Below are 41,512 nucleotides of genomic sequence, written 5' to 3'. Positions count from 1 at the left end.
TCTTGCACCGGCTTGGCAGTTTGCACAACCGCCGGTTTAACCGGAGTCGTGCCCTCCTTGACCGGCCGGGGTGCTTTGGCATCAGAATCGGCCACAGCCAAAACAAAGAATAGGACTGCGAGTACTAATATATACAGCGTTTTTTGTTTCATATCATTCCCTCAAGAAAAGTAACGTCTATGTCAATATCATGCATTAAATATTTCAATTCCCAATGATCAGCCATTTAATACCATTGGAAACAATGGTTACCCACATCATTGAAGCGACCGGATATGTGAGAGCTCCATCAATTAACTCCACTCCGTTGGCATCGACTGTCACAATTATCCCCACGCCTCCAGTATTCTTTATGGTATAAATCCTGCCGGTGATTCCTACGGCTGTCGGTAGGGTAATGGTGAGATTCGCTGTGCCTTCGATGATGCAGTTGGAAGATGTCGCCACGATACTTGCGGCGGTCGACTGAAAGCCAACTGCAATCGAACCATTATCATGCAATGTCGAATGCGGGGCGTTGGTCATGATCCCGGTATTGCCGGCGGCATGAATAAGAAATTGGTTTGGGGCCGTTGATGCAAAAATGCCGGCGGCATTATCGTTCCAGACGAATGAACCGTCGTGAAGGGACTGCGCCTGCTGTCCTGCGGCCAGCGAAAAACGTCCATTGGCACGATTATCATTACCGCCCGGGATTACTGAACAATGACCGAGAGTCATATTGTTTTTTCCGCCGCCAATGCCGGCAAAGGATCCAGCAGCTGTGTTATTTTGGCCGCCGAGGATAGCGCCGCCGGAGTCTGTTATCCTATTATCATTACCGCCCGCGACCGTTCCCCAAATGGCGTTGGTATTTATATAGTGTTCATTACCACCCCCAACTGTGCCATATTCGGCCAACACCGTATCAAGCTCGCCGCCGGCAATTGTCCCGGCATAATCGGTCACCCGATTGTAATTGCCACCGCCAATTGTCGCGTACGGGGCAGAAGTTTCTGTGATGTTGTAATATCCACCGCTGATGGTGGCTCCAATATCGTTCGCCGCATTAAAATGACCACCGCTGATTGTCCCGCTCAGAGCGCCTGCGGCCACATAGTTGCTGTCGCCGCCGCCGATGGTTGATTTTATACCCGCGGCCTGATTTTCATATCCTCCGCCAATGGTGGACATATAGCCCTGCGCATAATTCCGCAGGCCGCCGCTTATAGAAGCATATGCTCCTTCGGAAAGAGTACCTCCCGAAACCCCGGCCTCATTGCCCGAGCCGCCCCCAATGGCAGTACCCAAATCATAAGCCTTATTTTTTTCACCGCCCCCAACAAAACCGATGGCGCCGTAGACTTCATTCATGTAACCACCGGCAATTGTGGCAAGGCGCGCTTCGTCCCCAGCGGGAACGTTGCCATTTCCAATAACGTTGGAGTGACCGCCTCCTATCGTTGTGTAATGACCTATGGCTTGGTTACTAACCCCGCCGCCGACAACTGCCGACTGGTAGTTCTGGCCGCTTCTTCCCGTAGTACTGTTAAGTCCAAGATTAACATGAGTATTCCTAGCGGTTCCATACATTCTGCCGGCAGTAAAATTGTCATGTCTGGCAATACCCCAGGCGCCATGGGTTTCCAAAACTTCTGTTGGGCCGGCTGAAGGCTCTTTATCCCAATCGTCATCAGAGGCGACAGCGCCAATATCCTTCCATTCGGCTGTGCCAGTGGCATCGATTGAAGTCAAGACCCGATTGGCCGCGGCACTGCCGCCGCGTATTCTAATCTTATCAACAATATCAAGAGAGACAGAAGGATTATTGACTCCAATTCCCACACCCCCTGTGGCCCGAATAAGAAATTGGTCCGGACCGGTTGATGAAAAATCGGCGTTAGTATGGTCTGCCCATACAAAGGTACCATGATGATTAGTAAGGACTTTCGCTCTAAATCCAGCAGCATAGGAGTAGTTCCCCGCTGCTTTATTAAAAGCTCCGCCGAGTGCAATTGAAAACCATGCTGCCGCTTCATTGTTCGATCCACCGGGTATAGTTGAAGCATACGCTGTTGCACGGTTGTTATATCCACCGCCTATTGCCGAGAAAAGCCCAAGTGCCTGATTTTCTCTTCCGCCACTAATTGTGGAGTATGAGGGCGTACCGCCGGGGGATCCCGCGATATTTCGAACGCCTCCCCCAATAGTCGACCAAGCACCATTTGAAGTATTTTCGAGCCCTCCCGCAATCGTCTGGAATCCGGAATTATTGGGGTTAGCAGCTATATGATTATGATAACCACCGCCGATAAAGGAGTATTGCGCAGCCACAACATTATTGCAGCCGCCTACAATAGCTGCAAAATTGCTTAGTGCCTTGTTGCACGCGCCCCAGCCAACGCCGCTGCCTACGAATGTAGCCGAGTTATTCTTGCCGCCTACCACTATGCCTGTCGGGCTGTCACAATTCGCAGGGGGGTGGAACAGATCCGTAATCGGGAATTCAATAGCCTGCTCGAAACTAGGACTCGGAGGGGGAATGGTAGTATCAACAGTAGTGTCAGGACTAATAGCGGCGCTCACTAAGTTGCCGTATCCCCCGGCAATCGATCCATAGTCACCTAAGACAGTGTTGCTATCGCCGGCAACAAATGTGAATTCTCCCGAATCAACATTCTGGCTCCCCGGATTGAAACCGTCGACACAACTTGCCTGCACCGCAAAGGGTGTCGTGGTAAACATGGATCGCGCGGCCATTTCGGCATTCCCCCCTACTTTGATCCCCAGCCATCTGCCGGGAGGATAACTGTGGAGGAATAGATTTTCATCCCAGTTACCGGGGCTCATTGACCCAAGTTTGACCGTGAACAAGCCGTTGGCCACGTTCACGGCCGGATATGTTTCAGACCAGATTGCCACCCCGCCGACTGAATCCGTGTAGATGGAAAATGTAATTGATACCGTCGTGTCCAGCGGATTGCCCGAGGAATTGGTCAGTCGCCCCTGGTAATTGATTAAGCTTGGTACCCCGGCCGTGACCATCGCCGCCATGACCAGCATCCCAATTGTGAGCAAAACGCTCGTTAACAAGATCCGTTTCATCTTGTCCCTCCTTAGGGTTTGATTTTAGGATATCATAACCCGTGACGCCCCCTGATAGGCCGCGCCCGAAGGCCAACGCTGCATTCTCAAAAGGTCTGTCGCAAGTCGGTTGTTGTCACAGGGAGCGCCCGGTGCTCATCTGTCCTCGGTCCCTTCACGGGCTACTCCCAACCTGGACCTATAGCGGGCCGTATCGGGCCTGCCTTACAAGAAATTTTTGATATACTTTTCTCTCAAAACGAAAAAAATAGCTGCAATGCAATGATGAGATGAATTCTCGTTGATGTCTAACTCTTAGTCTAAAGTAGAATATAGGCCAAGCCCATTGCCCTGTCAAGTCTTTTCTCAAACAATTTTTGCGGGGAAACTCATTGTCAGGTGCGCCCGCCGCGGCCCGTTATTGATCTATAATGACTTATTTTTCTGCACGGTGACAGCCTCGGTGAACCAAAGCAGCTCTTCAATGAAAGATGCTGCCGACTTTTCATATATTGGATCCGCCGGTGTGCCGTCGTCGGCAAAACTCTCCTGCACTTTCAGAATCGGCAGCCCCACCGGAATCGGCCATGCACCCATCTGCAGGAAAACCAACCGCAACTGCGCCAGGCAATTCAGCCCTCCAAACGGCCCGCCGGAAACCGAGACAATTCCTATCGGCTTTCTTTTCCACTCCGACTGAAGATAATCGATACAGTTCTTAAGTACACCCGGATAGCCGCTGTTGTACTCCGGCGAGACAACGACAACGGCATCGGCCCCAATAATCTTGTCGGCGAACTCCTGAAGCCGCGGCGGCGGATCATCACGAAACTTCAAACGCTCTTCCATGATCGGGAGATTGTACTCCAGAAGGTCGAGAATCTCCGTTTCAATCTTGCCGGTCCTTTTCATTCTATCATATATAAACCGTGCCACCTTGGGGCTTTGCCGCCCGCGACGGGTACTTCCCAGTATGATGGGGATTGAAAACATATGAATCTTCTCTCTATTTAATGACTGTTTCGCGGCCGCATTTGCCGCAAGTGACAGAAGTACTCTCCGAAGTCGGTGACACCTGAAGCGTATTCCCGCAGGCGCAGGCAAATGACTCCCATCCTCTTCCCTTGCGCGTGTAATTGGAAAGGGGCTGCGCAGCGCTCTGCGTGACCGTATCCAGAACCGCACCTACCGTGGCGAGTTCGGCGACCGGGACGGAGACGGTACGTCCGCAGCGCGGGCAGGGAAGTGACGCTTTCTTGAAATCGGGCGGCACCTTTATTTTCAGACCACAGAGACAGGTCAGAAAGAGAAAACCGTTGATGGCACGGGTAAGATCGCCCAGGTCGGTCCGTTTCGGTTTCTTCAATGGCTCCGCTCCCGCACCGGAAGCCGGACGTATCGGAATCGGCGTCGTGTCTTTCAAACCCGAGGCCGGTATCACCCGTGCACCTTTTCCCTTGACCGCACCAAAGGCTTCCTGATAGGCAATCAGACTTGCCCCCTGCGAAATGGCCCGCAGGATTCTAATTCGTTCCGAAATAGGCGGGTGAGTGCTGGTCCAGTCAGCCATCTTCATCCCTTTTGCTTTAAGGGGATTGACAATATAGAGCGGTGCCGTCGCTTTGCTCACACGCCGCATATCCTCGGAGCTTGTGGATATTTTTTCCAGGGCCGAAGCGAGCCCCTCCGGATAGCGTGTCAACCTCACCGCCGAGGCATCCGCCAGATACTCCCGCCGACGCGAAATGGCGAAATAGAGAAGCCGGGCCAGGATAGGCGCCAGTATGGCAAAGACGATGGCGACAATCATGATTATCGCCTGCCCCCCGTCCTTGGAATCGCCCGAACGGTACCGTCGCGACGACCCGCCCGAAAACCAGAGCCCGTGCAGGAATACCTCCGATATAAGTACAATCCCCCCCAGCATGACACCGGCGAAAGTCATGAACAGAATATCGCGGTTGAGAATGTGCGAGGTTTCGTGGGCGATCACTCCCTGAAGTTCATCCCGGTTCATGCGCGAGAGAAGTCCGGTCGTGACCGCAATAGCTGCTTTTTCCGGCTTGCGTCCGGTGGCGAAGGCATTGGGCGCCGCCTCATCAATGACATAGATCTTCGGCATCGCCGGAAGACTCCCGGCGATTTTCATCTCCTCGACAATATTAAAAAGCTGTGGATGAATGTCGCGGGTTATCTCCCGCGCGCCGCTGCTGGAGAGCACAATCGAATCCCCGGCAAAAAAACTGATCAGCGACAGCACCAGCCATAGCGCCAGCGCAATGGTGATTCCTGCTGCGCCGCCGTTCTTGGGCATATAGGCGGCGCCAATGAAGTACCCCAGGAGCACCAGGCAGCACCCCATCAGTACAAATAAAACCAGCGATTTGGTCCTATTCTGTTGAATTAATTCCCACATGCCGCTGTCTTCCTCTCAAGCGCCCATTTCATCACTATAAAAAACCTCATTCTATTCAATGGGTTTAGGAAAAACTGACCTTCGGGGCTTCACGCTCCCCTTTGTCCTCCACCTCAAAGAATTCCGACTGCTGGAATCCAAACATCCCGGCAATCACACTGGAGGGAAACATCTGAATCTTGTTGTTATAGTACAGGACTTGATCATTGTATGCCTGCCGCGAAAAAGCAATCTTGTTCTCGGTCGAGGTCAACTCTTCCTGCAGAGCCAGGAAATTCTGGTTGGCCTTCAGGTCGGGATAATTTTCGACGACCAGGAAAAACTTACTCATGGCGCCGCTCAGTTCCCCCTCGGCCTTGGCTTTGTCGCCGACCGTCTCGGCGCTCATCGCCCGGCTGCGGGCCGCCGTGATATTTTCCAGCGTCGTCCGCTCATGCACCATATAACCTTTGACCGTTTCCATCAGATTCGGTATCAAATCGTGTCGCCGTTTTAATTGGACATCAATCTGCGACCAGGCATTCTTCACCTGATTGCGAAGCCGTACCAGCGTGTTGTACATGCCGATCAGAACAAAAACCAGCACGACCAACAGACCCAGAATAATAAGCAATGATGACATCGCTACCTTCCTTTCCACTATTTACTTATTCTTGAACATCTCTCTCAATAAACCGTGCACCTTGCTATGGCGGTCGGTATCGAACAAATGCAGAATCTGCTCCAGCTCTCCTTTATCAAACCATAAACCATGTCCTTGCGGGCATTTATCCAGGCGGACTTCCACCGATTTCCCGACCGTTACATATTCCATCTTTTTCAGGCAAATGGGGCAGTTACGATCGCTCCGTTTATGCGCGGCTCCCTTCGCCATTTCTCCCAGCATCTCCCTGACCTCCCGCGGATTTTCGAGAATCGCCTCCAGTTCACCGGAATCAAGCCAGGTGCCGCCGCAGGCAAGACAATGGTCGATTTCGACTTCATCCAGTTCCAGAACTACCATCGGCTCATTGCAGACTATACAATTCATACCCTTATCCTTCTCAGTTGGCCAAAAGCAACAATATCAAGATGCAACGAATTTGTCAACTGATTCCCGCAGGACAGATAAAATCAACTTTCCTTTCCCTGTCACAATCCGGTTAGGCATTGACTGTTTTACGCTTCGAGCTTATATTTGTTACGATATTGGCCGTGAGATTGATGTATTTTGCCGGCGGATAACAGTCGGAACACCTGAGGAGAGAGTTGGCTATGCCGTCCATGCTGCTTGTTTACCCATCAAGTTATAATTATCCGACCGCCTGGGATAAGGTCAAAATTAAGTCCTCACAACTCCTCCTGGCCTCTTATCTGGCACAGTTTTATCCGGTGGAATATGCGGATTTTGAAATAAGTATCGCCCGCCCTGCCAGCAATGTGCAAACCAAACGGTTCGAGCGGAAGGTAAGGGAATATCTTGCGACTCGCCGTTTCGATATTCTGGCTCTTTCCTGCTGGACCAGCCTGTCATACAAAGCCACGATCGCCGTCGCCCGGATCGCCCGCGAGCTCTATCCCAATTGTCTTATGGTCGTCGGCGGCTATCATCCCTCGGCCCGTCCGGGTGATTTCTTCAGCAAAGACAGGATAATCGATTATGTAATCCGCGGCGAGGGGGAACTGGCCATGCGCGACATTGCCCAATCTCTCTCCACGGCCGGAAGACCCGCAGAAACCAAAATCGTGGACTCCCCAACTCTTTATCCGGAGCAGTTTGTCGATATCAATTGGGAACTCTCCGACCCGATCGTAAAAGATGCCTTTCCCGATGGTGTCGGCGATCTGGCCATCTATCTTTCCCGTGGCTGTCCCTTTTCCTGCAGTTTTTGCATGGAATCGCTCAAGGATCACCATTGGCGGCCTTATTCTCCGGAGGCAGCGATTGAACAGATACAACTCGGCGCGGAGCATAACCGTGCTTATGCCATCGCTATCGGTGACGCCTGTTTCGGAGTCCGCCCTTCTTGGCGTAAAGAATTCTTCCGGAGACTGATCGACCTCAAACCATCTTACTGGATTACGTTCGAAACCCGCCCGGAATACCTTGATGAGGAGGATATCAAGCTTCTATCACAGCTCAAAGTCGCCATCGAAATCGGATTGGAGAGCTGTTCGCCGACCATGCTCCGAATAATGAACAAGACCCGCACCCCCGATAAATTCCTGGCCTCCTTCCGGAAAATGAGCCGGCTTCTCAATAACTATGGCATAATTCATGTGGCCAATCTTATCCTGAATCATCCCGGTGAGACACAGCAGACCCTGGAGGAGAGTTTTGCCTTTGTGGATGAGGAATCAAAGATCAATCAATCCAGTCTTATCTGGGCCTGCCATGATTACATGCATTTCCCCGGAAGCGACATCGACCGGCGGCAGGAATTCTATGAGCAGGAGTACGGTACAGTTTTTCTCCACCCCAACTGGTGGCATGAGGACGAGGATATTCTGGGCACCAGCCGCAATATATATCCTTCACGCGATCTGACCGGCGAGCGGGCCCGCCTCTGGCGGCAAATGTATAACGAGCGCGAGCGGCGTCTCAAGGATTGCCTGACTGATGCGGCGTTCAAATTCGGCGCCGACTCTTTCTTTCCCCGCTGGCGCGACGACCCTCGCTTTGGGACGTTATGAATTTTCCGGAAATATAAATTAATATGGCGCCTACAAAAACCCTGATGCGCCGGATTAAACTGGTCTGTAATATACAGCGGCTGAGTCGCTGAAGGGTGACTTGACCCTCTTTTCATATCGGATAGTCATTCGTTATTATCAATCAGTAAACCTATGTTATGTCGGTATTATATGACTCTAATCTTGTCCAGTTTTCGCCCTCATCCGCAGAAATCGGAAATTTTCCTGCCTGAAATTGCTTGACATCCCTTGTATATCCATTTATATAGGAGTATTATCTGAAACTCAAGAGACAAAGGATTCTGATGAAAACTTCAATGTTAATTACGGGATTCATTTTATTGTTAACCCTTCTGATTGGAATTGGTTGCGGCGATGATGATAAGAAAATCACCAATCCCGAATATACCATTCCCTCAAATCTTGTCGGCACGTGGTGGTATCACTCAGGCACGCAGGACGGGGTTCCGATAGGATCATTTGCCGAGATCAGCATGACCGATACTTCCCAGGCAGGATCTGTTACATTTCACTCCAACGATACATGGAACAGCGCCGAGACCTACAACAGCCAGGTAGTCTTTACCCGGAGCGGGACTTTATGGGTCAAGAGCGATACTCTTAAGATCATAATGAAAATTACCAACGGCATCCCGGAACCGACAATTGATACATCCTCCGGTATTTGGAATATAACAGGCGATACGCTAATCTTGATGAATGTAATCGATCTTGGATCCGATACTTTCACGGTTGTAATAAAGTATCTTCCGGAATAATCCTGAGTGGCAACTCCGGCCTTATTAAGGCTACAATCGAGACTGGAACGGGAGTTATAGAATATGACAGGTCGGAAACCCGGCGTTTTCGATCTCTTTTACATTGCACGATAACATCTCCTCTTTCAGCGATATTGCCGCGAGGGATCTTTTGGCAATTGGCACTCCAGTTTAATGATTTTCCGAAATGAAAGAATTTATGGCAGCACTAGTCGTTTCTCAACGCCTCGACCGGATCGACATGCGCCGCCCGACCGGCCGGGTATGCGCCTGCCAGAAGACTCACCCCGATACCGATCGCCAGTGCGATTAGAATCAACCAGAGCGGGAGAGCAAAGAGTTCCATCGGCGGGATTCCCTCGCGCTGCATTACGATATGCGCCATGCCCGAGGCCACTCTGGTGATAACCCACCCGAAAAATATCCCGGCGGATGCGCCGATGGCGCCGATCACACCCGATTCGACCAGAAAGAGGAAACGAATGTCGCTGTCATCCGCGCCCAACGACTTGAGGACCCCAATCTCACGTTTCCGCTCCAGAATCGACATTACCATGGTATTGATTATTCCCAGCGAGGCGGTAACCAGTGCAATCAATCCGATTACCCCCAGGGCTAGGTCGAAATAGAAAAAGAATTTTTGTATCTCGCTGAACTGTTCGGCAAAACTGAACGCACGGAACCCCATCGCCTCGACCGAATCTTTTACAAGCTTGAACGGCACTCGTGGGTCAAGGTCCAGTGTCACCTGACTGAAACTTCGGGCGTCGGTTTCACCCTCCGCCGGCAAAAGTGTGCCGCTGCTCATGGCGGTAAAAAGCTCGGCCGGATCGCTGCTGAAACCGGAACTGCTGAACTTGAGCGCTGTGGCGGTCGGCACGATTATCGGCTCGATCCGCAATCCCCCCATATGCTCCTGCCCCAGAACGCCGCAGATAGTAAAAGTGTCGCGGATTTCATCGCGGGCATTCAGGAACCCGTTCAGGAATCTTCTGATGGCACCGTTCACTTCCCCCCGAATAGTCCGCTGTCGATACGACTCATAGCGCAACGAGTCAAAAGCTATTTTCTCTAAACGGTCGCGCACTGTCTTCCCCTCATCCGCCAGAATATGGGCCAGGCCACTATCGATACTTGAAACCCGCATGGCGAGCACCAATTTTTTGCCGAGGACGGAATCGGGACTGCCTAACTTCAGAGTGTCCAGCAGCCATTTGGTCACCAGAACCTCGCGGGCGCTGTCATCGGCAAACGGTTCACCGGCCAGAATTCCCGAAAAAAGCTTTGTCCGGAGCGCCTCGGTGCCAAGCGCTTGTGCTTTGCTTGTTATGACCGAATCATCAACCGTCGCCGTAACCGTGAATGCATCATAAGGGTAAGCCAGGTTGACCCCATGCAACTGCGACAACTTCTCCAACGCCGTCTGATCGAGAACAGCCGCCTTGGAGGAATTTTCGTTTTCCGTGTTCTTTTTGGGATAGACCTGCATGGTCGAAAAAAGCCCCAGCTTGTCAAATTGCTCGGTGATATATTTCTGGTTGCCCGCCCCAAACGAAAGCATCGACACAAAAGCGGCAATGGCGATCACCACGCCGGAGGTGGTCAGAAAAGTCCGCAGTTTCATGCGGAGCAGATTTCCGATCGAAACCGCCAGTTTATCGCGGAAAGTCACAGGGCACCGTCCCGTTCGATTGTCTTTGCACCGGCATCAACAAGACGTCCGTAATTCATCCGGAAGGTTGTCCCGGCATATTGCTGCGCCAGTTCAAGGTTATGCGTGACCATTACCACGGTCAGGCCCTTACCGTTCAAACTCTTTATTAATTCTATAATCTGCAGGGCATTATCATGGTCGAGATTCCCGGTCGGTTCGTCGGCAAAGAGGATTTCCGGTTCCTTCACAATCGCCCGCGCCATCGCCACCCGTTGCTGCTCGCCGCCGGAAAGGTCAGCCGGGCGATGTGTCAGCCGGTCGGCCAGACCCAGTTGTTCCAGAATAGCGGTTGCTTTTCGCTTCCTTTCCCGATGCGGCGTATCATTGAAATAGAGCGCTGCTTCCACATTCTGCAATGCAGTATAATGCGATATTAGATTGAACGACTGAAAGACCATCCCCACTTTATGTGCCCGATAGGCTGCCAACTGACCGCGCGATAAGTCGTACAGGGATTCCTCCGCCAGCGTCACTCCGCCCGAGGTTGGTGTATCCAGCCCGGCCAGAAGATTCAGCAGGGTCGATTTCCCCGAGCCGGAGGCGCCGACCACCGCGACAAAATTGCCCCGTTCGATATTGATCGTGACACCATCAAGCGCCTTAACCTCATACCGCCCGCGCCGGTAATACCGGCAGAGGTCTCTGGCCTTTAACCAGGGATTATCAGACATAATTAAAGCGGATATTCAATTCTTATATAATTCATGGGCATAATATATGGATAAATCATTGATAAACAAGGGCACTTGGGGAATCTCCCTGAATTATGGTTGACCTATGAAAGAAATGCTATTCACATTCTATTACGCAGATGCAATTGCAAAATGGTCGTGCAGATTAATAAAATTAACTATTATTCTTATAAGGATATTGTACCGCAGTATGAATTAATTACATTGGGAGGCTGCAATTCCCATTCGTCATTTCTTCGTTCAGGGAATTTACGAAATTTCTGATCACCAAGAAATAATTTGAAACTTTGCCAAATATCTTCGTTTCCCCAATATTCGGAATGTCTAAGCCAGGTGTTTTCACTCTGCCCTTTCCAGACTCCTTGTGGCCCGCCTTCAAGTCCAATTGCAACTGGGAAAAAACCTTCGCGCGCCACTGTCTGACCGGATGGAAAAAACCATCGGAGTGTAGTGTCATTTGTAGAATAGAACACAGCCTGACGCCCTGTATTTACTATCACCGGCATGAAGGGGCTATCTGGCGGAAGGAGCATATAGACTGGCACGGCAGCACCCATAAGACACAGTTTCGCATTAAAGGCAAGTTTAAGATGACCCGCTTTTATGAGCTCACCGACCGTTTCGAAGACAAGGCGGCAACCCAGCGAATGCGCCACAAAAACAATTTCCTGTCCGCCCGCGACATTATTTCTCAGATATTTTGAGAGCAAGGTAGCAGCCTTTTTCGCTTTGTCTATCTGCAAAGGATAACTGAATAATGAAAGGACCCTATTGTTGTGGTTTCCTGGCCAGTGAAATTTCCAGATCGAGTTCAGTAAGTTCGTCGAATTATTGGTTTTCTTCAATTGAGTAACAAATGCAGAATAGGAATCAGTCGCTTTTTTCTGAGATACATTATATCCGTGGATCAGAATAATCATTCTATTCATAATGAACTTCTGATTCCCGAATGGCTGAACACTGTCGGCCAATTCTGAACTATGTTCGTCTTTCCTTACAGATATCTCATTGCAGCGCAACTCCGACTCCGAATCCATCATCTGCGTACCCTTTCCACGGCTGCCACAATATCGCGTGCAATAGAAGCGGCATATCCCGCGAATATCGCCGTCGCAAAATATATAATGTAGAATCCAACATCTTCACTCTTAAATATGGAAAATCTGCTCATCAGCAGAGCACTCAAGACTATGGCCGCCAATTTCAAATAAAATCGCCACCTATATCCAACAGAAACCTGAAGGGAATCAATATTCCTCTGAATAGCATGGCCAACCCTGTTTCGACTTTCAATTAAAGCATCTTGATTCCCCTCTGTAGACAAGGGGCTCTTTTTCAGTTCTATATATTTTTCCACACTTGCCTTGCTCTGTTCATCTGATCCTACAAATGCGAAAAGCAATTCTTCATTTTTATCCGGATAACTGAGCGCCACCTGTGCCGCTGTGGCTATCTGCCCGCATAATTGCTCCAATGGCAACTTAAATAGGGATTTTGCATTTCCCGACGTTGAAAGTGATATCAAGTTATCAAAAATATGGCAATTACGCGGGCCTTCGATATTATTCCTATTGCACAGGCCCCCGCCATGCAACCACTTATGCACCGAAAAACTATGAAATATGCTTCGGACTGACACCTTGAAGAGCTGAATTATTGCCATGACGATCACGCCGATCGCACAAGCATTTATGGCATAAGGCAAAACCAGATTCAGAATCTTAGCATCGTTCATTGCGATAATCTCCTTTTGGTAATAGAAATCCAATGTCAATATATTATAATATATTGCGGCAGTCAATAGACGAGCTAGGAATTCAAGCAATCGTCCTTTTGCAAATTCGGTTCTGATAGGTCAAAAGCCCGCCGCCGATGGACGCTTTCGACATTTTTCGCACTTACCCCGCCCGCCAATCGAGTTTCCTCAGGGCCGCTATGTATTGAACAACGGGTTACCCGCAGAGAATGAATCTCTCCCTATTTTATCTGCCTATACAAGAGACTTACCACCGGATTAACCACCAGCGATGTTATCATGCCGATCGTTCCCGCCTGCGGTGAGGGCATGCCGGTGGCATAAAGCACAATACAGACACCCAGGCCGAGAAATGATGATGCGATCGCGCCCACCTTATTCATACGTTTCGACAGAAGTCCCCAAAAGAAGGGACCAAGGAAGGTCGAGCCGACCGCCCCCCAGGATATCCCCAGTATGGCTACGATGGTTGCCGGCTTATAATAGGCGAATATTACCGAAAGGATTATGAACAGGGAGCTGAAAATCCGCATATACAGGGTCAGCTTCTTATCCGAAACATTTTTGTTTATGAATCCGGCATAGATGTCTTTGGCGATCGATGAACTGGATAACAGAACCAGCGCCGCCAGAGTCGACATCGAGGCCGATAGAATCAGAAGCAGCATCAGGATGGAAAGTGACGGCGGGATTACATTGGTCAGCAACTCCGGCATGAGAGCATCGAAAATCGGTTTGCCGTCTTTGAATGCCGCAGGTGCGTTTTCGGGCGATAACAGGACCCGGCCGGTGGCGCCGGCAAAATAGGCGGCGCTCCCGATGAGAACGGCAAATAAGGTTGATGCCCCCATCCCAATTCGAATCGCTCTGCGGTCTTTGATGGCGTAAAATTTCTGCACCAGTTGCGGCATGGCAAAAGGGGCCACACTGGTCAGAAAGACCAGGGAAAACAACGGCCAGAATCCCGGCGGTCCGACAATTTCGGTCAATTTGGGGTTAATCAAAGTCAGTTTGTCGTTCAGGGCTCCTAGCCCTCCGGCCGCACCGGCCGTGCTGGCCAGAAGAACCGCCGAACCGGCCGCCATAATTATCCCAAAGATAACATCGATCATGGTCATTGATTTATAACCGCCCATGACCATATATAGAGCGGTAAATCCTCCCATAAACAGCAGCGCCCCGGAATATGCGATATCAAAATTGACCTGAAAAAGATAAGCCAGTCCGATAAACACGGCCGCCGAATAAGGAATGAAAAAAACAAAAATCGCTATCGAGCTGAAGAGCTTGAAAAATGGGCTGTCATATCGTTTTTCAAAGTACTCCGGCATGGTCTGAACCTGATAGTCAATCGACATCTGCTTGATCCGATGTCCCATAAGCCACCAGACCCCGAGCACCCCGATGAGGGCATTCCCGACTACTATCCATAGCCCTGAAAGCCCGAAATCCCAACCCACTTTCCCGGCAAAACCGATAAAGAGTACCGCCGAAAAATAGGCTGCGCCGTAAGTGAAAGCGGTCATGAAAGGGCCGATTGTTCCGCCCCCAAGAAAATAATCCGAAAAAGAACGCGTCCGCCGGAATCCGATAATCCCGACAATCACGGTCATTAGTGCAAAAGCAGAGATGACGATTATTCTTGCCAGCATATCAATATCCGATATTAAAAGGTTAGCATTAATTCCATGCGCATCCATCCATAGCTGTCGGCGCCATCAAAATAGTAACTGCCGGGGTCAAAACTTTCCCAGATTACATGGCCGCTCAGATGGGTATTCATTTTATATAATAATCTCCCGATAAAAAGATCCCCGCGGTTTCTTCCTTTGCCGCCGGGAAATTCTGCCTGAGAATCGCCATACTCCGGCGCCATCAGGTGATGATAATCGAACGAAAAAATCAGATCCGGAATAATCTCAACGGAGGTTTTGGCGAAAATAGAGGCGAGATTGCTCCAGTACGCTACGTCCTTTTCGCGGGATGAAGTATATTTTTCGCGGGAGAGAGTGTATATGTATGAATCGCTCCATTTCGGCCATCGCCCAAATATCGGTTCCCAACCTTCATGGTTCTTGGTGGCCAGATCATCGCCGCTCAAGAAAATTCCGCCGATTGTTATCGCTTTCGGAAAAAGCTTCGGCCAGCCGGTCTGATATTCGCTATAAAGATAACCGCCCAGGGCACGGCGAGTATCTCCGCCCCAATTCCCGAACTGTACCGCCGTTTCACCGGTCACGGAAAGACGCCCGACAATCGGGATCTGAAAACGTATTCCCGGGCAATAAATCTGGGACGACTTTGCAATCGCAGTCGTCTTGATATTCTTCCAGATGAAGTATCCGTCGATTTTGGCCTTCTTTATCGAACCGGCATAATAGGCGATCAGAGCTTGCTCGGGCTGATCAACCAATTGCTTATGCTGCTTATTAATTATCGGGAGAATATTATCTTCCTTCGGCTGGTTTGTATATATCAAAGACAGCTTGCTTTTCGAACTGATATTCCAATTGGCCAGGGCGGCGTTGAAATAGATTGAGCGGGAACCATCCAGCGGGCCGCCGTCCATCACCAAAAAACCCTCGCCAAGATTTATATTCTGGCGGCCGATTATCAAATCGATAGGATACCCGCCGGCACTGTCGATTTTCAGATTCAGAAGATCGAAAAATACTTCATCGAAATTGAATTTTTTTGTTTCCGGAACCATATAATAGCGGAATTCATTGGTCAACTTGGCCGTAAGAGCGATATGATTCTTCGGGAAATATTGAATCATGAAACTGGTCCGGTTCCTGAGATAACTTGAACCGGCCGCGGCACTGTTGTCCAGATGAGTGGCATTGTCGGTGGTCTCGATACGAATTCTCTGCGAATAGCCGAATTTAATTTTTTCTGCGCCCTCGGCGATCGCATTTATCGGCAGGCCATAGCACGCCGCCGCTATTAACAGGCGGACGATACCGTTTGAAAGGAGTTTGTACATAAATGTAAGATCCCTGTCTTAATTGCCTGACACACAAAAGGCCATCATAAGCCTCATTTAATTGCCCAAAATATGATAATAAGTTTATAAAATCAATCGTCTAAATTCGGCTCAGGTGGCCCACCCGCTTGCGGTGGGCTTTAATTGCTCTGAGTCGTAGCGAAGTCGGTCAACGACCCCTTAGGGTCTTGACATTGCGCCGCAGGCGCAAATATCTCATTTGCATCGGGTCCTAGTCTGTGGACTGGTGGGCCGCCACTTCATTGTGGGAAAAATGCTCGTTGCGACGAACACTTATGAATTGTAAAGAAAGCAAGCCCATCATGAATGATGGACCACCCGGCCTATAAAACTATAAAGATCAACCAGGAATATAACTTAAGGAGAATAAATCTCGAAAATCAAATGCCAATGAGATAAAGTATGCATCTCTGGAGGGGAAATAGGAGAAATGCATGACCAGCGGTACACGCCCATGCAAAACTGATCCAAATTTAATCCCGATGTCATAACCGTGAGGTCCTGGAAGTGTGTTCAAGAGAATTGCAGCGGAGAACCAATCATAACCTAGCCCAATGAATCCAAATTGCCTATACTGCTCTGTCCAAGACACTTTCGGAGCAGACCAGTTTATTGTATTCACATTTAATCCAATTTCCAGCCTTAGCTTATCTCTAAGTGCATATTCAACGCCCATATAACCACCATAGAACAATGCGCTATTTGATTCATTGTGAGACGGAATGCGAAGGACGCCAATTTGATATCCGAGCATCAGAGGGGAGACTATTTTAATGCGGATACTGAAGAAGCATGTGTCAGTGCTGATACTATCGTTATATGCCAATATCCCAATGTCGTAGTCACCAATAAACGGAATAACTGAAAGGTCAGATGTAACAGCATATTGCCGGATAATAAATTTTCCTTCCGGCGAGGGCCTAAATATCGCTTTAGGTGGTGCAAATGGATTGAACAAACTACCACGGAAACCTACCAATTGGATAGTGTCCGATTGCAGTCGAAGTTGCAAGAATTTAATATGAAAGATAGACTCCCATTGAATAGTGGAGAAAAGCATTTGCTCGACCGGCCCCAAAGGCCTGCCCGGCCGTGCATGGACATCGGCTATTTTCACGGAGACATCACAATCTGGCTTGCTGTATATAGCGAATGGGATTCTTATTTCGGGTTTATTAAATAATAGGCTAGTTCCCTTGACATTCAATACCTTAACTGCAAAAGTAGCGGGGGGCGGTACAACCAGGACATGATATAGTACTTCTTTGCTGCTGGCTATACCATCAGTAATTGTCAATGCAAAACAGTATGCATCCGAATTACGAGGAACGAATTCAATTCTCTTACCTGTTTGTTCAATAGTTACTATCTCCTCGGGGTCTAATGGCAAATTAGTACCTGCTGGGTTTAACTGCCGCCACTTGTAAGATAGCGATGCCCACGGCGTATCATAATCATAGGATTGCGATGCATCTAAGAATACCCTTTGTCCGCGTATTATATAAAACGTATTATTGGAGCGCATTGGATTATTTGATTTAACAATATAGTTTGGAGGATGGTTGCTTATAGGAAATATCCTTTTTAGACTATTTTCCAATTGCGTGGATATTTCACCTCGCGAAATATCCACAATAAAGCCCACATATCTACTTGAGGCATTAATAATGGTGGGGTATTCGTTAAGGCTCTTAGTTGGGGGGAGTGAATCGCTGACAATAAGCTGAAACTCAATTAGTGGTAGCTTGGTAAGTACGTCAATTCTGATGTAACTAGTGCATTGTCTAATTAGTGTAGCAGTTGCACTGTCTTCTTTGACAGACAAGTCGCTTTTTCTTCTGAGCATACCGGGCGACTCATAAAGTCTAATAAGATTTTCTAATTGGTTTACATCATATCTATTAATCGACCATTTGTTGAGATTTACGATTTCTGAAAACAGCCGATTATTGTTGTCGCGGTTACGTAATCTGGAAAGGATATCCTCAATCTGTGGCAAGAAAGTAACATCATTGGCATATAGCAATAATCGCTGATTATCAGCGCGAATATATCCTGTGGATATAATGATAATCGTAAATATTAGAATTATTCGTTTCCCAGTATTATTTGTCATAGCGAGGTACACAGGATTCCATTGCAGCAATAATGGCATCTTGATTGGTTCTAATGAGTTCTTGCATTTGGGCATTAATCCTATTCTCCAATATATTCCTTGGATTTCCTGGATAATCATGCCAAGGCATAAGTTTCAATTGGTCTAAGCACGTACATTCTGAACCATCGATCATGATGGTTATGGAACCGCCGTTATATAGATACATTTGACTATTGTCGGCTGGATATATCTCACCCGTCTGACCAAATGATATATCATATGTAGCATCGGATGAAGGGTCGTATGTAAGACCGCATGTCTCTATGATAGCCTGTCGCAATTCGCTGAAATTGCAGTTGGTAAGGCGAAATGATCGAGACGTTTTTTGATCTGTAATCCATAAAGCACTGTCCATTGGTTTCTTGCTGTCGGCATTTCGGGCCACATTCGAAGATGTTAATATGCTCAGTATACTTGACTTCAAGGAGGCGACCGCCATGATGATTATCCCGCTCACTATTATTATCGCCAGCAACTTATTTTGCCTTATTCTATCAAGTAGATATTTTACCCAATCCCTTTTATTGCTCATATTTGGTTCCGGTGTACCCAAGCGCTTGGCCTTCGACAATCTCTTATGCTCCTCTTGCTTATACTCTTTGCCGGTATCTAATATAGATATCTATTTTGAACTGTCAAGGCGTTAATATTGTGTCACTTTCGACCATTGGCAATCCCTTTCTTGGCCAGGAACCTGGGTAAAGACAAGGCCGAACCCCTCACCTGTCCCGACCACTTGGTCAGGGGCTTCACACTTATAACAATCCATATTCCATCCCCCTATCAAAATCACTACTAAACCGATGGTGATCTACCCCTCGCGCCCCTTATATGAAAGCATGGTGATAAATATGTCTAATAGCATAAAGAAAGACAATATTGGGCCTTTCGTGCCCCCCCCTCAAAATCACCATCGAATCACTACAACGGAAAACAAAAATGAAGAATCGAACTCCCCCCGCATTATCACCCAATTCCCGCGTAATCCGTTGCGGCGCATCCTATAAACTCTTAAACCCCGCCCGGCCCCCCAACCCCCGAATGACAATCTTTAAAAATGCCAAAATTAGGGAACAAACCCATTTTATTCGATCGCTTCACTTCCCTGCAATTCACTGCTATACATACGGTTTCCCCCATTATGGGCACCCCGGAAAACGCCCGGAAATTTTCAAAAACCAAAGCCAAATATCGCCATCCCCTTGGCTTTCATACGATTCGCTCTCTTTTCGGTGGCTTCGCTTTTTCCGCCCGGCACTCAACCAACTGCCATACAACGAATTACCAGAATCACCGACACAGCATATTATAATACTCCTTGCACAGGCCTCAATCTGTTCTATCACATCACATTCCGCAGAAACCGCACCCTATTGCCGCCGATTGCATTATATTACCCCCTGTCGAGCTGGTAACAAGTATGGAACTGTTTGAGAAAGAAAACGAAAATCAGAATGCCGGCGGACAGGCCGACCTGACCACCCCGCTGGCCGACCGAATGCGCCCGCAAACATTCGAGCAGTTTTACGGGCAGGAAAAACTGGTCGGCAAAGATGCCCCGCTGCGCCGCGCTATCGAGCAGGACCGGGTCGGATCGGTGCTGTTCTGGGGGCCGCCCGGTTCCGGCAAGACGACCCTGGCCGAGCTTATCGCCAAAGCGACCAGCGGCCTCTTTATCCCCTTCTCGGCGGTCTCCTCGGGTATCAAAGAAATCAAAGTCGTCATTTCCAAAGCGCGCAACTACCGGAAAATGTCGGGACGCAAGACTTATATTTTCATCGATGAAATCCACCGATTCAACAAAGCCCAGCAGGATGCCTTTCTTCCCTATGTCGAAAAAGGGGATATAGTTTTGATCGGCGCCACCACCGAGAATCCCTCGTTTGAGGTGATCTCGGCACTGCTCTCGCGGGTGAAAGTGTACGTATTGGAAAGGCTTTCGGAGGAGGCGATCAAAAATATTGTCGTTGCGGCCCTGGCTGACACCGAGCGCGGGCTGGGGGGATTGAATCTCACAATCGATGACAAAGCGCTCGAATTCATGGCGGTGGCTGCCGACGGCGATGCCCGCCGGGCGCTGAATCTTCTCGAGGCGATTGTCTCGGATATCGAGCGAGAGGCGAAAATCACGGTTGAGAAGGCGATTGAAATTCACCAGCGGGGAACATTCCTGTATGATAAATCGGGCGAGGAGCATTACAATTTGATATCGGCGCTGCACAAGTCGATTCGCGGCGGCGACCCTGATGCATCATTGTACTGGCTGGCGCGGATGCTTCAATCGGGCGAGGACAGGTTGTATCTGGCGCGGCGTCTTATCCGGATGGCGGTCGAGGATATCGGCCTGGCCGATCCGAATGCATTGACTGTGGCGCTTAATGCACGAGACACTTATCATTTTCTCGGCTCGCCGGAGGGGGAGCAGGCACTGGCGCAGGTCGTGATATATCTGGCCTGTGCGCCCAAATCAAACGCCGCCTATATGGCGTTCGAGAAGGCGATGAGCGATGTATCCGAGAAAGGGTCGCTTCCGGTGCCGCTCTGGATTCGCAACGCCCCAAGCTCGCTGATGAAAGCGCTCGGCTACGGCAAGGGATATAAGTACGCCCACGAGTATGAAGATGCACTCACCGATCAGGAATATTTCCCCGATGAATTGGCCGGAACGGTTTACTACAAGCCGGGGCAGGCGGGAAAAGAGACGAAAATCGCCGAGTATTTGGAGAAATATCGCGCCTATCGCGCCAAAGTTATGAAGAAAGAGTAGGGGTTTGATTTATCAAACCCTTTTGTATGATTTATCAAACCCTTTTATATGATCTACCAAACCCGTTTGACTGATTTATCAAACCGTTTAATTTTTTAATTGGGTATCTCCGTATAATATAAAGACGGACATAGATTGATATGAAAAGAAAAGCTCTTCTGATATTACTCTTATCCCTGCTTATTTTTGAGGGGCTGCAGGCCCAGGTGATCATGATCCCCATGGACGAAACCCAGACAGATCATCTTAAGGCGTACGGTATCGCGTTCAAGGCGCTGCAGATGGGGAAAAAGGTGGAATGGCTTCTCAATTATCGCGGCGGGTCGTTCGTTTATGACGACAATGATGAGCTTGCAAGCCTCTGCCTTCTCCGCGGCGTTGTCACCGAGCAGGTAAGCTCGGCCCAGTTGGCCGATATCTTCCGCACGATCGACGTCGAGAACATGGAAAGGGTTGTTCTGGAAAAACCGCCGGCGATCGCGGTTTATTCGCCCAAAAATGTCGAGCCGTGGGATGATGCAGTCACCCTGGCCTTAAACTACGCCGACATAAAGTATGATGTAATCTGGGATGAGGAGGTTTTGTCCGGCGCTCTGGACGACTACGACTGGATCCACCTTCACCACGAGGATTTTACCGGGCAGTACGGCAAATTCTATGCGGCATTTCGTAATCAGTTATGGTACCGTCAGGAGGTCGAGACCAACGAGGCGCTGGCCAAGAAACTGGGGTACCACAAAGTTTCGGAAATGAAAGGAGCGGTCGCCCGTGCCGTTCTCGACTATGTGCGCCGCGGTGGGTTTCTATTTGCCATGTGCTCGGCGACAGAGACTTTCGATATTGCCCTGGCGGCCGAAAATGATGATATCTGCCCGCGTGAATTTGATGGCGACCCGATTGACCCGAATGCTCAAACCAAACTCGATTATTCCAAGACTCTGGCTTTCGAAAATTTTACCGTATCGCTTGACCCTTATGAGTACCGCCACAGCAATATCGACACCTACCCCGACCGTCTGGTCAAATTTCCGACCGCAGATAATGATTATTTTTATCTTTTTGAGTTTTCCGCCAAGCTCGACCCGGTACCGACCATGCTTGTGCAGGATCATGTCGGAAGAATCAAAGGATTCATGGGGCAGAACACTGCTTTCCGCAAGTCACTCATAAAAAAATATGTGACGGTGCTGGGAGAGGTTGAGGGGTTTGATGAGACGCGGTACATTCACGGCAATTTCGGGCGGGGGACATTTACTTTCCTCTCCGGACATGACCCCGAGGATTACCAGCATATGGTGGAGGACCCGCCGACCGATTTATCACTTCACAAGAATTCCCCCGGCTATCGTTTGATTTTGAATAACGTTCTTTTCCCCGCCGCCAAGAAAAAAGAGCGGAAAACATAAACTTTTATCGATATTTGGATTTATTGGGGCACGGCATCGCCGTGCCCCAATTTATTTGCATGACCGTTGAATGGTCAGACTGCCACGAGGCTTTTCTCGAAAGTCACCGCACCCAAAATCGAATCGACATAGAAATAGTTCTCCGGATGGAACGGAGCATAGAAAAGGCTTATACTCTCCGGCTGGAAAGCGCTGTCCTTCTGGGCATGCTTGTTGTCTCGCCCGATCGATTCGCGGTAAATAATCACCTCGGCCAGTGCGGTCGCCTCACCGGGACCGAGGGCTACCGGGAGGAACCGGGTGTCGAAGTTCTCGACGGCTGAGAACGCGATTTTGGGAAGCGCTGTCGAGATTCTTTTTGTCAGACGGTACATCGCTTCAAAATTGGGCATCCTGAAAGCCGGAATGACCAATTTATCGGACAGATATATCCCGCCGAACATTACTTTCAGCCGCCGCGCCGATTCTGCCGGGAGTCTCAGACTCCAGAACGGGAATAGCCGGTCGGCTCGATTATTACTATTGAATGCCGCCGTGATCGATGGGATAAATCGAGCATTGGGTTCCAGTGTAATCAACCGCTGACAGTTCTGGCAGATATAGATATAAGACTGCTTTGCGGGAAGATCCATGGCGCAGTTGGTGCAACGATGAAACTCCACGCTCAACTTGCCGAACTCCATGCAGGACGACCCGCCCGGGCCGGCCATACTCGGAGCGCTTTCCCCGGCAATATCGGCCGCCACCCGCCCGGTGACCGCATCAATGACAAAACAATGCCTCCTGACATTCAGGGCGGATTCAAGGATATAGTACGGGAAATAGACCACCGCGCCGACCGGATGGAACAGCTCGGTTTTATTCAGGCCGAAATCGGCCTGAATGACATTGCTCAGTCCGACAATATTCTTTTTCAAATTGGTTTGCACTTCGCCCCACGGCCTGGCCACCGGAATACACTCAAATCCCTCTTCAATGTTTTCCTGCGCGAAAGGTATTAGTTTAAGATAATCTGCCCGCAGCCCGATGGAATAGGGAATCTCATTACTGGCCGGTCCGGCGGCAAAAGTGGCCATGAAAGGGACCATGTTGATATCGGTCTTTTTCTGCTGGACGGTAATCTCACGGTCGTACTGTGTCTCATATCCCACCTGTCGCTCTTCGATACGATTGCGGAGTTTCAACACAATAGCATCAATTTTCCAGTAAGGATAGTACACAGCCTTAAACTCGAGGCTGGGGCCGATAAGGGGAAGATGATTCTGTTTGAGATAGTGGTCGAGATGGAACTGCACTTCAGCGCGTGAAATCCTGCTCTGTATCAGATATGCCGGCGGCATCTCGGGCATCACGACTCTAAGGTTGGAGCCGCAGTGCGAGCAGGCGAGAACAAAGAAATCGCATTGGAGTTCCAATGCACCGCCGCATCCGGGACAGGTAACCCCGATAAAAAAGCCGCTCTTAGGTCTGCTGGCTGCCATTTTCTATCGCCTTTCCGCAGGAGCCGCAGAATTTCGAGCCGGGGAATATTTCTGCCGAGCAGTGGGGGCATTTTAATTTGGCATCCAGCTTGAATCCGCAATGGAGACAGAAAACCGCCTCGGTCGGAAGCTCTTTATTGCAAGAAGGGCAGAGATTCTGCGATATCATCTGGTAACCGCAGCGGTAGCAGTAACGCGACTGCTCGGGAGTATCGGTGTGGCACTTTGGGCAGGTGACGGTCGCTATCGGCTCACGGCGCAGTTCGGTCTGCTCGGGAGAAAATACTTTCGACATCATGGCCGGCATCATCAGCCCCACTCCGGCCCCCATTCCCATCCCGGCTCCGGCGGGAGCCATACCATTGGTGCTTCCCAATCCTCTGGCCATTTCGAACTTGAGGAACTTATCCAGGTCGCCAACCGCTTCCATACCCGAGCGCTGGTCGATCATCTGCGAAACTTCCTCCGGCGGCGTAATTGAGGAGATAAAGAAATCGACCAGGGTCATGCCATATTTTTCAAATTCAATCCTGACCAGTTCTTTGAATTGTGCCGCCAGTTCCGTGTACTGCGCAGGGAGATCCAGAACTGTATCGAGTTTCTCGCCCAGAAGGTCATTCATGCGGGCGATAGTCAGATCGCGAAGGTAATCCTGAATATCGACCGTGGTATAGCGGGCCTGCCGCCCGACAATCGAATTCAGGAACAGAATCGGATTATCAATCCGGATAGTGAAAGCGCCATTCCCGCGAAGGCGGATCAAACCAAGCTTGCTGTCTTTGAAAGTAACCGGATGCTTGGTGCCCCATTTGAGGTTCGTGAAAACTTTCAGGTTGATGAAATAGACCTCGGCGCGGAACGGGGAATTGAAACCGAAGGGGAACGAGAGAAGCCGGGTCAGAATCGGGATATTGAGCGTTGTAAGGGTATGACGACCGACTGTAAACGAGTCACAGGCATGGCCATCCTTGAAGAAGATCGCCGTTTGGCTGTCGCGGACAATCAGTTGCGCCCCCATCTTGAAATCTGCTGAGCCCTCCTGCGGCAAACGGTAGATCATTTCCTCGCCGGTTGGGTCCATCCATTCGATAATTTCAATCGAAAGAGACATATCATTCCTCAGTGAGTAGAGTTATAGTTTCATAGATAGATTTTCGTCAAAAATCGGCTTTTCTTGATGCCGGGATTTATCTCGGTGGATATGGCGAAATTGCGAATTGATTCAAATTCCTGTTTGAAAAAGAAGTCGGAAATTGCTATATTGGAGCATCAACGGTAGTTCTTAATCTGCATACCATGGAGATACTAAGTATGTTGCGAATTTTCCATTCAGGTAGAAAAATCAAAGGGTCTTTCTTTTATCGGTTCGTGCCACTATTTATCGGGGCGATTACTTTTGTTTCGCCATCCGTTATGGCACAAGCCAAAGTGGGCACAGTGCCTTTCCTGCCATTTTCCACCTCTCCCCGCGCCAACGGCATGGGGAGTTGCACGGTTAATCTGGCCGATGAGGAATCATCACAGTTCAACCCCGGCGCCTCCGGCATTTTCTTTCTAAACCATTATTTCGGTGTCACCCTCCCGGTCAAAACGAAAATCTTTCCGGATTTCGTTGTTGACGAAGAGGTGGGAGTGAAGACCTTTCATTTGGGGATCGGTACTCCTTTCCTGTTGCACCGGTCGGAACGATGGGGGGATCTGGAAGTGGCACCTTTTGTAGCATACCACCAGGTAAATCTTGATTATGGAAGAAGGCATTATGTTGACTATCCTCATTCCTTTTGGCGTGAAGATGAGGACAAGTATTCCGGATATTCGTTCGGATTGGGCGCCTCCTGCCGTTATTTGAAAATTGGCATCGGCTATACCTTTAAGACGACGGAATGGAAGATATCAATCGAAGATACGGCGCAGACCAATATGAAGTGGCACGCACGCGATTTTGGCCTTCTGGTGGAAATTCCGTTGTTGAGAGATGAAGCGGAAGGAGGCAATTTGAAATCCGGGAGGAAATATAGTTTTGAGCTGACTCCTTCGTTTGCATTCGTGATTGCCAGCAAGCCGGCCGACGAAAATGAAGCAATAGAAAATTCTTTACCCAAAATGCGGCGTATCGGCCTTTCGACTTTTTTTGCCGTGAAAGACAAAACTGCCAACGTAATCACTATTCGCCCCGCATTTGAATTCGATAAGAGTCTTGTCAACTCCGAAGAGTTGACAACCAGGATCGGCGCGGAGTTCGGCGTCGCCGATATTTTGTACCTCCGAGTTGGAAAGCAGAAATTAAACGGCAAATCGGAAAATAGCGGTACTTTCGGGATCGGTGTCTCAACCAGAGGATTAATGGCTCTTATTTATCCCCAAGATAAGAGAGACGAGACGCTGATCAGCCGGATACTCGGGAATCTGGATTTGCAGTTTGACTATGCGCGCGCCAACGGCCTGAACACGCTGACCAATACCAATTATATGAAAATCAGTCTTTCGTTCAGATAGAGTCAAATTTCGCGCCAAGCCCTTGGATATTTCTCAGTTGCATGAACAAGCCAAGGCGGCAGAAACCTACCAGCTCCGCATCATCCCCGCGGCGCCATAACCGGTCAGAGTCAGAGCGCTGACCACGACGGCAATAACGACATAGACTACGATAGCCACTATCAGCGTTACCACATAATATCCGGCCATTTTATCCGGCGGAACCTCTTTAAGAGAGCGCATGCCGATATAAAGCAGATAAAACGAATAGAGACCGACAAGTGCCAGGACGCTCAGAAGCGGGATGAGGGAGAAAATCCCCGCCAGCCAGGCGGCGGTCATGGAGAAAGCGGACACTTTGAGCGAGGCGCTCATATCTTTTTTTGAGCCGAACGAGGGCGCCAGGGCATCAATGATGGCCGCCAGAATATAGACTCCCACCAGGGTGAGCAGGTAAGAGAGTACGGCCCAGGCCAGGCCGCGTGCGATGGGAATCCGGAACTCCTCGCCCAGTATCGACATCCCGACCAGCGACCGCCCGATAAAACCGGCAATGGCGGGAATCAGGGCCAGAACCATGACATACTGCGTGTATATCTGACCGGTGGTCATCGGCTCGGTTTTGATCACCTCCCACTCCCTGGCAGGTGTCATTATGATATTTTTTGCGCGATCAACGACATTCATTACATCCTCCGATTTTAGAGATGTACTATTTTCTGCGCCGGTCGGCTTGAGGGTCGACCGGGCACGGTTAATTTTATCGCTGTGGTCATGACACTTTTTTCATAAAACTATTTAGATTAAAATATCCTCATTCCAGCCGAGCCTGATTAACTCAATCTTTGAATAATCGCTCTGGCCGAGTTTAAATTTTTTATCGGCGAATTCTATATGATGGGCGGGCGGTTTCAATCCCTGATCCTCGCCGAAAAACAACTTGCGTTTGGCCTGAATGATTTTGAGGCCGACGGTGTCGACCGCCACCGGGTCGGTGCCGACCAGCAAGCCGCCATAGTTCCATACATATTTTCGGTCGAAGTGATGCGGCCCGAGGATATGGAACTGCGGTGTCAGCATAACCAGAATATTCAGCCGGGTCCGATCCTTCACATGTGGCATCAGCCATATGGAGCCGATACTCTCGCAGGAATTATCATGATAACTCCAGGGATCGGGCACGAACATGATATAATTTTTGATAAGGGATCCGACCCCGGCCCAGGCATGGGCGCGCATGGGGCGGGTATTGATTAAGGCGGTGGCTTTTTTGAAGACCGGGAGTTCGAGTATCTCACGATCGCTTATGGCGATATTTTCAGACGGGACACCGCACTCCAATACGCGATTCTTTATGGCCGATTCCAATTCCGGCGGCGTGGGAAGATATTTCCAGTTATTGGTTTTGATACCGACATAGTCCTCGGGCTTGATAATTCTGCGCCAGGAGGTCAGCGGCTGTTTGTCGCCGAAAAATGCCATAACCGCCTCATCAAGCATGGAGCCAAGGAGGTCGCCATTAATTGTGCCGTCGGGAGCAACAACATTCTGGTTGCGAATAAGAATAACGCGGCTCAAGGCTTCCTTTTCGGCGGTGATTTCGGCCAGTGACGGAAGTCCCAGCGCCAGTCCGGCGGTGGCCGCCCCGGTGAACTTGATAAAATCGCGGCGGGTGATTTCTTTTTTGAGCATCATCTCAACTCTCTTTCGTCATCGATCATATTGGATAATAAGCGCTTTTATTTTCTCAAGGTAATCGGCGGCTGTCTGGCGTGAGGGGGCTTCGAGGACAATGGCCAGATATTTCCCTTCCCGCGCTATCATCAGCACCCGGCCGTTTTCACGCACGGCGAAACCCGATTGATCAGGCGATGGAGTGTACGCCTCCGAAAACCGCTTTCGCGAGGATTCCGCTTTTTCGGCTGAGCGGTACTGAATCAGCAGGAGAATAGAGCGATCCGGTTCGTAGGTTGCCAGAACGGCATTGGTAGTCGAATCCAGCCCGAGGATATTTTCCGAAGACAAGAAATATTCGTTATTAAGTACCGGATAAGAATGCAGGTAGAGAAGGCTGGAGCTCTTTAGCCCTTCAAGCGGTAGCAATTTCAGCAGCCGTGGTTTTTCGCCACCTTTCGGCAGTTGGTTGGATATTTGGCGCGCCAGGCCGTATAACCCCTCTTTTGTATCGGGCGTTTCCTCGACAGTGGTAATACTGACGAAATAATTGTTCTGCCAGAAACAGAAGAGGCTTCCCAGATAGTCATATCCCTGCCCGATACCGGTAGAATCATTTTCCCGAGTGTAACTGAAAATGCCATAGGCGTTCTCAGCAGAGCCCATGTCGTATATTTCCAGAGTTATGTCGGGTTTATTCTGACCGGCATAATGATGCACCTCGACACGGCGGAAATCATAGGCCAGATAGACCTCACCGGCGCCGTCGATATAATCAAAAATGGTGCGACGGTCGTAGGTTTCGGAGGCATTCTGCAATTTCCAGTTCCCGATGGCAGGCGGGGCAACCACTTTTCCTGACAGATCGGTTTTGCCTTTATTGCCGCAGCCCAATACGAGAGAAAGCAGGAGTGCAATCATCAGCCAGAGAGCTGCCTGGCGTGACGATGCGATGGCATTCGGAGTCAGTCTAATCATAGTGATATTTCGAGTCATAGAATTATTGGGTCGATATGTCGGTCGACCCCTGCAAATTTCGGACACCATTAGGGGTTTGATAAATCAAACCCCTACGCGGCTATTATATAACATCTACCTCGTGAAAATGATGTTGACAATAAAGCCTAAACAGAAAAGACCCGACGCATAAATAAGCATCAAATATGAAAAAAGCGCCGGATGATTTTTTACCGCTCCTTCTTCGAATTTATCCAAATCCATTTTTAGACCAAAGAATATAATGGCTGTATAGGTGATAACATGAATTCCATAATATGGATAATTACGTGCTTTACCTTTGCCTAAATATAATTCTCTTTTCTTTTCAAGGAAGTCAATGACGTAGAGTTCCTGGCTTAGGCGCGGATATAACCACAGGTTAACAGGCGAGAATATAACCAGCCACAATCCAAATGTCCAAAGGAAGACTAACTCAGGGCTATAGCCATAATTCCACCATATCACTTGAAAGATGTTTAGGAATGTGGCCACAGGCCATAAGTACCATTTCTCGCTCATGTGATCATATTTGAGTCGCTTATAATCAATGTCGAGCATCTTGTAACTCTCCATAAAACCGTCGTCTTTCAATTTCTTCAGAACCTGCTCATAGACACCTATGCGTTGGTCATAGGTAATGCTATCTATGCTTTCCACAGTATCAGTATTTTTGTACAAAGCGTCTCTGACCCAGGTTGTATCGGCGGGAAACCATAGCTCAAAAAGCCGCATATCCAACTTGATCTTACTAATATTGGAACCCACAAGGGCAATTTGGCACTTAGGTGCAGCACTATCAAGCAAGGCAAAGGAAAGATCTATTTCTTCACTTATATGGGTGACAAATCTGAAATCTAACTCGCGCGGCAATTCAGCCTTGTAGAAAGATACCGCATCCAAGAATCGCGCGCCGTAAAACACGGCGGATGAGGCGAAACGCACTTCCCTAAAGGAAGTCAATGAGTCAAATTTGGCGCTCCAAAAATTGGCCGTTGAATCAAATACTGCGCTATAGAACAAGACCGATGAAGCAAAGCGCGCATCCTTAAAAATAGAATATGAAGCAAATTGAGCCCGCGTAAAGTTGGCCCAAGAATTGAAACAGGTGGCACCAAAATGTGCAGTATCACCAAAGTATGCACTTTGAAAATCAGCATTATCGAAGCGAGTACCTTGAAAATTGGCCGATGTTTCAAAGCGCGCATGCGAGAAATTTGCAGGAAATGCAAACTGCGCCAATCCAAAATGGGCCATCGAATCAAAAGTGACGTAAGCAAACACTGCTGAACTCTCAGCGTGCACATTTATAAAATTTGCCCTCGAATCAAAGTGCATATGTCCAAAATCAGCAGGAAAACCAAAGTGCGCGTCTCGAAAAGAAATAGGATTGTGAAATATTAGAGCGGGAGCTTGAGGACTCCGAGTACTATCGATTTCTACGCCATCGCTTGGATGCCGCCGAAAATAGTCGAGGTTTACTGCTTCCCGAAATACCGTATCTTGGAAATTTATCGTTTTGGCAGAGGCTGCCGCGAAACATATAGAGATGCTTGCAGAAATGATGCAAAGATATAATAAGAACTTATTCATGCCGTTAATAATTGCCTAATCCTATTCCCTGTGCAGCCGTTTTGGGCGACTGCCCGTCGCAGGCGGGTCGCCCCTACAACAATCAAGTCGGGTTTCTCCTCTCCGCTAACGCGGAGTTTCGAAACCCGACCTACAAAAATCTATAATTTCACCAGTTCGACGCGGCGGTTATTGGCTTTCCCTTCAGCCGTAGTGTTGGCATCAATCGGCTTGCTCTCGCCGAATCCCTTGGTTTCCAGACGCGATCCGTCAATCTGGTAGCTACTCACCAGATATGCTTTCACCGAGGCGGCCCGGCGCTGGCTCAAATCCAGGTTGTATGCCTCTTCCCCATCGCTATCGGTGTGCCCTTCGATAGAAAGTTTCAAGGCCGGGTCATCGGTCATAAGCTGCCCGATTTCGGCGAGAGTTTTGTATGACTCGCCTTTAATTACATCGGAGCCGGAATCAAACAAAATCCCGTGGGTGACGATCTTGCCGGTTTCATCGAGCTGCTGGCGCATCGACTTGCCCCCCTCGGCCACCCGCAGCGTCCCCATCAGCATCGGATTCCCCTGCTCTTTCCATGGGTCGCAATAAACTTGAAGCATCGCCGGCTGGAATCCCTCAATTTCCGGGACATTGGCCACTCGTTCGTTATCGACATAGCATTTCATGGTGCTTGGGGTCGCCATGATCCTCATGGTATGCGCCCCTTTGCCCAATTTGGAGGTAAGTTCTTTGGCAGAAATCTCCTTCCCATAAATGGAGACACTTGTGCTTTTTCCGCTGGTTACATTGAATTCCGCAATTCTCTTTTCGTTGGCATCAAGGATATAAATATAATAGTAATGCCCCGACTGGTCGGCGCCGTTGCTGTATATATCAAGCTCGACGGTAAATCTGGAAGGAAGAGTGGTTTTCATTTTCGGGCGGATTGAACCCTGGTCGGTGCACATGACCCATTTCCGATCCCCTTTCGCGGCAATTTCGAAAACGCCTTCATCAAGCGACCATTTCGAGGGGAACTCGCCAACCTCTTCGCCGGAGAAATCATCATAGAATATAACCTGATCTCCGGGAATAAAATCATACTTGGTGAAAAGCTTCATGTTTTCGGTTCTGACCGCACCGGTACCTTCACTGCCTGCGGCGGCTTTGCCACCGGTTGTTCCTTCTTCACCGCCGGTCTTCCCGGCCGCCTGTTTGGCGCCGCTCTCGCCGTACTGCTGGGTGTATTGCCCCTGCCCGGTGTAACGATAGTACTCCTCGGGGACATCTTTGCCGATCTTGTTGGCCGCTTTGGCCAGCACATCACGAATAGCTTTTTCCATCGGCTGGTTGGAATAAGACCCCAGCCCGCCGACCAGAGCGACATCCTCAACCAAGCCGCCGCCGGCCACATCGGCGCCCCAGCTGGTCGATTCACCCTCAAGCGACATCGCCTTGATAACCCGCCGGGTACGAATATCAATCAGCTTGATATCTATCAATATTTTGGCGCTCTTGCTCTGCAGCCCCACCTTGCCGAAAGCCTTTTTTTTGAGCGCTCCCAGACCGCCGCCACCGCCGCTGGCTTCGGGTTCAAATCCGGTAACCGAGCCGGTTACCAGAACATCCGCCCCTTCCATCAAACCTTTTTCCGCCCCGCGTCCCTCCTCCACATATTCCGATTCGCCCAGATCGATTTCCTCGGCCAGTTCCTCGACCTCTTCCTTGCTGGCCAGAACGATAAATTTCTCGTTATTGGCCAGCGCGGTGGAAAGCATCTCGCCTATCGAGGCGGCCATTTCATCATCACAGTCGGCGGACTTGTTTTTGATTGTCCCGACCGCTATCCGGGCCTTATTGCCCTGATAGGTTACTTTCTCTTTGACTCCGGCGCCGGCCAGAAGCGCAAAGAGAATTGTCATCGCCACAGCCATAATTGCTGCACGGACAAGTAGAGCCTTAAACATGGCAGTCTCCTTTGATTTTATTGTGACTTTTCCGAAAAAATAATCCTCAGTTTCGTCAAGGGAATATACATTTCCGGGAAAACAGACGTCAACATAAATAATAGCACAAAGATAGCAGATAAAATATCTCTTCTATCCGGATGAGGAATCACTCTTATGGCGTCCCCGGCTGTTTGGTCGAAAAAAAAATAAAGAAATCCCTTGACAGGCCGAAACCTTTCTATATATTGATAAGTAGACATATGTAGATATATACAATTATGAAACCATTGAATGAATTTTTCAAAGCTCTGGGCGATCCGACCCGGCGGCAAATCATCCAGCTTCTGCGGGAGCGGGATTTGACCCCCACGGAGATTCTGGAAAAGATTGCGGTCTCGCAGCCGACTCTCTCGCACCATCTCGATATTCTCAAACGGGCCGGACTGGTGGACTCCGAGCGAGAGGGGCAGTTTATCCGCTATTCGATAAATATGAGCATTTTTGAAACCGCCCTCGAATATATGACCAAATTCACCGGCAAAAAGAGGTAATTATGAAATGGAATCTTAAAAGAGAGATATTTCCTTTTGCGATAATCGCTCTGTTCGTGATATTGTCGCTCTATTTCTATTCATCGCTCCCCGCGCAGGTGCCGTCGCATTTTGATTTCCACGGCAAAGTTGACCAGTATTCCTCGAAAGGAACTTTCATCGCGCTCTATCTGGGTATGTCGATCGGTTTGTATTTACTGCTTACTTTCATTCCTATGATAGACCCTTTCTGGAAAAAGATACAATCTAAGTACCATATCTTTTTGATATTCCGCGACATGGCGCTGGTCTTTTTCTTTATCATGTACATAATCATTATCTATGCCGCGCGTCACGGCAAGCTGGAACCGTATCTTCTGGGAATTGCCCTGGGACTGCTCTTTATCTTCATGGGGAATTATCTCCCCAAACTGCCGCGCAATTTCTTTTTTGGGATTCGCAACCCCTGGACTCTGGCCTCGGAGGAAGTCTGGCGCAGGACCCATATTCTGGGCGGTTGGCTGTTTGTCATATCGGGGATTTTAGCGGTGCTGCTATCGGTGTTCAAGGTAAATCCGGCCATTGCACTCGGAGCGACATTCGGTCCGGCGGTTCTGTATTGCGGGCTGATATATCCGTTGTGGCTGTACAAAAAGTTGCAGCGTGACGAACGCAGTCAGGCCCCGCAGCTTTAAATGAATCAACTCAACTGAAATTGAATATTCAATGAAGATATAATTTTTGTTACAGGAATATAGTACCCAGCTGATAAATCGCCAATGCCGCCAGCCAGGCGAATAGGAACTGAAAGATCACCGAAAAGAGCATCCACCTGTTCCCTATTTCGCGCCTGATCGCCATGATAGCGGCAATGCAGGGGGTATAAAGCAGAGTGAATATCATGAAAGCATAGGCGGCCAGCTTACTTATACCGGATGCCGGGCTTTGCAGTGCGGCCATAAGAGTATCCGGATTATCCCCCATGCGGTACAGCACCCCCAGAGTTGAAACTACTACCTCTTTGGCGAAAAATCCGGTGAGGACCGAAACGCCCATTTCCCAGCTGAATCCGAGCGGCCGGAAGATAGGATAAAGCGCCTTGCCCAGCTTCCCGATCATGGAGTATTCCAGTTCCTCTTTTCCTTTCATGGCCTGAAGCTGCGCGATCTGTATTTCCGACTCCGGAGTTTTGATTGAGGACAGCTGTGTCACTTGAGAGTCATAATCCTGAGAAAGCTCGGTTTTCCGGGGAAAATAACCAAGCAGCCAGAGAATTACCGAAGCGACCAGTATCACGCCCCCCATTTTCCGCAAATAGACTTTCGTTCTTTCCCACATATGGATGAAGATTGATTTATAGGTCGGCCAGCGGTAAGGGGGCAGTTCCATGACAAACGGAGTGCTGTCGGAACGGAGGATAGTTTTCCCATACAGCCGGGCCAGGATGACGGCGGCCGCTATACCTATCAGGTAAAGTGAGAAAATAACATTGCCGGCGGCCGCCCCGAAAAAAGCGCCGGCAAATAGGATATAGACCGGAAGACGGGCGCTGCAGGACATGAGCGGGATGAGCAGGATGGTCAGGATGCGGTCGCGAAGAGACTCCAATGTGCGGGTGGCCATGATCGCCGGAACATTGCAGCCGAAACCCATCAGGAGCGGAATAAATGATTTTCCGTGCAATCCCAGAAAATGCATCAAACGATCCATCAGGAACGCCGCCCGCGCCATATATCCGGAATCCTCCAGGATTGAAATACCGGCAAAAAGGATAACGATATTGGGGAGGAATACGGCCACGGCGCCAACTCCACCCAGGATGCCCCGCACGATCAAATCGGAGAGGGCTCCGGCGGGAAGAAGCAGGCCGGCCATATTCTGGAGGAAGGTGACCCCGGCCTCAATCCAGTCCGTCGGGTAAGAGCCAAATTTGAATGTGGCCTGAAAAATGAGCCACATGATGAAAAGAAATATCGGGAATCCCCAGAGCCGGTGCGTGAGAAAGTTATCGATTTTTATCGAAAGCCCCATACGGTCACTCTGCGGACGTTTCATCACCTCACGGACTATTCCGGCCACATATCCATATCTTCCCTCAGAGATGGCGAATTCCGGGTCCTGTTTGGTCGTGGCCAGGATATGCTGCTCGGAATATTCCAGTTTCGATTTAAGGGAAGTATCTCCGACATTATCGGCGAGGCACCTTTTCCTGATTTCAGCATCCCCCTCCAGAAGCTTCACTGCCAGCCAGCGCGGGTTGCCGCAGGCGCGACAATGCCCGCAAACCGATACTTCTTTCGACAAATCGGTCACGAGGTCATCAAGCTTTGGTCCATAAGTAATCGGCGGATGGCGATGCCCTTTGTCTCTATCAGCTAACAATGATGTGGCCGCCTCCAAAAGAGAATCAATCCGCTCAGCTCTGTTACCGACCGTTGTCACTACCGGCGCTCCAAGGAGAACGGAAAGCTTTTGTATATCTATTTGTAAACCATCTCTGCCGGCCTCATCCCACATGTTCAGATCGATGACAACATCAACGCCCATCTCGATAAGTTGCATGGTCAAATACAGACTCCGCTCGAGACTGCCGCTGTCGATGACATTGATCACCAGAGCCGGGTTTTCATTCAGGATAAAATCACGGGCAACTTTCTCATCGGGCGAATGGGCGGTCAGGCTGTAAGTTCCGGGAAGATCCACGAAAGTCAGGTCATATCCGTTGTGCTCACGCTCGCCGGTGCGTTTTTCGACCGTGACACCCGGAAAATTGGCCACTTTCTGATGAGCCCCGGTGAGATGATTGAAAATTGAGGTCTTGCCGCAATTGGGATTGCCGACCAGAGCTATAGTGAACTTTTTCCTATCATTCACGGAATCTGTCCGACTCGATTTCGATCTGTATCAGGGAAGCCTCGCTCCGCCGAATAGAAAAATGTCCGCCTGCCAGCGATATCTGCAAGGGATCTCTGAGGGGGGCAGCTTTGATCATCTTAATTGTTTGCCCTTTGTGAATCCCCATATCCAGAAGACGTCGCTTAACCGCACCGGCTCCGGCTACAGAAATCACTATTCCCGTTTCTCCCGGTTTCAATTGATCAAGGCTCATGGCAAGTTTCTTCCCTTTCGAGGATTGCAATATGTAATTTATCATAACTCAGGCTTATCGGTGAGCTGTCCCCGAAGCAGGCAACCTTCCCCTTTTCCGGAGCAACTGCGGACAAGGTCAACGAAACCCTCCAGCTGTTTGATAGCCTCGCGGCTGATCCCGTGCTCAATTCGACAGGCATTCTGTTCAGCCAGCTCCTCCGGAAGCTGCAGCACCTGGATAAAGAACATTTTTAGAATCCGATGAATTTCAAAGACTTCGGCGGCCGCTTTCTCCCCTTCAGCGGTAAGAGTGACTTTCCCATAATGTGACTGGGCAACTAAGCCGTTATCTTTTAAGCGACTAACAGCAGAAAAAACGGTCGGCAGGGTGACTCCGCGTGCCCGAGCAATGTCCGAAATTCCTACCAACTCGCCCCGATGCAACAGGAGATAGATTGTCTCCAGATAATCTTCTTCTTTTAGAGTCAGTTTCATAATCTCCAATATATTAGAACATTCTAACTTTCGCAATAGTAATTACGACAAATTTTCTCATATTTGAAGATATTTTGTTGTTTTTCAATCTATTACACTCTGTTCACGGTGGAAATTAGAGGACTGTGATACTCTATTATGACAAATTTTGTATTTTTTCATAAAAAATTCCAAAAAGCCGCTTTCTGTGACAATTTTATGACAAATTTTGTATGGTTTCATCTAATTTCCCCCTAACATGAAAGAGACGATTTCGAAAATAGCCTGCATCTCGACCAAACTGGGGAGAGCCCCGCTGGAACTTCTGGAAGCTTTGACTATTCCAGAGACCGAGCGGACCGAAAAGCTGTCGGCGCTGAAAAAGACACTGGCAGCGTTAGAGTTAGTCTATCTGGCCACCTGCAATCGGGTGGAATTCATGGTGGTTATGCCCCAAGCCGACCATGATGTGGCGGCCATTCGAAATCGGATACTTGATTTCTTTTTCAAGACCCAGGACAAGGACTCGAAGGTAAATTTTGAGCCTGACAATTTTAGACTCTTTTCCGGGCGCGAGGCGGTCAGGCATATTTTCGAGGTAGCGGCGTCGCTGGATTCCATCGTTATCGGCGAAGCCCAGATCCTGGGGCAGATTAAGGATGCTCATCAATTCTGCCAGGAGAGCGCTCTTTCTGGTTCTGTCCTTGAGAGACTTTTTTCCGCGGCTTACAAAGCGGCCAAGAAAGTCCGGACTGAAACGGAGTTGGGGCAGAAGCCGGTTTCCATGGCCTCGCTGGTAGCGCTGAGGCTCTCGGAAATTATCGGCCGGAACCCCGAGGCCGGCATTGCCATAATCGGTTCCGGGGCAATGACCCCGAAAATGGCCGATATTATCCGGAAACGGCACGACAACCGGCTTTACTTTGTGAATCGGACAACCGCCAAAGTGGAGCCATTTGCCACGAAATTCAGCGGCAAAGCGGTCAGCCTGGGTGATTTTCTGGAGGGGAAACAAAAAGTCAATATTATCATCTCATCGACCTCCAGTCAGGAACCAATCTTCACAGCCGCCCGTTTAAAGGCAATAATGGCGGACGAGAAGAAAATCTATGCTTTTGACCTGGCGATTCCCCGGGACTTTGCAGCCGATCTGGTTGATTCCGAGAGACTCGAAATCTGGAATCTGGAGAAGCTGAATATTCTGGCCCAGAAAAACCGTCGTGACCGGTTTCGGACGGTGGATCAGGCCAGCCACTTGATTGAAGAGCAGGTAAAAGCATATCTTAAGAAGGAAATCACACAGTACATCTCTCCCCTCTTTGACTCCGCCATGAATGAATCGATGTCTCTGGCGCAGGAGGGACTCAATAGTCTTTTCAAAGGAAAACTTTCTCATCTTTCGACCGACGATCAGGAGCTTCTGCTCTACTGGAGCAAGAAAGTCCTCGCCCGCGCCTGTTACCTTCCGGCCCAGCAGCTTGCCGAGAATATCGCCAATGCTGATCTGGACCAGGAAATAAGGCTTTCGTATTTCGTAAAAAGCGCGCGGTAAATATGCATCTCATAATCGGTTCGCGGGGCAGTGACCTGGCCCTGTATCAAGCAAATCTCATAAAAACCTATCTGGCCCGGCTCGGATTCGACTCCGAAATAAAGATTATCAAGACTACCGGCGATAAGATCGATACTCTCAGTTTTGACCAGATGGAAGGGAAAAACTTCTTTACCAAAGAACTGGAAGAGGCACTGCTTTCCCGGGAAATTGATCTGGCTGTTCATTCTCTGAAAGACCTTTCTACGCAATTTCCCGAAGGGCTTAAAGCGGGCGCTTACTGCAATCCGGAGGATCCCTCGGAACTACTTCTTGTTCGTCCCGATAATTACGATCCGGAGCAGAAATTTCCCGTGAAGCATGGCTCTACGATTGGAACCAGTTCGGTGCGCCGGCAGGCACAGATAGCCTATTATCGACCTGACCTGAAAATTGAGCCGTTACGCGGCAATGTCCCAACCCGGGTGCGGAAACTCCAGGATGGGAAATTTGATGCCATTCTGATTGCCAGGGCTGGCGTGGAAAGATTGAAACTTGACACCGGCGATTTGAAATACTACCCGCTTGATAGAATGGAATTTATCCCTGCCCCGGGGCAAGGAATTCTGGCCATAGAGATTCGCGCCAACGACCCTGAAATTGAAAACATGATTTCCCGTTTGAATGAGGACGGTGCCGAATTAACGGCTGTTCTGGAAAGAGGACTCTTGACCCGTTTTGAAGGCGGCTGCCAGCTACCCCTGGCGGTGACCTCTGTCAGAAGAAACAACGGATTTTTCCTTAAGGCCTTTTTGGGAGTCAGAGATGGGGACCGATGGGGCAAGCCCGCTCTCTTTGCCGATTATGGCGAAGATGTCGGCGTATTGATTGAGAAAGCCTTTTTATCTCTGACGCATGCAGCCGACAAAAAACAGAGTGCAATCAAAAAAAAAGTTCTAATTACCCGCAGTGAGGATGAAGGAGCCGAATTTTTCAGGTCATTTGACGGGCGGGCGGAAATCATCTATTACCCTGTTTTTCAGATCCAGCCTGCTTATAATAAAAATGTAGTTGATGAAATTATATCTCGCTTTGAGGAATTTGACTGGATAATTTTCACCAGCAAGAATACGGTCCGGATCTTTAAAGATATATTGGATAAATGGAGCCTGAAGATAAATCCGGAGACTAAAATCGCAGCGGTGGGAGGTAAGACGGCCGAGTTGCTGGAGAAGTTGGATATGCCGGTCTATTTCATTCCGCAGAGGGAGGATTCCACGGGACTGATTGAGGAGTGGCCGAAAAGCACTGGAAAAGAAACGGTGAAAATACTATTGCCGCAGGGTGAGGAAGCGCCGGATCATCTGGAAAAGGGGCTGACCGCCGCGGGACATCAAGTAACGCGAGTCAATCTATATAAGACTTTACCGACTCCGAAAGAATCTCTTCCCTCCATTGATTCGCGAAGCATCGAGTTTTTTATATTTACCAGTCCCCTTTCGGTCAAATATTATTTTCAGCTGGGACATAACCTGCCGGCAAAGGCCTGGGTTTCCTCGATCGGGCGTCCGACGGCAGAGGCCCTCGCTGAGCACAACCGTCAAACCGACTACATGCCGGCCAAGGCCGACCTGTATGATATAGCCGTGAAAATAAGGGAGCGTTTGTAATATGCAGATATTGAACCGTCCTAGAAGACTCAGGCAGAATAAAGTCATCCGTGACTTGGTGGCTGAAATCAGAGTGGATGCCGTCAAAATGATACAACCCTATTTCGTCACCGAGACCGGCACCAGGAGAACCGAAATCGGCTCGATGCCGGGGATTTATCGCGATCCCGAAGATAAATTCATGGAGCAGTTCCAGGCCGATTATGAACTCGGGATAAACAAGATTATGCTGTTCGGCGTGGTCGCAGAAAAAGATGCGGAGGCTTCCAGGGCCGATCATGATAAGAATCCGGTTATTCAGGTAGTGCGGCGATTGAAAGATAAGTACGGTGAGAAGATTTTTGTGGCGGCCGATGTCTGCCTTTGTGAATACACCGACACCGGTCATTGCGGATTTGTCAAGGACGGCAAGATCAATAATGACCCTACCCTGGAGCGGCTGGGGGAGATGGCTTTGTCGCTGGTCAGGGCGGGTGCCGACTGCCTGGGGCCATCAGACATGATGGACGGCCGTATCGGGTATATTCGCCGCAAACTTGAGGACAAAGGATATCATGATGCCATTATCATGGCCTATACGGCGAAATATGCCTCATCTTACTATGGGCCGTTCCGTGATGCCGCCGAGAGCGCCCCGAAATTCGGCGACCGGAAAAGCTACCAGATGGATTTCCGCAACGCCCGTGAGGCGTCAAGCCGGCGCTTGCTTATCTTGACATTATCCGGATTTTCAAAGAGCACTCCCCGCTTCCGGTAGCGGCCTACAATGTCTCGGGGGAGTACAGTATGGTGAAATTGATGGCGAGAGAGAAGATGGCGGTGGAAAGGGATCTGGTGATGGAGAATCTGGCGGCAATTTTCCGGGCGGGAGCGGATATGATTCTGACCTATCACCTGCGCGATTTACTCAAAAAACGGATGGAATAATGCTTAAGCACGAAAAATCGAAAGAGCTTTACGATAGGGCATTGAAAAGTCTCAGCGGCGGGGTTAATTCCCCGGTGCGGGCATTCAAGGCGGTTGGCGGAACGCCCATTTATATGGAGTGGGGCGAGGGCGCTTATGTTTATGATGTCGACGGTAATCGGTACCTTGATTTTTGCGGCTCATGGGGCCCGCTGATCCTTGGGCATGCACACCCCGATATAATAAGAGAGATCGGCCAGACGGCTCGTCACGGCACCAGTTTCGGGACAGTGCATGAATATGAGATTCTACTGGCTGAGATGATCAAGAAGCTCTGCCCTCATATCGAACTCCTGCGCTTTGTCTCATCGGGGACAGAAGCGGTCATGTCGGCACTGCGCCTGGCGCGGGCTTTTACGAAACGAGATAAGATTGTCAAATTTACCGGCTGTTATCACGGCCACTCCGACTACCTTCTGGCCTCAGCCGGCTCCGGCCTGGCCACACTCGGCATCCCGGCCTCGGCCGGTGTTCCGGATGATTTTGCCAAACATACGCTCGTTGTACCGTTAAATGAAATTGACGGTGTCGAAGAAATTTTCAAGAAATATGGTGCGGAAATAGCGGCGGTGATTATTGAACCGGTACCGGCCAACAATGGCCTTCTTCTGCAATCGCGGAGTTATCTCGGTTTCTTAAGAGAAATCACCCGCGAGTACGGCTCGCTCTTGATATTCGATGA

Annotated in this window: 32 protein-coding genes and 1 pseudogene; 11 read left to right on the top strand and 22 right to left on the bottom strand. The window is 49.4% G+C overall.

Annotation, left to right across the window (positions count from 1 at the left end):
* Window positions 1-204: 204 nt before the first annotated feature.
* The 5 genes from NT002_11580 to NT002_11560 all read right to left on the bottom strand — a co-directional run bounded on the left by NT002_11580 (window position 205) and on the right by NT002_11560 (window position 6,509).
* Window positions 205-3,084, bottom strand: a complete 2,880-nt coding sequence (locus tag NT002_11580; protein ID MCX6829904.1) for a hypothetical protein — start codon at window positions 3,082-3,084, stop codon at window positions 205-207.
* Window positions 3,085-3,489: 405 nt separating this feature from the next.
* Window positions 3,490-4,056, bottom strand: coding sequence for an NAD(P)H-dependent oxidoreductase (locus tag NT002_11575; protein ID MCX6829903.1), 567 nt, complete (start codon window positions 4,054-4,056; stop codon window positions 3,490-3,492).
* Between the two features lie 13 nt (window positions 4,057-4,069).
* Window positions 4,070-5,479 (bottom strand): M48 family metallopeptidase, encoded by a 1,410-nt coding sequence (locus NT002_11570; protein MCX6829902.1) that lies wholly within the window; start codon window positions 5,477-5,479, stop codon window positions 4,070-4,072.
* Between the two features lie 64 nt (window positions 5,480-5,543).
* Window positions 5,544-6,101 carry a LemA family protein gene (locus NT002_11565; protein ID MCX6829901.1) on the bottom strand — a complete coding sequence of 186 codons (558 nt, stop codon included), beginning with the start codon at window positions 6,099-6,101 and terminating at the stop codon, window positions 5,544-5,546.
* A gap of 21 nt (window positions 6,102-6,122) precedes the next feature.
* Window positions 6,123-6,509, bottom strand: coding sequence for a zf-TFIIB domain-containing protein (locus NT002_11560; GenBank protein MCX6829900.1), 387 nt, complete (start codon window positions 6,507-6,509; stop codon window positions 6,123-6,125).
* A gap of 224 nt (window positions 6,510-6,733) precedes the next feature.
* Here NT002_11560 and NT002_11555 point away from each other — a divergent pair, with 224 nt between their 5' ends.
* Together NT002_11555 and NT002_11550 are read left to right on the top strand one after the other, a co-directional pair.
* Window positions 6,734-8,152: a radical SAM protein gene (locus NT002_11555; protein ID MCX6829899.1), complete on the top strand. Its 1,419-nt coding sequence runs from the start codon at window positions 6,734-6,736 to the stop codon at window positions 8,150-8,152.
* A gap of 305 nt (window positions 8,153-8,457) precedes the next feature.
* Window positions 8,458-8,931 carry a hypothetical protein gene (locus tag NT002_11550; GenBank protein ID MCX6829898.1) on the top strand — a complete coding sequence of 158 codons (474 nt, stop codon included), beginning with the start codon at window positions 8,458-8,460 and terminating at the stop codon, window positions 8,929-8,931.
* Window positions 8,932-9,139: 208 nt separating this feature from the next.
* Here NT002_11550 and NT002_11545 read toward each other — a convergent pair whose 3' ends face one another.
* From NT002_11545 to NT002_11515, 7 genes are all read right to left on the bottom strand, one after another.
* Window positions 9,140-10,603: an ABC transporter permease gene (locus NT002_11545; GenBank protein MCX6829897.1), complete on the bottom strand. Its 1,464-nt coding sequence runs from the start codon at window positions 10,601-10,603 to the stop codon at window positions 9,140-9,142.
* Entirely contained in the window at window positions 10,600-11,316 is a 717-nt protein-coding gene (locus tag NT002_11540) for an ABC transporter ATP-binding protein (protein ID MCX6829896.1), read from the bottom strand. Before NT002_11540 ends, NT002_11545 begins: the two co-directional genes overlap by 4 nt.
* Before the next feature lie 188 nt (window positions 11,317-11,504).
* Window positions 11,505-12,266: a DUF726 domain-containing protein gene (locus tag NT002_11535; protein MCX6829895.1), complete on the bottom strand. Its 762-nt coding sequence runs from the start codon at window positions 12,264-12,266 to the stop codon at window positions 11,505-11,507.
* 107 nt (window positions 12,267-12,373) lie between these two features.
* The gene (locus NT002_11530) at window positions 12,374-13,072 is read right to left on the bottom strand and encodes a hypothetical protein (protein MCX6829894.1); all 699 of its coding nucleotides are present in this window, start codon (window positions 13,070-13,072) and stop codon (window positions 12,374-12,376) included.
* A gap of 242 nt (window positions 13,073-13,314) precedes the next feature.
* Window positions 13,315-14,745 (bottom strand): sodium:solute symporter, encoded by a 1,431-nt coding sequence (locus NT002_11525; protein ID MCX6829893.1) that lies wholly within the window; start codon window positions 14,743-14,745, stop codon window positions 13,315-13,317.
* Window positions 14,746-14,759: 14 nt separating this feature from the next.
* Window positions 14,760-16,079, bottom strand: coding sequence for a hypothetical protein (locus NT002_11520; GenBank protein ID MCX6829892.1), 1,320 nt, complete (start codon window positions 16,077-16,079; stop codon window positions 14,760-14,762).
* A gap of 361 nt (window positions 16,080-16,440) precedes the next feature.
* On the bottom strand, window positions 16,441-18,291 hold the full coding sequence (locus NT002_11515; GenBank protein MCX6829891.1) for a hypothetical protein: 1,851 nt from the start codon (window positions 18,289-18,291) through the stop codon (window positions 16,441-16,443).
* Between the two features lie 1,387 nt (window positions 18,292-19,678).
* Here NT002_11515 and NT002_11510 point away from each other — a divergent pair.
* The gene (locus NT002_11510) at window positions 19,679-21,025 is read left to right on the top strand and encodes a replication-associated recombination protein A (protein ID MCX6829890.1); all 1,347 of its coding nucleotides are present in this window, start codon (window positions 19,679-19,681) and stop codon (window positions 21,023-21,025) included.
* A gap of 140 nt (window positions 21,026-21,165) precedes the next feature.
* A complete protein-coding gene (locus NT002_11505) occupies window positions 21,166-22,431 on the top strand; it encodes an asparagine synthetase B (protein MCX6829889.1) in 1,266 nt (421 codons plus the stop codon).
* 74 nt (window positions 22,432-22,505) lie between these two features.
* On the opposite strand, the gene NT002_11500 is transcribed toward NT002_11505, so the two are convergent.
* Both NT002_11500 and NT002_11495 read right to left on the bottom strand, forming a co-directional pair.
* Window positions 22,506-23,912: a hypothetical protein gene (locus NT002_11500; protein ID MCX6829888.1), complete on the bottom strand. Its 1,407-nt coding sequence runs from the start codon at window positions 23,910-23,912 to the stop codon at window positions 22,506-22,508.
* Window positions 23,893-25,023 (bottom strand): SPFH domain-containing protein, encoded by a 1,131-nt coding sequence (locus NT002_11495; protein MCX6829887.1) that lies wholly within the window; start codon window positions 25,021-25,023, stop codon window positions 23,893-23,895. Before NT002_11495 ends, NT002_11500 begins: the two co-directional genes overlap by 20 nt.
* A gap of 200 nt (window positions 25,024-25,223) precedes the next feature.
* Between NT002_11495 and NT002_11490 the strand changes: the two genes are divergently transcribed.
* The gene (locus NT002_11490; protein ID MCX6829886.1) at window positions 25,224-26,408 is read left to right on the top strand and encodes a hypothetical protein; all 1,185 of its coding nucleotides are present in this window, start codon (window positions 25,224-25,226) and stop codon (window positions 26,406-26,408) included.
* Window positions 26,409-26,474: 66 nt separating this feature from the next.
* Here the strand turns inward: NT002_11490 and NT002_11485 are convergent, their stop codons facing one another.
* The 5 genes from NT002_11485 to NT002_11465 all read right to left on the bottom strand — a co-directional run bounded on the left by NT002_11485 (window position 26,475) and on the right by NT002_11465 (window position 32,587).
* The gene (locus NT002_11485) at window positions 26,475-27,074 is read right to left on the bottom strand and encodes a Yip1 family protein (protein MCX6829885.1); all 600 of its coding nucleotides are present in this window, start codon (window positions 27,072-27,074) and stop codon (window positions 26,475-26,477) included.
* A 111-nt stretch (window positions 27,075-27,185) separates the two neighbouring features.
* Window positions 27,186-28,082: a twin-arginine translocation signal domain-containing protein gene (locus NT002_11480; protein MCX6829884.1), complete on the bottom strand. Its 897-nt coding sequence runs from the start codon at window positions 28,080-28,082 to the stop codon at window positions 27,186-27,188.
* Between the two features lie 15 nt (window positions 28,083-28,097).
* The gene (locus tag NT002_11475; GenBank protein ID MCX6829883.1) at window positions 28,098-29,039 is read right to left on the bottom strand and encodes a hypothetical protein; all 942 of its coding nucleotides are present in this window, start codon (window positions 29,037-29,039) and stop codon (window positions 28,098-28,100) included.
* Window positions 29,040-29,153: 114 nt separating this feature from the next.
* Window positions 29,154-30,650: a hypothetical protein gene (locus NT002_11470; protein ID MCX6829882.1), complete on the bottom strand. Its 1,497-nt coding sequence runs from the start codon at window positions 30,648-30,650 to the stop codon at window positions 29,154-29,156.
* A 140-nt stretch (window positions 30,651-30,790) separates the two neighbouring features.
* Window positions 30,791-32,587, bottom strand: coding sequence for an OmpA family protein (locus NT002_11465; GenBank protein MCX6829881.1), 1,797 nt, complete (start codon window positions 32,585-32,587; stop codon window positions 30,791-30,793).
* A gap of 260 nt (window positions 32,588-32,847) precedes the next feature.
* Here NT002_11465 and NT002_11460 point away from each other — a divergent pair, with 260 nt between their 5' ends.
* Both NT002_11460 and NT002_11455 read left to right on the top strand, forming a co-directional pair.
* A complete protein-coding gene (locus NT002_11460) occupies window positions 32,848-33,120 on the top strand; it encodes an autorepressor SdpR family transcription factor (protein ID MCX6829880.1) in 273 nt (90 codons plus the stop codon).
* 2 nt (window positions 33,121-33,122) lie between these two features.
* On the top strand, window positions 33,123-33,794 hold the full coding sequence (locus tag NT002_11455; GenBank protein MCX6829879.1) for an SdpI family protein: 672 nt from the start codon (window positions 33,123-33,125) through the stop codon (window positions 33,792-33,794).
* Window positions 33,795-33,843: 49 nt separating this feature from the next.
* Here NT002_11455 and feoB read toward each other — a convergent pair whose 3' ends face one another.
* The 3 genes from feoB to NT002_11440 are packed head-to-tail and all read right to left on the bottom strand — an operon-like array spanning window position 33,844 to window position 36,684.
* The gene (feoB, locus tag NT002_11450) at window positions 33,844-35,973 is read right to left on the bottom strand and encodes a ferrous iron transport protein B (GenBank protein ID MCX6829878.1); all 2,130 of its coding nucleotides are present in this window, start codon (window positions 35,971-35,973) and stop codon (window positions 33,844-33,846) included.
* Window positions 35,966-36,208, bottom strand: coding sequence for a FeoA family protein (locus NT002_11445; GenBank protein MCX6829877.1), 243 nt, complete (start codon window positions 36,206-36,208; stop codon window positions 35,966-35,968). Before NT002_11445 ends, feoB begins: the two co-directional genes overlap by 8 nt.
* A gap of 41 nt (window positions 36,209-36,249) precedes the next feature.
* The gene (locus NT002_11440) at window positions 36,250-36,684 is read right to left on the bottom strand and encodes a metal-dependent transcriptional regulator (protein MCX6829876.1); all 435 of its coding nucleotides are present in this window, start codon (window positions 36,682-36,684) and stop codon (window positions 36,250-36,252) included.
* A 238-nt stretch (window positions 36,685-36,922) separates the two neighbouring features.
* Here NT002_11440 and hemA point away from each other — a divergent pair, with 238 nt between their 5' ends.
* The 4 genes and pseudogenes from hemA to NT002_11420 all read left to right on the top strand — a co-directional run.
* On the top strand, window positions 36,923-38,215 hold the full coding sequence (gene hemA / locus NT002_11435) for a glutamyl-tRNA reductase (GenBank protein MCX6829875.1): 1,293 nt from the start codon (window positions 36,923-36,925) through the stop codon (window positions 38,213-38,215).
* Window positions 38,216-38,217: 2 nt separating this feature from the next.
* On the top strand, window positions 38,218-39,864 hold the full coding sequence (hemC, locus tag NT002_11430) for a hydroxymethylbilane synthase (protein MCX6829874.1): 1,647 nt from the start codon (window positions 38,218-38,220) through the stop codon (window positions 39,862-39,864).
* Between the two features lie 7 nt (window positions 39,865-39,871).
* A pseudogene (locus NT002_11425) lies at window positions 39,872-40,791 on the top strand (porphobilinogen synthase).
* Window positions 40,791-41,512, top strand: a 722-nt coding sequence (locus tag NT002_11420) for an aminotransferase class III-fold pyridoxal phosphate-dependent enzyme (GenBank protein MCX6829873.1), incomplete at its 3' end; no start/stop codon positions are given. The pseudogene NT002_11425 and the gene NT002_11420, both read left to right, overlap by 1 nt.

The sequence above is a fragment of the Candidatus Zixiibacteriota bacterium genome (genome assembly GCA_026397505.1).
Classification (GTDB): Bacteria; Zixibacteria; MSB-5A5; order GN15; family PGXB01; genus JAPLUR01.
The sequence above is the reverse complement of the archived record's forward strand: the minus strand, read 5'-3'. Positions and strand labels throughout refer to the sequence as shown.

Excerpts from the sequence above, each read along its gene's own strand:
- NT002_11550 (MCX6829898.1), top strand. The coding sequence starts at position 8,458 with ATGAAAACTTCAATGTTAATTACGGGATTCATTTTATTGTTAACCCTT.
- NT002_11570 (MCX6829902.1), bottom strand. The coding sequence starts at position 5,479 with ATGTGGGAATTAATTCAACAGAATAGGACCAAATCGCTGGTTTTATTT.
- NT002_11440 (MCX6829876.1), bottom strand. The coding sequence starts at position 36,684 with ATGAAACTGACTCTAAAAGAAGAAGATTATCTGGAGACAATCTATCTC.
- NT002_11445 (MCX6829877.1), bottom strand. The coding sequence starts at position 36,208 with ATGAGCCTTGATCAATTGAAACCGGGAGAAACGGGAATAGTGATTTCT.
- NT002_11555 (MCX6829899.1), top strand. The coding sequence starts at position 6,734 with ATGCCGTCCATGCTGCTTGTTTACCCATCAAGTTATAATTATCCGACC.
- NT002_11460 (MCX6829880.1), top strand. The coding sequence starts at position 32,848 with ATGAAACCATTGAATGAATTTTTCAAAGCTCTGGGCGATCCGACCCGG.
- NT002_11580 (MCX6829904.1), bottom strand. The coding sequence starts at position 3,084 with ATGAAACGGATCTTGTTAACGAGCGTTTTGCTCACAATTGGGATGCTG.
- NT002_11480 (MCX6829884.1), bottom strand. The coding sequence starts at position 28,082 with ATGATGCTCAAAAAAGAAATCACCCGCCGCGATTTTATCAAGTTCACC.
- hemC (MCX6829874.1), top strand. The coding sequence starts at position 38,218 with ATGCATCTCATAATCGGTTCGCGGGGCAGTGACCTGGCCCTGTATCAA.
- NT002_11485 (MCX6829885.1), bottom strand. The coding sequence starts at position 27,074 with ATGAATGTCGTTGATCGCGCAAAAAATATCATAATGACACCTGCCAGG.
- NT002_11470 (MCX6829882.1), bottom strand. The coding sequence starts at position 30,650 with ATGAATAAGTTCTTATTATATCTTTGCATCATTTCTGCAAGCATCTCT.
- NT002_11490 (MCX6829886.1), top strand. The coding sequence starts at position 25,224 with ATGTTGCGAATTTTCCATTCAGGTAGAAAAATCAAAGGGTCTTTCTTT.
- NT002_11455 (MCX6829879.1), top strand. The coding sequence starts at position 33,123 with ATGAAATGGAATCTTAAAAGAGAGATATTTCCTTTTGCGATAATCGCT.
- NT002_11530 (MCX6829894.1), bottom strand. The coding sequence starts at position 13,072 with ATGAACGATGCTAAGATTCTGAATCTGGTTTTGCCTTATGCCATAAAT.
- NT002_11520 (MCX6829892.1), bottom strand. The coding sequence starts at position 16,079 with ATGTACAAACTCCTTTCAAACGGTATCGTCCGCCTGTTAATAGCGGCG.
- NT002_11540 (MCX6829896.1), bottom strand. The coding sequence starts at position 11,316 with ATGTCTGATAATCCCTGGTTAAAGGCCAGAGACCTCTGCCGGTATTAC.
- hemA (MCX6829875.1), top strand. The coding sequence starts at position 36,923 with ATGAAAGAGACGATTTCGAAAATAGCCTGCATCTCGACCAAACTGGGG.
- NT002_11515 (MCX6829891.1), bottom strand. The coding sequence starts at position 18,291 with ATGCCCAAATGCAAGAACTCATTAGAACCAATCAAGATGCCATTATTG.
- NT002_11465 (MCX6829881.1), bottom strand. The coding sequence starts at position 32,587 with ATGTTTAAGGCTCTACTTGTCCGTGCAGCAATTATGGCTGTGGCGATG.
- NT002_11505 (MCX6829889.1), top strand. The coding sequence starts at position 21,166 with ATGAAAAGAAAAGCTCTTCTGATATTACTCTTATCCCTGCTTATTTTT.
- NT002_11575 (MCX6829903.1), bottom strand. The coding sequence starts at position 4,056 with ATGTTTTCAATCCCCATCATACTGGGAAGTACCCGTCGCGGGCGGCAA.
- NT002_11510 (MCX6829890.1), top strand. The coding sequence starts at position 19,679 with ATGGAACTGTTTGAGAAAGAAAACGAAAATCAGAATGCCGGCGGACAG.
- NT002_11495 (MCX6829887.1), bottom strand. The coding sequence starts at position 25,023 with ATGTCTCTTTCGATTGAAATTATCGAATGGATGGACCCAACCGGCGAG.
- NT002_11535 (MCX6829895.1), bottom strand. The coding sequence starts at position 12,266 with ATGAATAGAATGATTATTCTGATCCACGGATATAATGTATCTCAGAAA.
- NT002_11565 (MCX6829901.1), bottom strand. The coding sequence starts at position 6,101 with ATGTCATCATTGCTTATTATTCTGGGTCTGTTGGTCGTGCTGGTTTTT.
- NT002_11525 (MCX6829893.1), bottom strand. The coding sequence starts at position 14,745 with ATGCTGGCAAGAATAATCGTCATCTCTGCTTTTGCACTAATGACCGTG.
- NT002_11560 (MCX6829900.1), bottom strand. The coding sequence starts at position 6,509 with ATGAATTGTATAGTCTGCAATGAGCCGATGGTAGTTCTGGAACTGGAT.
- NT002_11475 (MCX6829883.1), bottom strand. The coding sequence starts at position 29,039 with ATGATTAGACTGACTCCGAATGCCATCGCATCGTCACGCCAGGCAGCT.
- NT002_11500 (MCX6829888.1), bottom strand. The coding sequence starts at position 23,912 with ATGGCAGCCAGCAGACCTAAGAGCGGCTTTTTTATCGGGGTTACCTGT.